The 53,133-nt window shown below is 67.5% G+C and carries 64 protein-coding genes (1 of these 64 cut by a window edge); 33 read left to right on the plus strand and 31 right to left on the minus strand.

All coding sequences use genetic code 11. The features are described 5' to 3' along the window. The first annotated feature begins 138 nt into the window (after positions 1-138). Complete coding sequence (locus tag N5I32_RS11720; RefSeq protein WP_261496064.1) at positions 139-1,581, plus strand: cobyric acid synthase; 1,443 nt, start codon at positions 139-141, stop codon at positions 1,579-1,581. 8 nt (positions 1,582-1,589) lie between these two features. Here the strand turns inward: N5I32_RS11720 and bluB are convergent, their stop codons facing one another. From bluB to N5I32_RS11745, 5 genes are read right to left on the minus strand one after another with little or no spacing between them, the layout of a single operon-like run. Next, positions 1,590-2,213 carry a 5,6-dimethylbenzimidazole synthase gene (gene bluB / locus N5I32_RS11725; protein ID WP_261496065.1) on the minus strand — a complete coding sequence of 208 codons (624 nt, stop codon included), beginning with the start codon at positions 2,211-2,213 and terminating at the stop codon, positions 1,590-1,592. Next, positions 2,213-3,187, minus strand: coding sequence for a threonine-phosphate decarboxylase CobD (cobD, locus tag N5I32_RS11730; RefSeq protein ID WP_261496066.1), 975 nt, complete (start codon positions 3,185-3,187; stop codon positions 2,213-2,215). Before cobD ends, bluB begins: the two co-directional genes overlap by 1 nt. After that, on the minus strand, positions 3,184-4,137 hold the full coding sequence (cbiB, locus tag N5I32_RS11735; protein ID WP_261496067.1) for an adenosylcobinamide-phosphate synthase CbiB: 954 nt from the start codon (positions 4,135-4,137) through the stop codon (positions 3,184-3,186). The genes cobD and cbiB overlap by 4 nt, the downstream gene beginning before the upstream one ends. Then, entirely contained in the window at positions 4,134-4,961 is an 828-nt protein-coding gene (locus tag N5I32_RS11740) for a propanediol utilization protein (protein ID WP_261496068.1), read from the minus strand. The genes cbiB and N5I32_RS11740 overlap by 4 nt, the downstream gene beginning before the upstream one ends. Further along, entirely contained in the window at positions 4,958-5,536 is a 579-nt protein-coding gene (locus N5I32_RS11745; RefSeq protein WP_261496069.1) for a histidine phosphatase family protein, read from the minus strand. Before N5I32_RS11745 ends, N5I32_RS11740 begins: the two co-directional genes overlap by 4 nt. Positions 5,537-5,587: 51 nt before the next feature. On the opposite strand from N5I32_RS11745, the gene cobU reads away from it, so the two are divergent. The 5 genes from cobU (at position 5,588) to N5I32_RS11770 (ending at position 10,767) form a co-directional block, all read left to right on the plus strand. Further along, positions 5,588-6,094: a bifunctional adenosylcobinamide kinase/adenosylcobinamide-phosphate guanylyltransferase gene (gene cobU / locus N5I32_RS11750; RefSeq protein WP_261496070.1), complete on the plus strand. Its 507-nt coding sequence runs from the start codon at positions 5,588-5,590 to the stop codon at positions 6,092-6,094. A 1-nt stretch (position 6,095) separates the two neighbouring features. Beyond that, entirely contained in the window at positions 6,096-7,115 is a 1,020-nt protein-coding gene (gene cobT / locus N5I32_RS11755) for a nicotinate-nucleotide--dimethylbenzimidazole phosphoribosyltransferase (protein WP_261496071.1), read from the plus strand. Beyond that, complete coding sequence (gene cobS / locus N5I32_RS11760) at positions 7,112-7,873, plus strand: adenosylcobinamide-GDP ribazoletransferase (protein WP_261496072.1); 762 nt, start codon at positions 7,112-7,114, stop codon at positions 7,871-7,873. Before cobT ends, cobS begins: the two co-directional genes overlap by 4 nt. Positions 7,874-7,996: 123 nt before the next feature. After that, positions 7,997-9,370 carry an aspartate aminotransferase family protein gene (locus N5I32_RS11765; RefSeq protein WP_261496073.1) on the plus strand — a complete coding sequence of 458 codons (1,374 nt, stop codon included), beginning with the start codon at positions 7,997-7,999 and terminating at the stop codon, positions 9,368-9,370. An 8-nt stretch (positions 9,371-9,378) separates the two neighbouring features. After that, the gene (locus N5I32_RS11770) at positions 9,379-10,767 is read left to right on the plus strand and encodes a glutamine synthetase family protein (protein ID WP_261496074.1); all 1,389 of its coding nucleotides are present in this window, start codon (positions 9,379-9,381) and stop codon (positions 10,765-10,767) included. A gap of 70 nt (positions 10,768-10,837) precedes the next feature. On the opposite strand, the gene N5I32_RS11775 is transcribed toward N5I32_RS11770, so the two are convergent. Further along, positions 10,838-11,371 carry an invasion associated locus B family protein gene (locus tag N5I32_RS11775; protein ID WP_261496670.1) on the minus strand — a complete coding sequence of 178 codons (534 nt, stop codon included), beginning with the start codon at positions 11,369-11,371 and terminating at the stop codon, positions 10,838-10,840. 166 nt (positions 11,372-11,537) lie between these two features. On the opposite strand from N5I32_RS11775, the gene N5I32_RS11780 reads away from it, so the two are divergent. Further along, on the plus strand, positions 11,538-12,533 hold the full coding sequence (locus N5I32_RS11780; RefSeq protein ID WP_261496075.1) for an asparaginase: 996 nt from the start codon (positions 11,538-11,540) through the stop codon (positions 12,531-12,533). Positions 12,534-12,597: 64 nt separating this feature from the next. Here N5I32_RS11780 and N5I32_RS11785 read toward each other — a convergent pair whose 3' ends face one another. The 3 genes from N5I32_RS11785 to N5I32_RS11795 form a co-directional block, all read right to left on the minus strand. Continuing rightward, complete coding sequence (locus N5I32_RS11785) at positions 12,598-12,873, minus strand: NfeD family protein (RefSeq protein WP_261496076.1); 276 nt, start codon at positions 12,871-12,873, stop codon at positions 12,598-12,600. After that, entirely contained in the window at positions 12,873-13,754 is an 882-nt protein-coding gene (locus N5I32_RS11790) for an SPFH domain-containing protein (RefSeq protein WP_261496077.1), read from the minus strand. Before N5I32_RS11790 ends, N5I32_RS11785 begins: the two co-directional genes overlap by 1 nt. 212 nt (positions 13,755-13,966) lie before the next feature. Next, positions 13,967-15,565, minus strand: coding sequence for a phosphoenolpyruvate carboxykinase (locus N5I32_RS11795; RefSeq protein ID WP_261496078.1), 1,599 nt, complete (start codon positions 15,563-15,565; stop codon positions 13,967-13,969). A gap of 380 nt (positions 15,566-15,945) precedes the next feature. Here N5I32_RS11795 and N5I32_RS11800 point away from each other — a divergent pair, with 380 nt between their 5' ends. The 6 genes from N5I32_RS11800 to N5I32_RS11825 are packed head-to-tail and all read left to right on the plus strand — an operon-like array spanning position 15,946 to position 20,404. After that, positions 15,946-16,647, plus strand: a complete 702-nt coding sequence (locus N5I32_RS11800) for a response regulator transcription factor (protein ID WP_261496079.1) — start codon at positions 15,946-15,948, stop codon at positions 16,645-16,647. Further along, the gene (locus tag N5I32_RS11805; protein WP_261496080.1) at positions 16,644-18,377 is read left to right on the plus strand and encodes a sensor histidine kinase; all 1,734 of its coding nucleotides are present in this window, start codon (positions 16,644-16,646) and stop codon (positions 18,375-18,377) included. The genes N5I32_RS11800 and N5I32_RS11805 overlap by 4 nt, the downstream gene beginning before the upstream one ends. Continuing rightward, positions 18,374-18,808: an HPr kinase/phosphorylase gene (locus N5I32_RS11810; protein ID WP_261496081.1), complete on the plus strand. Its 435-nt coding sequence runs from the start codon at positions 18,374-18,376 to the stop codon at positions 18,806-18,808. The genes N5I32_RS11805 and N5I32_RS11810 overlap by 4 nt, the downstream gene beginning before the upstream one ends. Next, positions 18,805-19,737 carry an RNase adapter RapZ gene (rapZ, locus tag N5I32_RS11815; protein WP_261496082.1) on the plus strand — a complete coding sequence of 311 codons (933 nt, stop codon included), beginning with the start codon at positions 18,805-18,807 and terminating at the stop codon, positions 19,735-19,737. The genes N5I32_RS11810 and rapZ overlap by 4 nt, the downstream gene beginning before the upstream one ends. Then, positions 19,734-20,138 (plus strand): PTS sugar transporter subunit IIA, encoded by a 405-nt coding sequence (locus tag N5I32_RS11820; RefSeq protein WP_261496083.1) that lies wholly within the window; start codon positions 19,734-19,736, stop codon positions 20,136-20,138. The genes rapZ and N5I32_RS11820 overlap by 4 nt, the downstream gene beginning before the upstream one ends. Continuing rightward, positions 20,135-20,404, plus strand: coding sequence for an HPr family phosphocarrier protein (locus N5I32_RS11825; RefSeq protein WP_261496084.1), 270 nt, complete (start codon positions 20,135-20,137; stop codon positions 20,402-20,404). The genes N5I32_RS11820 and N5I32_RS11825 overlap by 4 nt, the downstream gene beginning before the upstream one ends. Positions 20,405-20,461: 57 nt before the next feature. Here the strand turns inward: N5I32_RS11825 and N5I32_RS11830 are convergent, their stop codons facing one another. Then, entirely contained in the window at positions 20,462-21,337 is an 876-nt protein-coding gene (locus N5I32_RS11830) for a 3-hydroxybutyryl-CoA dehydrogenase (protein ID WP_261496085.1), read from the minus strand. Between the two features lie 227 nt (positions 21,338-21,564). On the opposite strand from N5I32_RS11830, the gene N5I32_RS11835 reads away from it, so the two are divergent. After that, positions 21,565-21,726 (plus strand): hypothetical protein, encoded by a 162-nt coding sequence (locus tag N5I32_RS11835; RefSeq protein ID WP_261496086.1) that lies wholly within the window; start codon positions 21,565-21,567, stop codon positions 21,724-21,726. A gap of 12 nt (positions 21,727-21,738) precedes the next feature. Here the strand turns inward: N5I32_RS11835 and N5I32_RS11840 are convergent, their stop codons facing one another. From N5I32_RS11840 to ffh, 12 genes are all read right to left on the minus strand, one after another. Further along, positions 21,739-22,548, minus strand: a complete 810-nt coding sequence (locus tag N5I32_RS11840) for a division plane positioning ATPase MipZ (RefSeq protein ID WP_261496087.1) — start codon at positions 22,546-22,548, stop codon at positions 21,739-21,741. Between the two features lie 184 nt (positions 22,549-22,732). After that, positions 22,733-22,954, minus strand: a complete 222-nt coding sequence (gene rpmE / locus N5I32_RS11845) for a 50S ribosomal protein L31 (protein WP_261496088.1) — start codon at positions 22,952-22,954, stop codon at positions 22,733-22,735. Between the two features lie 11 nt (positions 22,955-22,965). Beyond that, positions 22,966-23,340 (minus strand): 50S ribosomal protein L19, encoded by a 375-nt coding sequence (gene rplS, locus N5I32_RS11850; protein WP_261496089.1) that lies wholly within the window; start codon positions 23,338-23,340, stop codon positions 22,966-22,968. A 296-nt stretch (positions 23,341-23,636) separates the two neighbouring features. Continuing rightward, the gene (trmD, locus tag N5I32_RS11855) at positions 23,637-24,443 is read right to left on the minus strand and encodes a tRNA (guanosine(37)-N1)-methyltransferase TrmD (protein ID WP_261496090.1); all 807 of its coding nucleotides are present in this window, start codon (positions 24,441-24,443) and stop codon (positions 23,637-23,639) included. Then, entirely contained in the window at positions 24,436-24,942 is a 507-nt protein-coding gene (gene rimM / locus N5I32_RS11860) for a ribosome maturation factor RimM (protein WP_261496091.1), read from the minus strand. The genes trmD and rimM overlap by 8 nt, the downstream gene beginning before the upstream one ends. Further along, positions 24,932-25,072, minus strand: coding sequence for a hypothetical protein (locus N5I32_RS11865; RefSeq protein ID WP_261496092.1), 141 nt, complete (start codon positions 25,070-25,072; stop codon positions 24,932-24,934). The genes rimM and N5I32_RS11865 overlap by 11 nt, the downstream gene beginning before the upstream one ends. A 14-nt stretch (positions 25,073-25,086) precedes the next feature. Further along, the gene (gene rpsP, locus N5I32_RS11870; RefSeq protein ID WP_261496093.1) at positions 25,087-25,437 is read right to left on the minus strand and encodes a 30S ribosomal protein S16; all 351 of its coding nucleotides are present in this window, start codon (positions 25,435-25,437) and stop codon (positions 25,087-25,089) included. A gap of 43 nt (positions 25,438-25,480) precedes the next feature. Continuing rightward, positions 25,481-25,777 (minus strand): chorismate mutase, encoded by a 297-nt coding sequence (locus tag N5I32_RS11875; protein WP_261496094.1) that lies wholly within the window; start codon positions 25,775-25,777, stop codon positions 25,481-25,483. Between the two features lie 105 nt (positions 25,778-25,882). After that, positions 25,883-26,419, minus strand: a complete 537-nt coding sequence (locus N5I32_RS11880) for a GNAT family N-acetyltransferase (RefSeq protein WP_261496095.1) — start codon at positions 26,417-26,419, stop codon at positions 25,883-25,885. Further along, on the minus strand, positions 26,416-26,925 hold the full coding sequence (locus N5I32_RS11885) for a GNAT family N-acetyltransferase (RefSeq protein ID WP_261496096.1): 510 nt from the start codon (positions 26,923-26,925) through the stop codon (positions 26,416-26,418). The genes N5I32_RS11880 and N5I32_RS11885 overlap by 4 nt, the downstream gene beginning before the upstream one ends. Further along, entirely contained in the window at positions 26,922-27,467 is a 546-nt protein-coding gene (locus N5I32_RS11890) for a GNAT family N-acetyltransferase (protein WP_261496097.1), read from the minus strand. The genes N5I32_RS11885 and N5I32_RS11890 overlap by 4 nt, the downstream gene beginning before the upstream one ends. After that, on the minus strand, positions 27,464-28,957 hold the full coding sequence (gene ffh / locus N5I32_RS11895) for a signal recognition particle protein (protein ID WP_261496098.1): 1,494 nt from the start codon (positions 28,955-28,957) through the stop codon (positions 27,464-27,466). Before ffh ends, N5I32_RS11890 begins: the two co-directional genes overlap by 4 nt. A gap of 320 nt (positions 28,958-29,277) precedes the next feature. On the opposite strand from ffh, the gene N5I32_RS11900 reads away from it, so the two are divergent. Next, positions 29,278-30,165 carry a LysR family transcriptional regulator gene (locus N5I32_RS11900; protein WP_261496099.1) on the plus strand — a complete coding sequence of 296 codons (888 nt, stop codon included), beginning with the start codon at positions 29,278-29,280 and terminating at the stop codon, positions 30,163-30,165. A gap of 3 nt (positions 30,166-30,168) precedes the next feature. Next, positions 30,169-31,068, plus strand: a complete 900-nt coding sequence (locus tag N5I32_RS11905; RefSeq protein ID WP_261496100.1) for a DMT family transporter — start codon at positions 30,169-30,171, stop codon at positions 31,066-31,068. Between the two features lie 7 nt (positions 31,069-31,075). Here N5I32_RS11905 and N5I32_RS11910 read toward each other — a convergent pair whose 3' ends face one another. After that, a complete protein-coding gene (locus tag N5I32_RS11910; protein ID WP_261496101.1) occupies positions 31,076-31,417 on the minus strand; it encodes an ArsR/SmtB family transcription factor in 342 nt (113 codons plus the stop codon). Between the two features lie 150 nt (positions 31,418-31,567). Between N5I32_RS11910 and N5I32_RS11915 the strand changes: the two genes are divergently transcribed. From N5I32_RS11915 to N5I32_RS11940, 6 genes are all read left to right on the plus strand, one after another. Further along, entirely contained in the window at positions 31,568-32,464 is an 897-nt protein-coding gene (locus N5I32_RS11915; RefSeq protein ID WP_261496102.1) for a DMT family transporter, read from the plus strand. Positions 32,465-32,662: 198 nt separating this feature from the next. Further along, positions 32,663-32,992, plus strand: coding sequence for an AtpZ/AtpI family protein (locus tag N5I32_RS11920; RefSeq protein ID WP_261496103.1), 330 nt, complete (start codon positions 32,663-32,665; stop codon positions 32,990-32,992). A gap of 2 nt (positions 32,993-32,994) precedes the next feature. Beyond that, on the plus strand, positions 32,995-33,765 hold the full coding sequence (locus N5I32_RS11925; protein WP_261496104.1) for a F0F1 ATP synthase subunit A: 771 nt from the start codon (positions 32,995-32,997) through the stop codon (positions 33,763-33,765). Positions 33,766-33,820: 55 nt separating this feature from the next. Further along, positions 33,821-34,057 (plus strand): F0F1 ATP synthase subunit C, encoded by a 237-nt coding sequence (locus N5I32_RS11930; protein ID WP_261496105.1) that lies wholly within the window; start codon positions 33,821-33,823, stop codon positions 34,055-34,057. Between the two features lie 80 nt (positions 34,058-34,137). Continuing rightward, the gene (locus N5I32_RS11935) at positions 34,138-34,713 is read left to right on the plus strand and encodes a F0F1 ATP synthase subunit B' (RefSeq protein ID WP_261496106.1); all 576 of its coding nucleotides are present in this window, start codon (positions 34,138-34,140) and stop codon (positions 34,711-34,713) included. A gap of 4 nt (positions 34,714-34,717) precedes the next feature. Next, positions 34,718-35,272 (plus strand): F0F1 ATP synthase subunit B, encoded by a 555-nt coding sequence (locus N5I32_RS11940; protein WP_261496107.1) that lies wholly within the window; start codon positions 34,718-34,720, stop codon positions 35,270-35,272. A gap of 101 nt (positions 35,273-35,373) precedes the next feature. On the opposite strand, the gene N5I32_RS11945 is transcribed toward N5I32_RS11940, so the two are convergent. The 3 genes from N5I32_RS11945 to N5I32_RS11960 form a co-directional block, all read right to left on the minus strand. After that, the gene (locus N5I32_RS11945) at positions 35,374-36,144 is read right to left on the minus strand and encodes an FCD domain-containing protein (RefSeq protein ID WP_261496108.1); all 771 of its coding nucleotides are present in this window, start codon (positions 36,142-36,144) and stop codon (positions 35,374-35,376) included. Between the two features lie 99 nt (positions 36,145-36,243). Next, positions 36,244-36,909, minus strand: a complete 666-nt coding sequence (locus tag N5I32_RS21240; protein ID WP_304504877.1) for a YiaD family glycine zipper/OmpA-like lipoprotein — start codon at positions 36,907-36,909, stop codon at positions 36,244-36,246. Between the two features lie 107 nt (positions 36,910-37,016). Then, on the minus strand, positions 37,017-37,859 hold the full coding sequence (locus tag N5I32_RS11960; RefSeq protein WP_261496109.1) for a methylated-DNA--[protein]-cysteine S-methyltransferase: 843 nt from the start codon (positions 37,857-37,859) through the stop codon (positions 37,017-37,019). Between the two features lie 108 nt (positions 37,860-37,967). Here N5I32_RS11960 and nth point away from each other — a divergent pair, with 108 nt between their 5' ends. Both nth and N5I32_RS11970 read left to right on the plus strand, forming a co-directional pair. Continuing rightward, entirely contained in the window at positions 37,968-38,612 is a 645-nt protein-coding gene (nth, locus tag N5I32_RS11965) for an endonuclease III (protein WP_261496110.1), read from the plus strand. Then, positions 38,609-39,601 carry an adenosine kinase gene (locus N5I32_RS11970; protein ID WP_261496111.1) on the plus strand — a complete coding sequence of 331 codons (993 nt, stop codon included), beginning with the start codon at positions 38,609-38,611 and terminating at the stop codon, positions 39,599-39,601. The genes nth and N5I32_RS11970 overlap by 4 nt, the downstream gene beginning before the upstream one ends. Before the next feature lie 29 nt (positions 39,602-39,630). On the opposite strand, the gene N5I32_RS11975 is transcribed toward N5I32_RS11970, so the two are convergent. The 3 genes from N5I32_RS11975 to N5I32_RS11985 form a co-directional block, all read right to left on the minus strand. Beyond that, positions 39,631-40,251, minus strand: coding sequence for a YdeI/OmpD-associated family protein (locus tag N5I32_RS11975; RefSeq protein WP_261496112.1), 621 nt, complete (start codon positions 40,249-40,251; stop codon positions 39,631-39,633). Positions 40,252-40,335: 84 nt separating this feature from the next. Then, the gene (locus N5I32_RS11980; RefSeq protein ID WP_261496113.1) at positions 40,336-41,952 is read right to left on the minus strand and encodes an FMN-binding glutamate synthase family protein; all 1,617 of its coding nucleotides are present in this window, start codon (positions 41,950-41,952) and stop codon (positions 40,336-40,338) included. Positions 41,953-42,056: 104 nt separating this feature from the next. Further along, positions 42,057-42,875: a sulfotransferase family protein gene (locus N5I32_RS11985; RefSeq protein WP_261496114.1), complete on the minus strand. Its 819-nt coding sequence runs from the start codon at positions 42,873-42,875 to the stop codon at positions 42,057-42,059. A 138-nt stretch (positions 42,876-43,013) separates the two neighbouring features. Here N5I32_RS11985 and N5I32_RS11990 point away from each other — a divergent pair, with 138 nt between their 5' ends. The 6 genes from N5I32_RS11990 (at position 43,014) to N5I32_RS12015 (ending at position 49,692) form a co-directional block, all read left to right on the plus strand. Beyond that, entirely contained in the window at positions 43,014-44,591 is a 1,578-nt protein-coding gene (locus N5I32_RS11990) for a DUF5928 domain-containing protein (protein WP_261496115.1), read from the plus strand. Between the two features lie 7 nt (positions 44,592-44,598). Continuing rightward, on the plus strand, positions 44,599-44,982 hold the full coding sequence (locus N5I32_RS11995) for an HIT domain-containing protein (RefSeq protein ID WP_261496116.1): 384 nt from the start codon (positions 44,599-44,601) through the stop codon (positions 44,980-44,982). Between the two features lie 99 nt (positions 44,983-45,081). Further along, positions 45,082-45,267: a zinc-finger domain-containing protein gene (locus N5I32_RS12000; RefSeq protein WP_261496117.1), complete on the plus strand. Its 186-nt coding sequence runs from the start codon at positions 45,082-45,084 to the stop codon at positions 45,265-45,267. Between the two features lie 39 nt (positions 45,268-45,306). Further along, on the plus strand, positions 45,307-45,639 hold the full coding sequence (locus N5I32_RS12005; RefSeq protein ID WP_261496672.1) for a DMT family transporter: 333 nt from the start codon (positions 45,307-45,309) through the stop codon (positions 45,637-45,639). Between the two features lie 78 nt (positions 45,640-45,717). Further along, complete coding sequence (polA, locus tag N5I32_RS12010) at positions 45,718-48,549, plus strand: DNA polymerase I (RefSeq protein ID WP_261496118.1); 2,832 nt, start codon at positions 45,718-45,720, stop codon at positions 48,547-48,549. A gap of 192 nt (positions 48,550-48,741) precedes the next feature. Next, a complete protein-coding gene (locus N5I32_RS12015) occupies positions 48,742-49,692 on the plus strand; it encodes a cation diffusion facilitator family transporter (protein WP_261496119.1) in 951 nt (316 codons plus the stop codon). 6 nt (positions 49,693-49,698) lie between these two features. Here N5I32_RS12015 and N5I32_RS12020 read toward each other — a convergent pair whose 3' ends face one another. Both N5I32_RS12020 and N5I32_RS12025 read right to left on the minus strand, forming a co-directional pair. Beyond that, positions 49,699-50,448 (minus strand): hydroxypyruvate isomerase family protein, encoded by a 750-nt coding sequence (locus N5I32_RS12020; protein ID WP_261496120.1) that lies wholly within the window; start codon positions 50,446-50,448, stop codon positions 49,699-49,701. Between the two features lies 1 nt (position 50,449). Further along, the gene (locus N5I32_RS12025) at positions 50,450-51,049 is read right to left on the minus strand and encodes a DUF1285 domain-containing protein (RefSeq protein WP_261496121.1); all 600 of its coding nucleotides are present in this window, start codon (positions 51,047-51,049) and stop codon (positions 50,450-50,452) included. A 60-nt stretch (positions 51,050-51,109) separates the two neighbouring features. Between N5I32_RS12025 and N5I32_RS12030 the strand changes: the two genes are divergently transcribed. The 3 genes in view from N5I32_RS12030 to N5I32_RS12040 are tightly spaced (each overlapping or abutting the next) and all read left to right on the plus strand, a layout consistent with a single transcriptional unit that may run on beyond the window. Continuing rightward, positions 51,110-52,117: an AAA family ATPase gene (locus N5I32_RS12030; RefSeq protein WP_261496122.1), complete on the plus strand. Its 1,008-nt coding sequence runs from the start codon at positions 51,110-51,112 to the stop codon at positions 52,115-52,117. After that, positions 52,114-53,007 (plus strand): DUF58 domain-containing protein, encoded by an 894-nt coding sequence (locus N5I32_RS12035; protein ID WP_261496123.1) that lies wholly within the window; start codon positions 52,114-52,116, stop codon positions 53,005-53,007. The genes N5I32_RS12030 and N5I32_RS12035 overlap by 4 nt, the downstream gene beginning before the upstream one ends. Beyond that, on the plus strand, positions 53,004-53,133 hold the beginning of the coding sequence (locus tag N5I32_RS12040; RefSeq protein ID WP_261496124.1) for a DUF4159 domain-containing protein. The gene runs 2,624 nt beyond the window's last position; the window shows 130 of its 2,754 coding nt (coding positions 1-130); its start codon is at positions 53,004-53,006; its stop codon lies off the right edge, out of view. The genes N5I32_RS12035 and N5I32_RS12040 overlap by 4 nt, the downstream gene beginning before the upstream one ends.

Genomic DNA, 53,133 nt, shown 5'->3' on the forward strand with positions numbered 1-53,133 from the left:
GGACGTTGATGACGGGGGTCAACCACCGGTTCCGGTCGGGCATCACGGGCCCGGGGGGGGTGGTGTTCGGCGGGCTGGGCGGGGGGCGCCCCCCCCGGACCCCCGGGATATTTGGAAAAAGAAGAAGGAACGGGCGCGGTGAAGGCGTTGATGATCCAGGGCTGCGGCTCCAACGTGGGCAAGTCGCTTCTGGTCGCGGGGCTGGCGCGGGCCGCGCGTCGGCGCGGGATGTCGGTTGCGCCCTTCAAGCCGCAGAACATGTCGAACAATGCCGCGGTCACGGTGGACGGAGGCGAAATCGGGCGGGCGCAGGCCCTGCAGGCGCTGGCGGCGGGGCTGGAGCCGCACACCGACATGAATCCGGTCCTGCTCAAGCCCGAGACGGATACGGGCGCGCAGGTGGTGGTGCAGGGCCGGCGGGTGGCGACGGTCCGCGCGCGCGACTACGCGGCGCTGAAGCCGCAGCTGATGGCGCCTGTGCTGGAAAGCTTCAACCGCCTGAAGGCGGCCCATGACCTGATCATCGTCGAGGGCGCGGGCAGTCCCGCCGAGGTGAACCTGCGCCGGGGCGACATTGCCAACATGGGCTTTGCCCGGGCGGCGGAGGTGCCGGTGGTGCTTGCGGGCGATATCGACCGCGGCGGGATCATCGCGCAGATCGTCGGCACCCAGGCGGTGCTGGAGCCGGCCGACGCGGCGATGGTCGCGGGGTTTCTTGTCAACAAGTTCCGGGGCGATCCGGCGCTTTTCGAAGACGGGTACCGGCTGATCGAGGCGCGGACGGGCTGGCGGGGGTTCGGGGTCGTGCCCTACTTTCCGGACGCCACCAAGCTGCCGGCCGAGGATGCGCTGGACCTCGGGGCCGGTTCGGCGGGCGGGCCGCTCCGGATCGCCTGTCTTGCGCTGTCGCGCATTGCGAACTTCGATGATCTCGACCCGCTTCGGCTCGAGCCCGCGGTGAGCCTGACCATGGTCGGCGCCGGGCAGCCCGTTCCGGGCGATGCCGCTCTGGTCATCCTGCCCGGGTCCAAGTCGACGCGCGGCGATCTGGCGTTCCTGCGCGCGCAGGGCTGGGACATCGACCTTGCCGCCCATGTCCGCCGAGGGGGGCATGTGCTGGGCATCTGCGGCGGCTACCAGATGCTCGGCCGCAGCATCGCCGACCCGGAGGGGATCGAGGGGGCGCCGGGCGAGACCGCGGGCCTCGGGCTTCTGGATGTGGACACTGTCATGACGCCCGACAAGCGGCTGACCCGGACGAGGGCGGAACATGCCGTGAGCGGCGCCCCGATGGAGGGTTACGAGATCCATATCGGCCGTACCGACGGCCCGGGCCGGTCGCGGCCGTTCGCCCGGGTCGCAGGCGCGGGCGAGGGCGCGATGTCTGCCGACGGGCGGATCGCCGGGAGCTATCTGCACGGCATGTTCACGGGCGACGCCTTTCGCGCGGCGTACCTGGCCGGGTTGGGGGCGCGGTCCGAGGCAGGCTATGGCGCGGAGGTGGACAGGACGCTCGATGCGCTTGCCGACCATCTGGAGGTCCATCTCGACGTCGAGGGCCTGCTGGGGCTGGCGCGCTGAGCGCGGGCCTACCGCGTCGTCCAGAGGGTTGGCGCGTTTTCCTGCCAGCCTTCACGGTGCAGGAGCGGGATGTCATCCGTGCGGGCGGGCCAGCCCAGGCAGAGATAGGCGCTGAATTCCCACCCTGGAGGGGCGTCGAAAAGCCGCTCGATCACCGAAGGTCGAAGGATCGAGACCATGCCGAGGCCGAGGTTTTCGGCCCGCGCGGCCAGCCAGATCGTGTGCACCGCCATCGCGGTGGACTGGTGCAGCGTTTCGGGCATGGTCCGGCGCCCCAGCCCGCGCCCGGCCTCGGGCGCGGTTTCGGTGAAGATGGCGAGTTGCACGGGCGCCGCGTCGAGGCCGGCCAGCTTGAGCCTTGCATAGTCGGCGCGCGCATCATCGTCGTAGGACATGGCCGCTTCGGCGTTGCACTCCGCGAACTCGGCCCGGACGGCAGAGCGAAGCCCTGCATCCTCCACCCGCAAGACCCGCCACGGCCGGGCGTTGCCGACCGAAGGCGCGGCGCCCATCGCTTGCCTCAGGCGGTCCAGCACGTCTTCGGGGACCGGGTCGGTGCGAAAGTGGCGCACGTCGCGGCGCCAGCGCAGGATGCGGGAAAGGGTTTCGACATCGGCCGGCGTGAAGTCCATCAGGCTCCCCCGTGCGCAAGGGCATCTTCCAGCGCCGACCATTCCCCGTGCGAGCCTGGCAGCCCGAGCCGGAGCCAGCCGGCCCGATAGGGAAACGCCCGTGACCAGATCCGGGACCGTGCCAGCAGCGCCTGTGCGCGGATGGCATCGCCGGTTTCATAAAGGCGGAAGAGAGCGGTCCCGCCTTCGCATCGCCAGCCCGCGCCTTCGGCGAGGGCGTCAAGGCGAAGGACCTCGGCGGAAAGCCGCGCGGCGGTGCGGGCGGCCCAAGGCCGGTCCCGGAGGGCGGTGCAGCCCACGGCGATCGCCGCGCCCGACACCGGCCAGGGGCCGGCCATCTCGGCCAGCGCCGCGATCTCGGACCCGTCGCCCAGGATGAAACCGAGGCGCAGGCCGGCAAGGCCATAGAACTTGCCGAAGGAGCGCAGCACGATCAGGCCCTGACGGTCGGCATGCGGGGCGACCGACAGCTCGGGATAGGGGTCGGCGAAACTTTCGTCCACCACCAGCCGCTTCACCTGCCCGGCGAGCGCCAGCAAATGGTCTGGCGCCACCATGCGGCCGTCGGGGTTGTTCGGGTTGACGATGACGGCAAGATCGGCGCCGGCAAGGGCCGCGGCGCTGCCCACCTCCTCGACCTTCCAGCCGGCGGCGCGAAGGGCGGCGGCGTGCTCGTTGTAGGTGGGGGCGAGAACCCGGGCGAGGCCGGGCGGCGAGAGGCGCGGGATCATCTGGATCGCGGCCTGGGCGCCCGCGACCGGCAGGATCGCGGCGGGCGCGGCGTAGGCCTGCCGTGCCGCGTCGGCCAGCCGATCCAGCGCGTCGCGCGTCGGCAGGTCGGTCCAGGCGCCGCGCGGCAGGGGCGGCAGCGGGTAGGGAACACGGTTGATCCCGGTCGAAAGGTCGATCCAGTCGTCGCGCCGGCCGCCGAAGGTCGCCACGGCGTGATCGAGGTTGCCGCCATGATCCCTCATCCCAGGAGCGCCCCGATGGCCCAGAGGGTCACAGTCACGGCAAGGATTGCAGCAACCGCCCGGTGGAACAGGGCCAGCCCCCGCGCGAGGTCCGAGGGCAGCGGATTGCGGGCAGCGCCATTCACCCACGGCTCTTCCGCGATGCGGTCGGCGTAGACGCGCGGACCCGACAGGCGGACGTCCAGCGCGCCGGCCATCGCCGCCTCGGGCCAGCCCGCGTTCGGCGAGCGGTGGTGGCGCGCGTCGCGCAGCATGACCGCGACGGCTGCTTGCCAGCGGCCGGACACCGCCGCAAGGATAAGCCCCGTAAGCCGAGCGGGGATCAGGTTGGCCACATCGTCGATGCGTGCCGCCGCCCAGCCGAAGGCTTCGTGGCGCGGGGTGCGGTGCCCGATCATCGAATCGAGCGTGTTCACGGCCTTGTAGCCGACGATGCCGGGCAGGCCGAAGACCAGGCCCCAGAACCACGGCGCGACGACCCCGTCGGAGGCGTTCTCCGATAGGCTTTCCAGCGCGGCACGGGCCACGCCCGCCTCGTCCAGCCGGTTCGGGTCGCGCCCGACGATCATCGCGACAGCCGCCCGCGCGCCGGCGAGGTCGCCGGCCGCAAGGGGGCGGGCGACGGCGGCCACGTGGTCGTGCAGTGATCGCGTGGCCAGGAAGGGCCAGATCAGCAACCCCTCGACAACGACGCCGGCCCAGCCTGCGGGCAGAAGGCTGCGCACGACGATGGCGCACTCGACCGCGACGCCGATCACCGCCAGCGCGGCGAACAGTCCGGCGATGCGCCTCCGCCCCGCACCGGTTTCCTCAAGGTTGAGCCACCGGTCGAGCCAGTCGATCAGGCGGCCAAGCCAGGTCACCGGGTGGCCGATCGCGCGGAAGAGCGGCGCAGGCCAGCCCAGCGCCGCATCGACCAGAATGGCCACGATCATCGCACTCATCGTCATCCCCCCGGGCATCCCCCCGCGCGAAAGCGGACCAGTCCGCGAAAGCCGGCCGCGCGAAGCCGCCCCGCCCAGTCTTCCGGTACCGTCCGCGGCGCAAATAGCAGGGCGCGCGCCGCACCGGTATGGGCAATCGCATGGCCAAGGGCGCCAAGTTCGCGGGCAATCGCTTCGGTAGGGTCGGCGTCCGGCCCGCGCAGGGCCAGGGTTCGGCGGGCGGCCTCGCTGCTGAGGCCCGCAAGCGCTGTCCGGTCGCCTGCCGCTGCGGCCGACTGCCAGTGCGGCCAAAGGTCCGAGATGTCGGCGAAATCCGAGTCGCGCGGATCGGTCCTGCGCACCGGGCCGAAAAATCCTCCGACGACATCGAAGACGGGTAGCGGCGCCGTTGCCGCGACGATCTCGCCCTTTCGGGACGCCCACAAAAGCCGCTCGGGCGCATCGAACATCGTCGGGTCGCTGGCGCCTTCGCAGGCGATGCAGGCGCGGGCGAGCGTCAGCTCGTCCCCCGCCCAGCCCGCAAGCCGCGCCAGCGCGACGAGGGCCGCGGTCGAGGCGCCCGAGCCACCACCAAGCGGCATGGCGGCGCGCAGGGAAAACCGCCCGTGTCGCGGCAACTCCAGCGCCGCCAGAAGCCGCCGGGCCCGCAAAGGCGTGACAAGTCGCTGGCCGTGGCCGTGGACCTGCAGGCCGCATCCGGCACGATACCGGCCCGAAACGCCCAGAACGGGGCACGGCAGCGTGACCAGCACCACCGGACCCGAAGGCCCGAACCTCCCCTGCAGCAGTTCGCCGAAGTGACCCGTGACGCAGGTTTCGCGCCGTGTCATGCCAGGGTCCAGTTGACGGCGATCACGCTGTAGCCGCCTGCCGCAAGCGGCCGCAGCCGCGTGACGGAGAGGGGGGCAACCTCAAAGGCCAGGGCTGCGGCCACGTCGCCAAGGGCCTGCGCCAGGGCCGCGCGCACGATGCCCGCGTGGGCGACGACGGCCACCCGGCCTACGCTTGCCGCCGCAAGCTCGATGGCGGGGCCTGCGCGGGCGCAGAGATCGGCGAAGCTTTCGCCGCCCGGCGGGCGGTGTGCGGCCAGCGCCGACCCGCTCAACGGCCCCAGGTCGGGAAGGTCGGTCAGCGCGCGCCCCTCCCATTCCCCGAAATCCTGCTCCCAGAGCGCGGCATCCTCTTTCGCGCTCCGGCCCGGCCAGAGCGCATCCAGCGTTTGCCGGCATCGCAAGGCCGGGCTGACCCTCAGGTGATCCGGAACCCCCAGCATGCGGCCCAGTCGCGCGAGGTCGGCCGGTTTCCCCAGATCCGCGGGCACGTCGGTTCGCCCGCACAGACGCCCGCCAGCCAGCGCCGGTGCATGCCGTATCAGGATCAACTCTGTCGCCCGCCGGTCGCCCACCGTCGCATTCCCCCTTTCGTGCCCGGCCCGTTTCTGCTTTGAGACCGAGCCATGGGCAAGACGATACTGATCACCGGGGGCGCCCGATCGGGCAAAAGCGGCATCGCCGAGACAAAGGCGCTGAGCCTTGCGCCGCGCGCGGTCTACATCGCCACGGCCGAAGTCCGGGATCACGAGATGGCCAGCCGGGTTGCCCGGCATCAGGCGCGGCGGGGGGCGGAATGGGTGACGCATCCCGAACCCCTGGACCTTGTCGGGGCGCTGCGCGCCACCGACGGGCAGGGCCCGCGGCTTGTCGACTGCCTGACGCTCTGGCTGACCAACCTCATGCTGGGCGGCCACGACTGGCAGGCCGAGGGCCGGGCGCTTGTCGACGCCTTGCACCGGCAGGCCGACCCCGTCCTCCTTGTCACCAACGAGGTCGGCGGCGGCATCGTTCCCGACAACGCCCTTGCGCGCGAGTTTCGCGATGCGGCCGGGCTTCTCAACCAATGGGTCGCGGCGGCGGCGGATGAGGTCATCCTGGCTGTCGCGGGCCTGCCCCTGAAAGTGAAATGACATGAGCCTTCCCCCGATCGCCGCACTCGCCGATATTCCTGCCCTGGCGGATACGCTGCCCGTCGAGGACAGGGCGGCAGCCGACGCCGCCCGCGCCCGCCAGAACTCGCTGACAAAGCCGCCGGGATCGCTGGGCCGGCTGGAACAACTGGCCGAGTTCATGGCCGCCTGGCGCGGCACCGCGCGGCCCGAGATCTGGCGCGCGCAGGCGCTCGTCTTCGCGGGCAACCACGGCATCTGCGCGCAGGGCGTGAACCCCTATCCGCAGGAAGTGACCGCGCAGATGGTCGCGAATTTCGAGCGTGGGGGGGCGGCGATCAACCAGCTTTGCGCGGTCAACGGGGCTGACCTGACGGTGATCGCGCTGGAACTTGGACGCCCGACGGCGGACTTCACCGAAGGCCCGGCGATGTCGGAGACCGATTGCCTCGATGCGTTCTGGCAGGGTGCCTCGGCGGTGGACGACGGGGCGGATGTCCTTATCCTCGGCGAGATGGGGATCGGCAACTCCACCGTCGCGGCGGCCCTCGCCTCGGCCTGCTTCGGCGGGCCGGTCGCGGAATGGGTCGGGCCCGGAACCGGGTCGGACAAGGCCGGGATCAACCGGAAGGTCGACGCGATCGAACGCGGGCTGAAGCGGCACGATGCCATCCTTGGCAACCCGATGGCGGTGCTGGCGGCGCTGGGCGGGCGCGAACAGGCGGCGATCTGCGGCGCGGTTCTGGCCGCCCGCGCGGCGCGCATCCCGGTAATCCTCGACGGCTTCATCTGCACCGCCGCCGCCGCCGTCCTTTACGCCGCCGACAAGCGGCTGCTGGATCACTGCCTGGTCGGCCACGTCTCGGCCGAGCCCGGCCACCGCAAGCTGCTGGCGGCGATCCACAAGCGCCCCGTGCTCGAGTTCGACATGCGCCTCGGCGAAGGCTCCGGCGCCGCACTGGCGCTGGGCATCCTGCGTGCGGCGCTGGCCTGCCACAACGGCATGGCCACCTTCGGCGAGGCCGGGGTTTCGGGGGCATGAACGGCGGCGGCGACCCCGCCCGGCGGCGCGAGGAGCTGCGCCTGGCGCTGATGCTGCTTACGCGCCTGCCGGTCGGCCGGATCGCAGGCACCGCTCCGTCGATGGCGGCCTCGGCCTGGGCCTGGCCGATCGCCGGCCTTGTCGTCGGGTTCCTCGCGGCGCTGGCCCTTGCGCTCGCGTTGGGCGCCGGGCTGCCGCCCCTGGCCGCGGCGATCCTTGCCCTCGCGGTCTCGGCGCTGGCCACTGGGGCGATGCACGAGGACGGGCTGGCCGATCTTGCCGACGGGTTCGGCGGGGGGGCCACCCGCGACCGCAAGCTGGAGATCATGCGCGACAGCCGCATCGGCAGCTACGGAGTTGTCGCCCTGGTGCTGTCCCTGGGCTTCCGGGCTACGGCGATTGCCGCGCTCGCCCCCGCCGGTGCGGGCTGGGCGCTGGTCGCGATGGCGGCGGCCAGTCGGGCAACCATGCCTGCCGCTCTGGCCCTGATGCCGCCGGCCCGCCCGGACGGCCTTGGACGTGCCGCCGCGACGGAAGAGGTGCCCGCGCTGCCGGCCGCGGTCCTCGGGTTTGTCTGCCTGCTTCCGCTGGGTGTATTCGCAGCCCTCGCCATGGCCCTTTCGATCAGCCTTGCCGCGCTTGCCCTCGGCCTCCTCGCCCGCCGGCAGATCGGCGGGCAGACCGGCGACGTTCTGGGCGCCATGCAGCAGGCGGGGGAAATCGCGGGTTGGGCGGCGCTCATGGCCCTGTCGGTCTGACGGACCGGAATTTCATCAAACGGCGCCCGCCTCGGATTCCCGGTTTTCATGGGCCTGCCGGAATGCCCCTTTATTTTTGATCAAAATTTTGCCACAAGCGGGGCGACCTGTGAGGAGAGTCGCATGGCCCCGAAATCCGACACGATCGCCGGCGTGAACCGCGACCGCCTTCAAGCTTTCGCCGAGCGCGAGCAGCGCCGCTTTGCTCAGTCGCGTCCGAAGACGCGAAAGGCTTTGGAAAAAGGGGCGGAGACCTATCTGGACGGGGTGCCGATGCACTGGATGCGGGACTGGCCGATGCCCTTCCCGATGCTGGTCGCCGAGGCCCGCGGCGCCCGCCTGACCGACCTGGACGGCTACGGGATCGACGATTTCTGCCTGGGCGACACCGGGTCGATGTTCGGCCATTCGCCGGCCCCGGTCGCAAAGGCGATCCGCAAGCAGGCCCGGAACGGCCTGACCTACATGCTGCCGACCGAGGCCGCGCTGAAGGCCGGCCGGCTTCTGACCAACCGCTTCGGCGATTTCCGCTGGCAGATCGCCACGACGGCGACGGACGCCAACCGCTTTTCGCTCCGTGTCGCCCGGGCGGTGACCGGCAGGCCCAAGGTCCTTGTCTTCAACGGCTGCTACCACGGCACCGTCGATGACGCGATGGTCGAACTGCATGATGGCAAGACCCGGTCGCGCCCCGGCCTGGTCGGGCAGGTCACGGACCTGTCGACGCTGGCCGTTTCCTGCGAGTTCAATGATCTTTCCGGGGTCGAGGCGGCGCTGACGCGCGGCGATGTCGCGGCGATCCTGACCGAGCCCGTGATGACCAATTCCTGCATGGTCCTGCCCGCGCCGGGCTTTCACGAAGGCTTGCGCGAACTGGCCACGAAGCACGGCGCGCTTCTGATCATCGACGAGACGCACACGATCTCCTCCGGTCTTGGCGGCTATACGGCGGTGCACGGGCTCGACCCCGACATCTTCGTCGTCGGCAAGTGCGTGGCGGGGGGCATGCCCACCGCGGTCTGGGGCCTGCGTCCGAAGGTGGCCGAGGCGTTTCGCGCCTATGACAAGAAACGCGCGCCGGGCCACTCCGGCATGGGCACGACGCTTTCGGCCAACCCGATGCAGTTCGCCTGCCTGGTCGCGAACCTGTCCGAGGTGATGACCGCGAAGAACTACGCCCACATGGAAAAGGGCGCCGCGCGGCTGCACGCGGGCCTGTCGGCGGTGATCGAAAAGCACAAGGCGCCCTGGCATGTCGTCCGCGTCGGCGCGCGGGTGGAGTTCATCTGCGCCCCCGGCCCGCTGAACAACGGGAGCGAGGCGGCGGGTGCCCATGTGCACGCGGTCGAGGCGGCGGTGCACACCGGGCTTCTGAACCGCGGCTGCCTGATCGCGCCGTTCCACAACATGATGCTGGTCAGCCCCGTAACGAAGAAACGCCAGATCGACCGGCTTGTCGGCGCCTTCGACGAAATCATGACCGAACTTTTCGCCTGAGAGATACAATGACCCAGACCTGCCCCTCCGGCGCCACCCTTGCCGAGGCCGAAGCCTTTCTCGAAGCTCATCCAGAGATCGAGGCCTTCGACATCGTTCTGCACGATTCCAACGGGATCGGGCGCGGCAAGATCATCCGCCGGCACGAACTTCTGTCGGTCTACAAGTCCGGGCGCCACATGCCGATCTCGATCCTGGGGCTCGACATCTGCGGCGAGGATGTGCACGAAACCGGGCTGATCTGGGACCAGGGCGACGGCGACCTGCGCGCCTGGCCGATCCCCGGCACGCTGAAGCCGCTTCACAACACCACGCCGCCGCGGGGCGAGGTGTTCCTGTCGCTTTACGAGCTGGACGGCAAGCCGATGACCTCGGACCCGCGCCATGCGCTGCAACGTCAGGTCGATCTTCTGGCGGCCGAGGGGCTGAAGCCCGCCGCCGCGTTCGAGCTTGAGTTCTTCCTGCTGGCCAACGACCGCGGCCCGGACGGCAAGGTGCAGCCCGCGCGCGACGTGCTCGACGGCCGCCATTCCCGCAAGACCGAGGTCTATTCGGTCGATCACCTGCACGGGATGCTGCCGCTGTTTTCGGATGTCTACGCGGCGGCCGAAAAGGCGGGCATCAAGGCGGAAACGCTGATTTCCGAATATGCGCCGGGTCAGTATGAGCTGACCCTGCATTACCGCGAGGACGTGATGCAGGCGGCCGACGACCTGATCCGGCTCAAGCGGATCGTCCGCGCGCAGGCGCGGGCGCACGGGGTGACGGCGTGCTTCATGGCCAAGCCGGTCGAGGAATATGCCGGGTCCGGCATGCATTTCCACGTCTCGCTGCAAGATGAAACGGGCCGCAATGTCTTTGCCGAAAAGGACGAGGGCAAGTGGACCGAGACGATCCTGCACGCGCTGGGCGGCATGCGGGACACGATGGCTGAATCCATGCTGGTCTTTGCGCCGCACGCCAATTCCTGGCGCCGCTTCGCGAACCAGAGCTATGCTCCGGTCTCGACCAACTGGGGCGTCAACAACCGCTCGGTCGCGCTGCGCATTCCGGCGGGCGACGTGCGTGCGCGCCGGATCGAACACCGGCCATCGGGTGTGGACGCCAACCCCTATCTGGTCGCGACGACGGTTCTGGCCGCGATCCGTCACGGCCTGCGGAACCGGATCGACCCCGGCCCGGAAACCACCGGAAACGGCTACGCCGACGACGATGGCGACGCGATGCCGCGCGACTGGCGGACCGCGATCGAGGCGGCGAAGCGCTCGGCCTTCCTCAAGGATGCGCTGGGCGAGGACATGCACCGCACCTTCACGGCGGTGAAGGCGGCGGAATACGCGCGCGTCAACCGCACCGTGTCGGAACTGGACTTCGACCTCTACCTGCACACTGTCTGAGCGGGGGGCAAGAAACGGAACAAGGCCCGCTTCGCAGGAAGCGGGCCTTGTTGATCCGTGTCCGCCGGGATCAGTTCGCGCAGCGCTTGGCGGCCTCGTCCACCGTCGCCGTGAAGCCGGTCAGGGAGAAGGTGTCCTGCGTCTGCGTACCGCGGCCGGAGCGCGCCTTGACGACCGCCTTCGATCCGGCCTTCATCGCCGCGATGATCTGCGCGTCCACCTCGGCGCTGGGCGACCATGCCACCTCGGGGTCGGTCGCGCTGTTCAGGAAAAGCTCGAACGTCTTTCCGTCGACCTCGAGCGTGGGTGAGGATCCTTCGGCAAAGGGATAGCCGCCGGAAAAGGAAATCTCCCCGCTTGCCGCACCCGGATTGAAGGTCACGAACAGCAGGATGTCACCCCTGCGCACCGAAACCGGCTGGCCATCCTTGGTGTTCACCGTCTCGACCGGGGCCGACACGCTCCAGCACTGCTTAGGACTGTCGGAAACGTAGAAGCTCCAGTCCCCGTTTGCCGCTACCCGGCTGTTCGCGTCCTGCGCGCTGGCCGCGCCCGCCATCATCGTCGCTGCCGCCACGCACAGGCCGCCAAGCGTTCTTGCCATCGTGTTCACGTTTCGCCTCCTGCAGGCTCTGTTCCGCACCGCACGGCGCACTGTTCCTGCGCCTTTGCCGTGGCGGATGCCATTTCAACCCGATATGACAGCCTTAGCGCAATCCGGTCCAAGTCGCAAAGGGCCGTTGGCAGTTTTTCGCTGAGGGGAAAGTGGGATGAAGGCAGTTCCGATGGTAGAGTTCTGGCGCGGCGGACTGCTGGAGAGCCTGCACCACGGCCATGCAGTCGTCTGCGACGCCACCGGCGCGATCGTCGAGGCCTGGGGTGACGCGGATGCGGTTATCTTCCCGCGGTCGTCGTGCAAGATGCTTCAGGCGCTGCCGCTGGTCGAAAGCGGCGCGGCCGACGCACTGGGGGTGGGGCCGTCGCGGCTGGCGCTGTCCTGTGCCAGCCATCAGGCGGCGGCGGTGCATACCGACCTTGTCACCCGCTGGCTGGGCGATCTGGGCCTTGGCGACGACGACCTGCGCTGCGGGCCGCAGATGCCGCGCGATGCCGAGGCGATGAAGGAGGTGCTCTGCAAGGGCGAAAGCCCCTGCCGCATCCACAACAACTGCTCGGGCAAGCATTCGGGTTTCCTGACGCTGACCCGCCATCTGAGGGCGGGGCCGGACTATCACCTTGTCGACCATCCGGTGCAGGTCGCGGTCCGGCAGGCGTTCGAGGAGGTGACGGGCGTCGCTTCGCCCGGATACGGGATCGACGGCTGTTCGGCCCCGAACTTCGCGACGACCGTGCACGGACTTGCCCGCGCCATGGCGTTCTACGCTGCCGCGGGGGACCGTTCCGACACCCGTTCGCGGGCGGCGGCGCGTCTGGTGGCGGCGATGACGGCGTTTCCCGAACTCGTCGCGGGCGAGGGGCGCGCATGCACCAACCTGATGCGCGCCATGGGTGGCAAGGTCGCGGTCAAGACCGGGGCCGAGGCGGTCTTTGTCGCGATCCTGCCCGAGCAGCGGATGGGGATCGCGCTGAAGATCCTCGACGGGGCGGAACGCGCGTCCGAGGCGGCGATCGTCGCCCTCCTCATCCGGCTTGACGCGCTCGATCCCGGCCATCCGGTCGTCAAGCGCTACCTGACCGGGCCGCTGACCAACTACGCGGGCCTCGCGGTCGGAGAACGGCGCATTGCGCCCGGCTTTGCCGACTGACAAGACGTGACAGGGGCGGCCTGTCCACCGGACACACCGCCCCCGAAACTATCAAGGCCAACGCTCAGTTGTCGTTGATGTCCTTTTCCCAGATCTTCACCTTGCCGTGCCTGCGGGCAAAGATGGCGCGGAGCGCTGCCCAGCAGGCCAGCGACGCAAGGGCGAAGGCCAGGAGCAGCGCCGACAGCGACCCGCCCAGCATGCCGGCCCAAAGGCCGATCCCCACCACGACCGCACCGCATGCGAAGCCGAGAAAGATGAAACCGGGCAGGGCCACCTCGATGATTGCCAGCACGACGCCGGCGGTGAACCACACCCACCATTCCTGCCACAAGGCCATCAGAGTCGTCCTTTCAGCATCTTGAACGCGTCACCGAAGGCGTCCAGCGCCTGCGCCGGCACGATCACCGTCTGCTTGCCTGCACCCTGGCCGACCGCGGTCAGGGCCTCGACCTGCTTCAGCGCCACCTGATACTGCGCCGCCTCGAGCCCGTTCTGCTTGATCGCCTCGGCGATCACGCCGGTCGCATAGGCCTCGGCATCGGCAAGGATGCGGCGCGCCTTGCTTTCCTGTTCGGCCGCGTAAAGCTCCGCATCGGCGTTGAGTTCGACGGCCCGCTTCTTGCCCTCCGCCTCGGTCACCTGCGCCCGGCGCGCCCGTTCGGCGTTCAGCTGTTGCAGCATCGCGGCGCGCGTCGCCTCGTCGAGGTTGACGTCCAGGATTTCGGCGCGCGTCACCTCGATCCCCCAGTCGTCGACCATGACCGCGACCTGTTCGCGCACCTTGTGGATCAGGTCGGCGCGGTTCGACTGCACTTGGTCAAGCTCCAGCTTGCCTATCTCGCTGCGCACGATCCCTGCCACCGTGGTGGCGATGGCCGCGTCCACGTCGCGGATGCGGTAGACGGTCTTTTCCGGCTCCGTGATGCGGTAGAAGACCGAGGTTTCCACCTTGACCAGCACGTTGTCCGAGGTGATCGCATCCTGATGCGCGTTCGGCAGTTGCCGTTCGAGGACGGAGATCTTGTGCGCGATCCGGTCGAGGAAGGGCACGATGAAGTTGATGCCGGGGCCCAGAACCGCGCGCAGCCGCCCGAAGCGTTCGACCACATGCTTTTCGGACTGCGGCACGATCCGCACACCAAGGAAGATGCAAAGGATGATAAAGGCCGCAATGGCCAGAAAAACGGCGTTGCCGCCGATGAGATCGTCCGCGCGCATTCCTGATCCTCCACAATGTGTTCCGGTTGAATATGCCCGTCTCACAGGGGCGTGAAAAGACGTGATTGGGGGGAAAGCGCGGAGGGCGGTCCCCCGTGGAAGCGTTTTGACGATCACGCCCGCTGCGCGGCATGGGTGTTCCAGACGGGTGAGGCAGCCAAAGCGAAAAGGGCCGCGCATGGCGCGGCCCTTCGTGCGGTTACCTTGCTGGCTCAGCCGATCGCGGCGGCCTTCACCTCGGCGTCGATGTAGGGGACGTACTGAGCGAAGTTGTTCGCGAACATGCCGACAAGCTTGCGCGCCTGCGCCTCGTAGGCGGCGGCGTCCGCCCAGGTCCGGCGCGGGTCGAGCAGGGTCGCGTCGACCCCCGGCACGGCGACGGGCACATCGAATCCGAAATTCGGGTCCTTGCGGAACTCGACGGCGTTCAGCGACCCGTCAAGTGCTGCGGTCAGCAGCGCGCGCGTCGCCCGGATCGGCATGCGCCGGCCGGTGCCGTAGGCGCCGCCCGTCCAACCGGTGTTGACCAGCCAGCAGGTCGCGCCGTGCCGCGCGATCTGATCCTGCAGCAGCTTGCCGTAGACTTCCGGGCGCCGCGGCATGAAGGGCGCGCCGAAGCAGGTGGAGAAGGTGGGAAGCGGCTCGACAACCCCCACCTCGGTGCCCGGCGTCTTCGAGGTGAAGCCCGAAAGGAAATGGTACATCGCCTGCGCCGGCGTCAGCCGCGCGATCGGCGGCAGCACCCCGTAGGCGTCGCAGGTCAGCATGATCACGTTCTTCGGATGCCCGCCAAGCCCCGTGTGCGAGGCGTTGGAGATATACTCCAGCGGGTAGGCACAGCGCATGTTGTCGGTGATCGAATTGTCCTCGAAATCAATCTCGAACGTCTCCGGATCGAAGATCATGTTCTCGATCACGGTGCCGAACTTCTCGGTCGTGGCGTGAATCTCCGGCTCCGCCTCGGCCGACAGGTTGATCGTCTTGGCATAGCAGCCGCCTTCGAAGTTGAAGGTGCCGCGATCCGACCAGCCGTGTTCGTCGTCCCCGATCAGCGTGCGCGACGGGTCGGCCGAAAGCGTGGTCTTGCCGGTGCCCGAAAGGCCGAAGAACACCGCGGTATCGTCCGGATTTCCGATCGCGTGGTTGGCCGAGCAGTGCATCGACATCACGCCCTTGCCGGGCAGGATGTAGTTCAGGAGCGTGAAGACAGACTTCTTGTTCTCGCCCGCGTACGCAGTGTTTCCGATCAGGATCAGCTTCTTGTCGAAGTTGAGCGCGATCACCGTCTCGGACCGGCAGCCGTGACGCTCGGGGTCGGCCTTGAACGAGGGGCAGTTGATGATGGTGAATTCGGGGATGAAGTCGTCCAGTTCGTCCCGCGTCGGGCGGCGCAGCAGATGGCGGATGAAGAGCCCATGCCAGGCCAGTTCCGTCACCACGCGCACGTCCAGCCGGTGTTCGGGGTCGGCACCGCCGAACAGGTCCTGAACGAAATAATCGCGCCCCTTCATGTGCGCGATCATGTCCTCATGCAGCCGGTCGAACGCCTCAGGCGACATCGGCTTGTTGTTGTCCCACCAGATCGTGTCCTCGACCGACGGGGTGCGGACAACGAACTTGTCCTTGGGGGAACGGCCGGTGTGCTTGCCGGTGGTGACAAGGAACGTCCCACCCTTGCCCAGCGTGCCCTCGCCACGTTTCAGCGCCGCCTCGATCAGCGCGGGCTCCAACAGGTTGTAATAGACAGAGCCGAGCCCCGCGATACCTTGATCTTCCAATCGGTGCGAGGGGTTTACCCGTCCTGTCGTCATCTGTCGCTCCTGGTGCCGGCTTGCGGCGTCTGATCGTCCCAGCAGGCGCGCCCGGGCCGTTTCCGGCAGCGCGCGCCGGGCCTGCCGCGGCCCGGCAAGGCCCCTATAACACGAGCTTGAAAGCAGGAACCAGAAGCCACACAAGTCGTTAGCGCCACCATCCGAACTTTAGCGCAACCACGCGCGCAAGCCCGCCGAGATCGTCGCGATTGCTTCCAAAAGTGCGGCAATTCGGCAAGGGTTCCCTGAAATTTCCTGCTGCCAGAGGCGCCGGACCGGCTGATTCGCAGTTAGAGGTTGATTCAGCCCCCCGGAAATCGGAACATGTGGCAAAATATCGGCAACCCATGCCGACCCGAGCAGTACGAAGGAACCAGTGCATGTCCAGGATCGCGTTGGTCGACGATGACAGGAACATCCTGACGTCCGTGTCGATGACGCTCGAAGCCGAAGGGTTCGAGGTCGAAACCTATAACGACGGGCAATCCGCGCTTGACGCCTTCAACAAGCGCATGCCGGACATGGCCGTCCTTGACATCAAGATGCCACGCATGGACGGCATGGACCTGCTGCAGCGGCTGCGGCAGAAGACCTCCATGCCGATCATCTTCCTGACCTCCAAGGACGACGAGATCGACGAGGTTCTGGGTCTTCGCATGGGCGCGGACGACTATGTGAAGAAACCGTTCTCGCAGCGCCTTCTGGTCGAGCGCATCCGCGCGCTGCTGCGCCGTCAGGAGGCGATCGCCACCGGTGAGGTCGCGACGACGGAAGAAACCAAGATCATGACGCGCGGATCGCTGACCATGGATCCACTGCGCCATTCGGTCAGCTGGAAGGGGCGCGATGTCGCCCTGACCGTCACGGAGTTCCTGCTCCTGCAGGCGCTTGCCCAGAGGCCCGGCTTCGTGAAAAGCCGCGATCAGCTGATGGATGTCGCCTACGACGATCAGGTCTATGTCGACGACCGCACGATTGACAGCCACATCAAGCGTCTGCGCAAGAAGATGCGCATGGTGGACGACGATTTCTCCGCCATCGAGACGCTTTACGGTATCGGTTATCGATACAACGAAGAATGAGCTTTGCAGAGAGGTTCCGCTTTCTCGACAAACGAAAGCCGGCAAGTCGCGCCGACGTCGTTCTGGGCGAGGATTGGGTCTCTCCTGATGGCATCCTCGACCAGGAACTTCGTGCCGGACGCGAACGCCGCGGTCTGATTTCGCTCAATCGCTCGCCGCTGGCGCGCAAGATCATCATCTTCAACCTGCTGGCCATGGTCGTTCTGGTGGCGGGTGTGCTTTACCTGAACCCGTTCCGCGACAGCCTTGCGATCCAGCGCGAGGCGGGCCTGGTGTCCGAGGCACAGCTCATCGCCGATGTGTTCGAGGTGCAGGTGCCGCTGTCGGGGCCGGTGAATCTGGCGACTTCCGACGGCATCGACGCCAGGGCTACACTTGCCGGGCTGGAAATTCCTCCGGGGGTCGAGCTTTTCGTCTTCGATCTGACCGGCGCTCCGCTTGCCAGCACGCTCGGCGCCGCGCGCCCCGAGCCGGAGGTCGTGGCCGGCTTCAAGGACGACCGCCGCCCGACGATCATCACCGACTTTCTCAACGGTGTCTGGGAAACCATCTCCTCGCTCCTGTCCTTCCGTGACGGGATCGAGGATGTCGTTCCGATTCAGGATCTTGCCCGGGAACTCGTTCCCGACGCGCTTGCCGGTGAAACGCTGATCACCACGGCCCTCGACACCTCGGGAGAGACGATCTTTGCCGTCGCCACCCCGATCCGGCGCGGCGATACGGTGATCGGTGTCGTCGCCCTCGCTTCCGCCGCAAGCGAGATCGACCGGCTTGTCCGGGTCGAGCGGGAACAGATACTCGAGATGTTCTTCGTCGCGGTCGTGGTGTCGGTCGGGCTCAGCCTGCTTCTGGCCTCGACCATCGCGAACCCGCTTGCCGATCTTGCCGCGGCTGCCGAACTGGGGCGCGACAAGAACGCACGCCGGCTCAATCCCGGTCGCGTGCGCATTCCCGACCTGACCGCGCGCCCCGACGAGATCGGGCGCCTGTCGGGCGCGATGCGCGGCATGGTGACCGCCCTTTACGACCGGATCGAGTCGAACGAACAGTTCGCCGCCGACGTCGCGCACGAGATCAAGAACCCGCTCGCCTCGCTGCGCTCCGCGGTCGGAACGCTGCGGCTGGCCAAGCGTGACGATCAGCGCGAAAAGCTCCTGGACGTGATCGACCACGACGTGCGCCGTCTGGACCGTCTGGTCAGCGACATCTCCAACGCCTCGCGACTCGACAGCGAACTGGTGAAGGAAGAGGAAGAGGTTTTTGACCTGATCAAGACGCTCCGCGGCATCACGCAGTATTTCGCCGAGGAAGCCCGCGCGAAGGGCATCGACTTCATCACCGACCTGCCGGCGGATGCGGTCATGACCACCGGGCTCGAGGCGCGGCTGGCGCAGGTCTTCGTCAACCTCGTCTCGAACGCGCTCTCCTTCTGCGAAAAGGATGATGCGGTCCGCGTCTGGGCACGCAAGCGCGAGAACCGGGTTCTGGTGGTGGTAGAGGATACCGGCCCCGGCATCCCGGACCAGGCGCTCCAGAAGATCTTCAAGCGCTTCTACTCGGAGCGGCCGCCGGGTCAGTTCGGCAACCACTCCGGCCTTGGCCTTGCCATCTCGCGCCAGATCGTCGAGGCGCACGGCGGCGTCATCTGGGCCGAGAACATACGGACCGCCGACGCCGACATGACCTCTCCGCCCCTAGGCGCGCGCTTCGTCGTGGGCCTGCCGCTGTGACCCGGAGGGTCGACACGCCCCTGATCCTTCACGCGGCCTGTGTCTGCCTCGGGCATCGGGGGGTGCTGATCCTCGGGCCGTCGGGGTCGGGGAAATCCGCGCTGGCGCTGCAACTGATGGCCCACGGCTGCACCCTTGTCGCCGATGACGGCGTTGAGATCCTGGAACGGGACGGGGCGTGCATCGCACGCGCGCCCGCCACCCTTCGCGGCATGATCGAGGCGCGAGGCGTCGGGCTTCTGTCCGCCGAGACTACGGAGGCCGCAGTGATCGTGCTTGCCGTCGACTTGGCGGCGACCGAAACCGAACGCCTGCCACCCTGGCGGGAGACAACGATCTCCGGGCATATCGTTCCGCTTGTTCACAGAGTCGAGAGCGGGCATTTTCCTGCCGCCATCCTGCAATATCTCAGGGCCGGACGACGCGCATGAACAGCCACGAGATGAACGCATTGCAGGACAAGTCCGGATCGGGCCAAAGCCTGGTCCTGGTGACCGGACCGTCGGGGGCGGGCCGCTCGACCGCGTTGCGCGTTCTGGAAGACCTCGGATACGAGCCGATCGACAACCTGCCGCTGAGCCTGATCCCCCGGCTGTTCGAGGGGCCGCCGATCCAGCGACCGCTGGCGCTGGGCATCGATGTGCGAAACCGCGACTTTTCGGTCGCAGGTCTGATCGAGCTGATCGACCGGCTGACCGCCAGCCCCGACGTCGTGCCCGAAGTGCTGTTCCTCGACTGCCGGGCCGACGAACTGGTTCGCCGCTTCGGTGAGACACGCCGCCGTCATCCGCTGTCGCCCTCCGAGGCGCCTTCGCTCGGCGTGCTGAGCGAGATCGACCTGCTGGTGCCGATCCGGGCCCGTGCCGACGTGCTTATCGACACCTCGGACCTGTCCCCGCACGATCTCAAGGCGGAAATCGCGCGCTGGTTCGACCGCGCCGCCGCAGGGCGGCTGGCAGTGTCGATCCAGTCCTTTTCCTACAAGCGCGGCGCGCCGCGCGGGCTTGACCTGATGTTCGACTGCCGCTTCCTTCGCAACCCGCACTGGGACGAACGCCTGCGGGCGCTCGACGGGCGCGATCCGGCGGTGGTGGATTACGTCAACGATGACCCGCGATTCCCCGAATTCTTTCAGCGCGTGCGTGATCTGATCCTGTTTCTGTTGCCGGCGCAGGTCGCAGAAGGCAAGAGCCATGTCGCAATCGGCTTCGGCTGCACCGGCGGGCAACACCGCAGCATTGCAGTTGCAGAAAAAATGGCCAAAGAACTTGCGGAGGCCGGTTGGCAGGTGTCTAAAAGGCATCGGGAATTGGAACGCCGGACCTCCGGGGCGACGGCAGTACAAGGTGACAGGGCGTGATCGGGGTCGTGATCGTCGCACATGGCGGTTTGGCGCGCGAGTATCTCGCAGCGGTTGAGCATGTCGTGGGCAAGCAGTCCGGGATCCGGGCCATCGCCATCGAGGAGGATCACGACCGCGCTGAAAAGCAGGCCGAGATCCGCGATGCGGCGGATGCCGTCGATGATGGCGACGGGGTGGTGGTGGTGACCGACATGTTCGGCGGATCGCCCTCCAACCTGTCGCTGTGCGCCTGCGAACGGCAGAACCGCCGCATTATCTACGGCGCCAACCTGCCGATGCTGATCAAGCTGGCCAAGTCGCGCAATCTTTCGGTTCCCGATGCAGTGGCGACCGCGCTGGATGCAGGGCGCAAGTACATCAATGTCTATGCTGGCGGTGCGGGGCAGGTGCGGCCGTGATCGAGCGGGTCCTGAAGATCGTCAACGAAAAGGGGCTGCACGCCCGCGCCTCGGCCAAGTTCGTCGAGGTGGTCGAAGCGCATGATGCGTCCGCCGAGGTGGAAAAGGACGGCATGCGCGTATCCGGCGATTCCATAATGGGGCTTCTGATGCTGGCCGCATCGCGCGGGACGGCGATCTGCGTGCGGACCGACGGGGCACAGGCCGAGGCGCTGGCCGACGCGCTGGCGGCGCTGGTGGCCGACAAGTTCGGCGAAGGCTACTGACGAACCCTGACGCCGCCCGGAACGCGGAGACCTTGCACCCCCTTCGGAGCGAAAACCTCAGCGTGTCGGGACCGGCACCTCGCCCCGGTAGTCGTAGAAGCCGCGGCTGGTCTTCCGGCCCAGCCAGCCGGCCTCGACATACTTGGTCAGGAGCGGGCAGGGCCGGTACTTGGTATCCGCCAGACCGTCGTGCAGGACGTTCATGATGGCAAGGCACGTATCCAGCCCGATGAAATCGGCCAGTTCGAGCGGCCCCATCGGGTGGTTCGCGCCCAGTTTCAGGGATTCGTCGATGGATTTGACCGAGCCGACGCCCTCGTAAAGCGTATAGACCGCCTCGTTGATCATCGGCATCAGGATGCGGTTGACGATGAAGGCCGGGAAGTCCTCGGCGCTTGCCGCGGTCTTGCCCAGTTTCTCAACCACGGCCAGAAGCGTCCGGTAGGTCGGTTCGTCCGTGGCGATGCCGCGGATCAGTTCCACCAGTTGCATCACCGGCACCGGGTTCATGAAGTGGAAGCCCATGAACTTCTCGGGCCGGTCGGTGCGGCTTGCCAGGCGGGTGATCGAGATCGACGAGGTGTTCGAGGTCAGGATCGTCGTCGGCTTCAGATGCGGTAGCAGATCTTCGAAGATCGCCTGCTTCACCGTCTCGCGCTCCGTCGCGGCCTCGATGATCAGATCGGTCTTGCCCAGGTCCGCGAGCTTCAGCGTCGTGCCGATGCGCGCCAGGGCCGCCTTGCGGTCCTCCTCGGTGATCTTTCCGCGCGAGGCTTGACGTTCCAGGTTCCGGTCGATCAGGGCCACCGCCTTGTCGAGTGCGTCCTGCGTGATGTCGTTCAGCAGAACTTCGAACCCGGCAAGGGCGAAGACATGGGCAATCCCGTTGCCCATCTGGCCCGCGCCCACGATGCCCACCGTCCTGATATCCATGCCGTCTCTCCGTTGTTCGGCATGACCTTATGCACCGCCTGCGCTCAGGTGCAAGGCGTAAGCCCCGGAACATGTCGCATCAGGGCGCGCCGGCCCGAGCGGCCTTGGCGTCAAAACCCGTGGCGCAAGTGTGACATCGCATCCACGAAAGACCTTGGGCGCGCCATTTTTCCGTCAAGGAGAGCGGCGATACAGATCGTGGGGGCGCTGAAACGGGTCGAAAAGAAATGAAAACCGCCGTCGCATTCCTTATCCGCTTCGCGCGCAAGAACCCCGAACAGACCGATGCCTTCGGTCAGCGCCTGACGATCATGACCAAGCCGAAGACGCCCCGCCCGACGCGGATGTCGACGCCGCCGCTGTTCAAGAACCGCGTGCGCGCCGCCTGACACGGCGACGGCTCAGAAGCCCGCGCTTACGCCCGGCAGCTGAAGCTCGCGGACGAGATCGCGCAGTTCCTGCCGGGCCGCCACGTTGGAGAGGTTCAGCGTCTCCACGCCCACGTCCCTCAGGTCAAGAAGCGTCAGACCCCGCGGGAACAGCTCGCGGAAGATCACCCGCTCTGAAAATCCGGGCGCCACGCGGAAGCCGATCCGCTTCGACAGCTGTTCCAGCGCCGCCCCGACCTTTTTCTTGTTGTGCATCTGCTGGGCGCCCAGACGGTTGCGCAGCACGATCCAGTCGATCGGCTTGAGGCCCGCCCGCGCCCGCAGCTGGCGCGCGTTCCAGACCATCTCGGCATAGATGGAGGGGCCGATGACGCGTCCGGTCTCGGGATCGACGCGCGCCAGCAGGTCGAAGTCGATGAAGCTGTCGTTCAGCGGCGTGATCAGCGTATCGGCAAGCGAATGGGCGACCTGGCTCAGCCGCGTGTGCGATCCGGGGCAGTCGATGATGATGAAATCCGACACCGAATCGAGCGTTGCGACGGCGGCCGAAAGCCGGTGGTCATAGGCGTTCTCGTTGGGGGAAAGCTGTGCCTGCTCGACCTCGGGCAGCTCGCGGTAGTCCGGCGTCGGCAGGTCCAGCCCCTCGCGCCGGGCGAAGGCGCGGCGGTTCTCGATATAACGCCCGAAGCTGCGCTGCCGGAGGTCGAGGTCGAGGGCGCCGACGCGATGGCCCATCCGTGCCAGCGCCGTTGCGACATGCATGGCGGTGGTCGACTTGCCCGACCCGCCCTTCTCGTTGCCGGTCACGATGATATGCGCCAAGGTCCGGTCCTTCCCCAGGTGTCGCCCGCGCGGGCGATTGTGGCGCGCAGATATAGACGCCGCGGCGGCAAGGGGGAAGCGGTGCCGCACGGTCCGGGGTGCTGTTTTGCACGGCTGTGGCCGCGGCACCGCCAAACGCAAAACGCCGCCCGTGGGGCGGCGCCTGCCAACGTAGCGTCCGCGATCAGAAGCCGAGGCCCGCGTACTTGTTCTTGAACTTCGACACGCGTCCGCCGGTGTCCATCAGCTTGGCCGAACCGCCGGTCCAGGCCGGATGCGCCAGCGGGTCGATGTCGAGCGCCAGCGTGTCGCCTTCCTTGCCCCAGGTCGAGCGGGTCTGGTAGGTGGTGCCGTCGGTCATCTTGACCGTGATGAAGTGGTAGTCGGGGTGGATACCTTGTTTCATCGGTCCGCTCCTCACTCGGCTTTTTCTTTGTAGTTGGTGACTTCGGCGATCCGGGCCGACTTGCCGCGGCGATCGCGCAGATAGTAGAGCTTCGCCCGGCGCACGCGGCCGCGGCGCACGACCTCGATCGTCGCGATGTTGGTCGAGTAAAGCGGGAAGACGCGTTCGACGCCTTCGCCGAAGGAAATCTTGCGCACGGTGAACGAGGCCGCCAGCGTGCTGCCGCCCTTGCGGGAGATGCAGACGCCTTCGTAGTTCTGCACGCGCGAACGGGTGCCTTCGGTCACCTTGTAGCCGACGCGGATGGTGTCGCCGGCCTTGAAGTCCGGGATGGTCTTGCCGAGGGCGGCGATCTGTTCCGCCTCGAGTTGCGCGATCAGGTTCATCGCAGTTCCTTTCCTTTGCTCGCGGTGGTCCCGCGATGGTCTGGCGCGCCTCAGAGCTCCGTGTCTTCATCGGGTCCGCATCCGCGCCCGCCGGAGGTCAGGTCGACATGTTTCCGACTGTTCCCGCCGCCCGGTTCCCGCCGAAGAAGGCGGGTGCATCGGCCACGCAAAACAGGTCCGGACGACTCGCGAAAGCCCCGGACGGGCGGGGTATAGGGGCAAGCGGCCGCGGGGTCAAGCAAGCCGTGCCGTCCCCGGTTGCGGGCGGCCTCCGGCCGCGCCTCGCGGGTGCCGCGTCAATCCGCCCGCGACGAATACGCCGTCCACAAATCCGGCCGCCTTTCGCGGGTGATCCGCTCCGCCTCCGCCCGTCGCCATCGGTCGACGGCGGCATGGTCGCCCGAGGTCAGCACGGCGGGGATCTCCCGCCCTTCCCAAACCGCAGGCCGCGTGTAGTGCGGATGTTCCAGCAGGCCGTGGGAATGGCTTTCCTCCTCGGTGGAGGCGGCATTGCCGAGAACGCCGGGCAGGAGCCGCACCGCCGCGTCGATCATCGCCTGCGCGGCGATCTCGCCCCCGGTCAGGACGAAGTCGCCCAGGCTCACCTCCTCGACCGCGTAATGATCGAGGACGCGCTGGTCGACCCCCTCGAACCGGCCGCAGAGGAGTGTCACGCCCTCCGCCCCGGCCCAACGCCGCGCCGTCGCCTGATCGAAGCGCCGGCCGCGGGGCGAAAGGTAGACGACCGGCCAGCGGGCGCGGTCGATCGGCGTGCCGATGGCGGCCTCGTCGAAGGCGCGCGCCACTACATCGGCGCGGAGCACCATGCCCGCGCCGCCCCCTGCGGGCGTATCGTCGACGTTGCGATGCTTGCCGATGCCGAACGGGCGCAGGTCGATCGTCTCAAGGGCCCAGCGGCCTTCCTGCAGCGCCTTGCCGGTCAGCGAAAGGCCCAGCGTACCCGGAAACGCTTCGGGAAGAAGCGTGATGATCCGGGCGCGCCAGGCGCCCCTCAGCATCGGCGTGTCGGTCATCAGTTCGCGCGGCCTCAGGCTTGCCGAAATCGCAAGCCGCCCGTGAGAGCGGGGCGTGTCGTCACTCATCGCCGATTTCCCCCGGCGGATCGGCGATGATCCTGCCGGCGGTCAGGTCAACGGTCGGGACGACGGCTTTGGTGAAGGGCAGAAGCAGGGTGCCCGCGCCTCCAGTCACCTCGAGGAAGTCGCCGGCCCCGTGGTTGTGCACCGCCTTTACCCGGCCAAGGGGCGTGCCGGAGGTGTCCAGCACCTCGAGCCCGATCAGGTCGGCGTGATAGAATTCGTCGTCGGGCAGGTTGGGAAGCTTGTCGCGGTCGGCGTAAAGCTCGACCCCTTTCAGCGCCTCCGCCTCCTCGCGGGTGTTGATGCCCGACAGCCGCGCCGTCAGCCCACCGCCCGCGCCGCGCGTGAGCCGGAGCGTGAAGCTTCGGCTGCCGTCCTGCGTCCACAGGGGGGCATAGGCCACGATGGCCTCCGGCTGGGCGCAGAAGCTTTTCAGCCGCACCTCGCCGCGAACCCCGAAGGCCCCGGCAATGGCGCCGACGCAGATGCGCTCAGGTGCCATCGGGCGCCTCCTCGCACAGGGTCTCAGGGGGAGCCGGGCGGATCGCCTGATCGGTCTTCATCCCGAGCCAGAACGCCCCAGCGCAGAGCGAGAGGGTGACGATCCGGCGCAGGAAGAAGCCGATCAGCATGTCCGCTCAGCGCCTCATTCGGCCGCGGCTTCGGCCTTCTTGGCCTTTTCCTCGGCGCGCTTCTTGGCCTTGTCGCCGGGCTCGGCCTTCTTCATGTTGGCGCGGGTGGCCTTGGCGCGGACGCCGGCCGCCTCGAGGAAGCGGGCGACGCGGTCGGTCGGCTGGGCGCCCTGCGACAGCCAGTACTGGACGCGCTCCATGTTCATCTTGACGCGGTCCTCGCTGTCCTTGGCAAGGAGCGGATTGTAGGTGCCGAGCTTCTCGATGAAGCGGCCGTCGCGCGGCATGCGCGAATCGGAGGCGACGATCGAGTAGAAGGGCCGCTTGTTGGAACCGCCACGGGCGAGACGGATTTTCATAGCCATGTGAATTTCTCCTTTGGATGGCTGTTGACGGGGAAAACCCCCGCTATTTCTGCAACTTCTCGTGGTGCCTGATGACTTCGGAGATGATGAAGGTCAGGAATTTGCGGGCGAACTGCGGGTCGAGATCGGCCTCGGTCGCCAGTTTTTCGAGCCGCGCGATCTGGGTCGCCTCACGCGCGGGGTCCGAAGGCGGCAGGTCGTGATCGGCCTTGAGCCGGCCCACCGACTGGGTGTGCTTGAAGCGCTCGGCCAGCGTATAGACGAGGATCGCGTCAAGCCGGTCGATGCTTTCGCGGTGACCCTTCAGAAGCTCTGCGGCGCGGGTGGCGGGGTCACTCATGCGGGTCTCCGGTGCAGGTCGGCGAGGGGTGGGCGGCGTGTCGGGCGGCAGAGCCGGGGCGCTGCCCCGGACCCCGGAGTATTTGGGCCAGAATGAAGGCGCGGGTCATGCCGCAGCCTCCTTCCGGTGGCGGTAGACGAGGCAGGGATTGTCGCCGGCGGGGTGGCGGGCGGCATCGTCGCGCGATGCGCCAAGCCGTTCGGCCAGCGCGACAGAGCGGGCATTCGCCGGGTCGATGTAGCTGACGGCAGTGTCCCAGCCGAGCGTGCCGAAGGCGAAGGTGCGGGCGGCGCGCGCCGCCTCGAAGGCGTAGCCCTTGCCTTCGGCCTCGGGGGCCCAGACGGTCCAGCCGATTTCCCGTTCCGGCCAGTCGGCGGGAAACCAGGGGCCGGCCATGCCGAGCGCGCGGTCGGAGCCCTTGAGGGTGAAGACGAAATTGCCGAAGCCGCGCAGTACCCAGTGGCCGATGACGTGGCCGAAGGCGCGCCAGGTCTGTCCGAGCGCGTAGTCGCCCGATCGGATGAAGCCGGCGCGGGGCGAGGCGAGAAAGGCGTCGAAGGCCGGCCAGTCGGAAGGCGCGGGCGCGCGCAGGACCAGGCGTTCGGTCTCGATGACCGGGGTATGGACCAGGGCGGGGGTCATGAGCGCGCCCTCAGGTCGTGAACGACCACCACATCGCCGGGCTCGGTTCCAGTGAGGGCGGGGTCGATGACGCCGCCCAGCCTGCGGGCCAGCGCCAGAGAGCGGGTGTTTTCCGCGTCGATGTAGCTGACGAGGCGGTTCCAGCCGAAGGAGGCCCCAGCCCAGGTCATGACCGCGCGCGCGGCTTCGAAGGCGTAGCCCTTGCCTTCGGCCTCGGGCGTGGTGAACCAGCCGATCTCGCGCTCCGGGTAGCCCTCGGGATTGTAGATGCCGACCTCGCCGACATAGGCGCCCGTCGCGCGGTCCTCGAGGCTGAAGGGGCCGTAGCCCTTGAGCTGCCAGAGGGCCACGTCGGCGGCCCAGTAGCGCCAGGCCTCCGCCCGGTCCTTGCGGCCGCGTTCGTGATCTGCGCGCGGCGAGGCGAAGAAGGCGGCCCAGTGTTCGAAGTCCGAAAGTGTCGGCGCGCGCAGGATCAAGCGGTCGGTGTGGAGGGTCGGGAATGTCATGCCTGCCCCCCGGCGTGGTGGCGGTAGGTCAGCGTTGGCTCGTCGCCGTAAGGATGCGCCGCACCGGCGTCGACCCGCGCGCCCATGCGTTCGCAGAGCCGGTGCGAGCGGGTGTTGGCGGGGTCGGTGTGGCTCACGGCGGTGCGATGACCCGAGGTCGCGAAGAACCAGTCGCGCGCCGCAATGGCGGCCTCATAGGCCAGGCCCTGGCCTTCGTCCGCGGGGTTCCAGAGGCTCCAGCCCAGTTCGGGTTCTGGGTGCGTCGCCGGGTAGAAGGGGCCGATGCCGCCGATCGCCTCGCCGCCCTCGCGCCGGGTCACGGTGAACAGGCTGAAGCCGTGGCGAGCCCATTGGTCGTGGATGTCGTCGTATCCCTCGCGGGTCTTTTCAAGCGTCCAGGGACCGCCCATCATGTGCGACCGCTCCGAGGCCCAGAACCGGGCCGATGGTTCGACGTCGGCCGCGTCCGGGACGCGCAGCACAAGCCGATCGGTCCAGAGGACCGGCCAGCCGTGCGCATCCCGGGTGAGCCGATAGGTCATTTCTTCTTCATCAGTCCCGAAAGGCCCGAAGGCAGCCTCAGCCCGCCCATGCCAGGAAGCCCGCCGGGCGCCCCGCCCATCCCCTCGCGCATGCCCTTGGCCATGGCGTCCATCTCGGCCGGGCTCATCTTCGAGGGGTCGGGCATGCCCTTGCCCATCATCTGCTTCAGCGCCTGCTTCATCGCACCGCCCTTGCCCATCTTCTTCATCATGTCGGCCATCTGCCGGTGCATCTTCAGAAGCTTGTTCAGTTCGGCAACATCGAGGCCCGCACCGGCGGCCACGCGGCGCTTGCGGCTGGCCTGCATCAGGTCGGGGTTGGCGCGCTCCTTCTTCGTCATGGAGTTGATGAGCGCGATCTGGCGGCGCAGCATGCGGTCGTCGAAGCCCGCGGCCTCGGCCGCCTTCTGCATCTTGCCCATGCCGGGCATCATGCCCATCAACCCCTGCATGCCGCCCATCTTCAGCATCTGGTCAAGCTGGCCCTTGAGGTCGTTCATGTTGAACAGGCCCTTTGCAAAGCGCTTGGCCATGCGCTCGGCCTGTTCCAGTTCCAGCGTTTCCTGCGCCTTCTCGACCAGTGCGACGATGTCGCCCATGCCGAGGATGCGGCCGGCGACGCGTTCGGCCTCGAAGGTCTCAAGCGCGTCCATCTTCTCGCCAAGGCCGACGAAGCGGATCGGCTTGCCGGTGACGGCGCGCATCGAGAGCGCGGCACCGCCGCGGCCATCGCCGTCCATCCGCGTCAGCACGACGCCGGTGATGCCGACCTTGCCGTCGAACTCGGTCGCGACGTTCACCGCGTCCTGCCCGGTCAGGCCGTCGACGACCAGAAGCGTCTCGCGCGGGGCGACGGCATCGCGGACCGCCTGCACCTCGTCCATCAGGACTTCGTCGATGTGAAGCCGGCCGGCCGTGTCGAGCATGTAGACGTCGTAGCCGCCAAGCGTCGCCTGCTGCTTCGCGCGTTTGGCGATCTGGAGCGCGGTTTCGCCCTTCACGATGGGCAGCGTGTCAACGCCGATCTGAAGCCCAAGGATCTGGAGCTGCTCCATCGCCGCGGGGCGGTTGGTGTCGAGCGAGGCCATCAGCACCCGCTTGCCGTTCCTGTCCTTCAGCCGCTTGGCAAGCTTGGCCGTCGTCGTGGTCTTGCCCGAGCCCTGAAGGCCGACCATCAGCAGGGCCGAGGGCGGGTTGTCGATCTTCAGCGCCTCGGGCTCGCCCTCGCCCTTCAGGACATCGACCAGTGCGTCGTGGACGATCTTGACGACCTGCTGTCCGGGGGTGACGGATTTCGTCACCGCCTGGCCGGTGGCCTTTTCCTCGACCGCCTTGATGAAGTCGCGCGCGACGGGCAGCGAGACGTCGGCTTCGAGAAGCGCCACGCGCACTTCGCGCAGCGCCGCCCTGACGTCGTCGGGCGTAAGCGCGCCCTGCTTCGTCAGCCGGTCGAAGACGCTGCCAAGGCGTTCTGACAGGTTCTCGAACATCCGCGGCCCTCCTTGGCCTTCACTTCCTTCGCGCTCCAGATAGGGGCTGGAACGCCCAAACGCAAAACGCGCCCGTGGGCGCTACGCGCTGACGGGCGGCGATCCCGGACCGGGTCCGGGACCGGAAGCGACAAGACTTCCGGGTATCGGGCGGGCTTTACGCGCGCCGGCGGGGCGAGTCAAGCGGCGTGGCTCCGCTGGCGGGTGGGCGATCCGGGCGGTTGGCCCGTCCTTCACGCTTGGGTGTGCCGCCCGGTTGGCGGTTGCCAGATCGAACAGATTGACGATAAGTAGGCTTGATCTGTTGACGGGTGCACAGCATGTCTTTCGAAAACTGGGATGAGGTCAGGACGGCCTATCAGGTCGCCCGACTTGGGACCGTGTCGGGCGCGGCGGAGGTTCTGGGCGTGCATCACGCCACCGTCATCCGCCACATCGACGCGCTGGAATCCCGGCTTGGCGTCCGGCTTTTCCAGCGCCATCCGCGCGGCTACACGCCGACGGAATCGGGCCAGGAACTCCTCAAGGTCGCGCGCGTGACCGACGACCAGTTCGCGCAGCTTGCCGCCCGCATCGCTGGCGCGGGGTCGGAGTTCTCGGGCGAGCTTGTCGTGACCTCGCTGCCCGGTCTCTCGCCCCTTGTAGCGCCGGTCCTGATCGCGCTTCAATGCGAGCACCCGGCGCTGCGCGTGCGTTATGTCACCGACCAGCGCGTGTTCCGCCTGGAGTATGGCGAGGCGCATGTGGCAATCCGTGCGGGCGCGCGCCCGCAGGAGCCTGACAATGTTGTCCAGCCGCTTTTCGTGCAGAAGGTGGCCCTTTACGGGACCGAGAAGTACCGCAAGCGCTTCGGCTTCCCCTCGGCCGGAGGCAATTTTGCCGGGCACCGTTTCGTCGGCGCGGTCGACGACGACAGCCGCGCGCCCTTTCACCGCTGGCTTCTGGAGCAGGCCGGGGCAGAGGCGATCGTCTTCCGCACGAACGAGCTTGCCGCGCGGGTCGAGGCGATCCGGGGGGGCAACGCGCTGGGCTTTCTCACGCTGAACGAGGCCTCGGGGCGCGAGGATCTGGTTCAGGTCATGGCGCCGCTTGACGAATGGGACGTCTCGCTCTGGCTGGTGACCCATGTCGACCTGCACCGCAGCGCCAAGATCCAGGCCTTCCTGACCGCGCTCAAGGACCACGCGCGGACCTGCGCGAACTGCTGAAACATGGCGGAGCATCTGCGCGGCCATCTGGCGATGCTGGTCTTTTCGCTCTGCATCGCGGGATCGTTCTCGCTCGGCTCCTTCGTCGCCAACCGGATCGACCCGGTGGTGCTGACCGCGGCGCGGTTCGTGCTGGCGGCGCTGCTGATGGGGGCGGCCGCGACCGCGACGGGCGCGTTCCGGCGCGCCGCCCTGGCCGCGCCCTGGCGCTATCTGGTGCTGGGCGGGCTTTTCGCATTCTACTTCGTGATGATGTTCGACGGGCTGAGGACCGCAAGGCCGGTGCAGGCGGCGGCGGTCTTCACCCTTACCCCGGCAATCACCGCGGCTTTCGCCTATGTCCTGCTGTCGCAGGTCATGACCGCGCGCATGGCTGCAGCCCTTGCCATCGGGGCGGCCGGCGCGACTTGGGTGATCTTCCGCGCCGACGTGCAGGCGCTTCTCGCCTTCGAGATCGGGCCGGGCGAAGTCACCTACTTCGTCGGCTGCATCTCGCACGCGCTTTATACGCCGATGATCCGCAGGCTGAACCGTGGCGAGCCGCCGGTGCTGTTCACCTTCGGCACCCTGGTCGCCGGTGCGGCGCTGCTGTGCGTTTACGACTGGCGCGAGATCATCGCGACGGACTGGGCGGGGCTTCCCGGCATCGTCTGGCTGACCATCGGGTATCTGACGCTCTTCGCGACGGCGGCCTCGTTCTGGTTGGTCCAGTATGCGACGCTCAGGCTGCCTTCGGCCAAGGTCATGGCCTATACCTACCTCGTGCCCAGCTGGGTGATCCTGTGGGAAATCGCGCTGGGCCACGGCGCGCCGGGTGGTCTTGTCCTTCTGGGGGTAGCCGCGACCTTCGGTGCGCTCTGGCTGCTTCTGAAGGATGAAGAAGACGCAGCCGCGCGCGGCTGAGGCCGGCTCAGGCTTCGGATTGCAGCGGCGCCGGATCGGGCAGTTCCGCCGACAGGAACCGCTCGAACGCGTCAAGGTCCAGCGCCTCGAACATGCCGAAACCCGCGATCCATACGGTTGCGGCCCGCATGGCGTCCGGTTCGAGCTTGGACCAGATCACCCGCCCGCGCCGCTCCTGAGTGATCAGCCGCGCCTCGGCAAGCACCTTGAGATGCTTGGAAATGGCCGCCAGCGACATCTCGAAGGGTTCGGCGACATCCGTCACCGCCATGTCGTCCTCAAGCAGCATGGCAAGGATTTCCCGGCGCGTGGGATCGGCAAGGGCGGCGAAGATCGCATCGAGATTCATGGCCGAACGATACCGCCGCGCCCACGAAAGCGAAAGCCATGCGAACGCGGCAGGCGCTGCGCGCGCGGGGATTTCGGCTGGCATTGCGCAGGTTTCGGGTCGATACTGGCGTCGCACGGCGCTTCAGTGCGGGAAAACCGGAGAACTGCCATGCCGATCCGCTACTGGGTTCTGATCTTCGTGCTCGGCCTTGGCTGGGGCGGCTCATTCCTGCTGAACGCGATCCTGCTGCGGGAGATCGGCCCGCTCAGCGTCTCGCTCGGGCGTGTCGGGCTCGGCGCGCTCGGCTGCTGGGTCTGGGCTCTGGGCACCGGCCGGACGATGCGCCTGCCGGTGTCCGCCGTTGGCGGGCTTTTCCTGCTCGGGACCGTCTTCTTCGCGGTGCCCTTCGCGCTTTACCCCGTCAGCCAGCAGTATCTGGCCAGCGGGGTCGCCGGGATCATCAACGCGATGACGCCGATCATGGTCGTCATCGTCTCCCAGTTCTGGCCGGGGGGAGAGAAGGCGACCGTCGCCAAGTCGCTCGGCGTGCTGATCGGTTTCTGCGGGATCGCGTTGCTGTCGCTGCCGTTCCTGCGCGCGGGCGCCTCGTCGGAGCTTTGGGCGATGTTCGCGGCACTCTGCGCGCCCTTCTGCTACGGCATCGCCACCAACTTCGCCCGGCGTTTCCGCACGCTCGACTCGACGGTTGTCGCGGCTTGGTCGCTGACCGGCGCCACCCTGGTCATGCTGCCGGTGGCGTTGGGTGCGGAAGGCGCGCCGGTGATCACGCGGGCGGAGACCTGGGGCGCGCTTCTTTTCATCGGATTCGTGCTGACCTCGGCTGCGTTCATCGCGCTCTACTGGCTTCTGCCGCGGGCGGGGGCGACGGCGACCTCGACCGTCACCTTCGTCGCGCCGCTTTCAGCCGTGTTCCTGGGTTCGGCGATCCTGGGCGAGGTAATCCGGGCAGAGCATATCGCGGGCATGGCGGCGATCTTCGCGGGGCTGATCCTGATCGACGGGCGCCTGGTTAAGCGGGCGTTGGGGCGGCGTGCCGGCGCATAGTCAACCGGATGGTTGAATATGCGGGTGACGCCGGAATCCCGTCTCGGCAGGGGCGGCGCGCGTCGGCCGTCGCCATGGATGACGCATGAAATCATTATATTTCAATAACTTGTTTAGTGCGGCGTGTGGTGACAGGCGGATTGACTCGGGCTGCCCGACATTCTAGCTATCGCGCGACAGTCAAAGGGGGCTTTCCCGATGTCCGACGCACCCGATCCGGAGCGCCTGAAGGCGCTGGACAAACGGATCGCAGAGGTGCGTAAGACGCAGGAGCCGAAGCCCCGGATCGACGAACACTATTCGGCCGCGAGCCAAGGCTGGCGGATGGTTATCGAGCTGGTTTCGGGTCTCGGGATCGGCTTCGGCATCGGATACGGGCTCGATGTTCTTTTGGGAACGCTGCCCATCCTTCTGGTGCTGTTCACATTGCTGGGCTTCGCGGCCGGGGTGAAGACGATGCTTCGCACCGCGCAGGAGTTCCAGGAGAAGGCACAGGCGGGCAAGTCCGCCAGCGACGAAGGGGAATAGACGTGGCGACGGAAGAGCACAGCGAAGGTCTGGCGTTCCACCCGATGGACCAGTTCATCGTCAAGCCGCTGTTTGGCGGCGATACCGTTGGCGTGCTGACGGTGACCAACGCCACGCTCTGGATGGCGATCTCGGTGCTTGCCATCATCGCGCTCTTCGTGCTCGGCACCCGCGGCCGCGCGGTCATCCCGAGCCGCACCCAGTCGGTCGCGGAACTGGCCTACGGCTTCGTCCACAAGATGGTGGAGGATGTCGCCGGCCACGACGCGGTGAAGTTCTTCCCCTACATCTTCACGCTCTTCACCTTCATCGTCTTCTCGAACTTCCTCGGCCTGCTACCCAAGGCGTTCACGCCGACCTCGCACATCGCGGTGACGGCGGTCATGGCGGTGGGCGTGTTCCTGACCGTGACGATCGTCGGCTTCGTCAAGCACGGCGTCCACTTCCTCGGCCTGTTCTGGGTTTCCTCGGCACCGCTGCCGCTGCGTCCCGTTCTGGCGCTGATCGAGGTGATTTCCTACTTCGTGCGGCCCGTCAGCCACTCGATCCGACTTGCGGGCAACATGATGGCCGGTCACGCCGTGATCAAGGTCTTCGCGGCCTTCGCGCCGCTGGTCCTGATCTCGGGCGTGGGCATCGCGGTGACGCCGCTCTCGATCCTTGCGATCACGGCGATCTACGCGCTCGAAATCCTCGTGGCCTTCATCCAGGCCTATGTCTTCACCATCCTGACCTGCGTCTACCTCAAGGATGCGCTGCATCCGGCGCACTGAGGTCGGCTTCCTCTCACACCAATCACCAATCTTCCAACCGTAAGGAGAAACGAACATGGAAGGCGAACTGATCGCTCTCGGCAAATTCATCGGCGCTGGCCTGGCCTGCATCGGCATGGGCGGCTCCGCGATGGGGGTGGGCAACGTTGCCGGCAACTTCCTCGCCGGCGCGCTGCGCAACCCCTCGGCGGCCGGCGGCCAGACCGCGACCCTCTTCATCGGCATCGCGTTCGCCGAAGCGCTGGGGATCTTCTCGTTCCTCGTCGCGCTTCTGCTGATGTTCGCCGTCTGATCCCGAACGAACCATCCTTACGGTCGGGTGGGTGCCCCCGCGGCGCCCACCCGATGTAGACAGGGTTCCAGGGGGACGACATGGCGAACACCACGCAACCGGCAGCCGATGCCGCAACCGAAGCGGCCGGTCACGCCGCCGAGGCGGCGGGGCACGCGGCAGAGTCCGCAGGCATGCCGCAACTCGACTTCTCGACCTTCCCGAACCAGATCTTCTGGCTCGTGGTGGCGCTTATCGTGATCTACCTCGTGCTGTCGCGCATCGCGCTGCCGCGCATCGGCGGGGTGCTGGCGGACCGCCAGCGCACGATCACCGGCGACATCGCCGCGGCCGAGGATCTGAAGGCGAAGGCCATCGCGGCCGAAAAGGCCTACAACCAGGCCCTGGCCGATGCGCGTGCGGAAGCGGCGCGGATCGTCGCCGAGACGCGGGCGGAGATCCAGAAGGACCTCGATGCTGCCACGGCGAAGGCTGATGCTGAAATCTCGGCCAAGGCCGCGGAATCCGCGCGCCACATCGAGGAAATCAGGGCCGGAGCGATGGAAGCCGTGAAGGCCGTCGCCAACGATACCGCGGCCGCGCTCGTCTCTGCCCTTGGCGGTTCTGCCGACGACAAGACCGTCGCCGCTGCGGTTGCCGACCGGATGAAAGGCTAGGACCATGAAGAAGCTGACGCTTGCCCTGATCCTTGCCGGCACGCCGGCGCTGGCCGCTTCGGGCCCGTTCTTCTCGCTTCGCAACACCGACTTCGTGGTGACGATCGCGTTCCTGCTGTTCGTCGGCGTGCTGTTCTACTTCAAGGTTCCTGCCCTGATCGGCGGCCTGCTCGACAAGCGCGCCGCCGGCATCAAGGCCGACCTCGACGAGGCCCGCGCACTGCGCGAAGAGGCGCGGACCGTGCTGGCTTCCTACGAGCGCAAGCAGAAGGAAGTGCAGGAGATGGCCGACCGTATCGTCGAGACCGCCCGGCGCGAGGCGCAGGCAGCGGCGGAGCAGGCGAAAGAGGACCTCAAGGCCTCGATTGCACGGCGCCTGACCGCTGCCGAAGACCAGATCGCATCGGCCGAAGCAGCCGCCGTGCGCGAGGTTCGCGACCGTGCCGTTCAGGTTGCGGTGGCCGCCGCGGGCGATCTGATCGCGCGCACCATGTCTGCCGCAGATCGCGGACAGCTGGTCGAAGCGTCGATCGCCGAGGTTGAAGCCAAGCTGCACTGAAGCGCGGCAACCCGGACTATGGAAAGGCCCGGCCGCAAGGCCGGGCCTTCGCCGTTCCGGGGTGGCGCCCCCCTCGTGCCCCCGCGACCGGCTTCGAGCCCTCAGCCGCGGCCGGTTTCCTGCGCAAAGCGCAGGCGGGCGACGGCCTCGTTCCGTTCGGTGCGGAAGTGATCCTTGAGTGCGGCCTCGACGAAGTTCAGGTGGCGTTCGACCGCGGCGCGCGCAGCCTCGGGGTCGCGGGCCTGAAGGGCGGCGTTGATGTCCCGGTGCTGGTCCAGCAGCGCCTCGCGCGTCATCTTCTGGCGGAACATGACCTGGCGGTTGTAAAAGACGCCCTCGCGCAGCAGCCCGAACATCGCCCGCATCATGTGCAGCATGACGACGTTGTGGCTGGCCTCGATGATCGCCATGTGGAATTCGGCGTCCAGCGCCGCCTCGTCGGCCGGATCGCGCTTCTGCGCCGCGGCCTCCATCTTCTGGAAGACGGCATCGACGACTTTGAGATCGGTGTCCGATCCCAGCCGTGCCGCGCGTTCGGCGGCCATCGCCTCCAGATCCCGGCGAAAGTCCAGATAGTCGAAGACGGCATCGGGGTGACGCGCGAACAGGTTGATGAGCGCGGGCGAGAAGGCGGAGTTTAGCACCTCGGCCACGTAGATGCCGGAACTTGCGCGCGTCACCAGCAGCCCTTCGGACTCCAGCGCCGAGACGGCTTCGCGCACTGACGGGCGGGAAACGCCCAGCCGGTCGGACAGGTCGCGCTCGGACGGAAGCCGCTCACCCGGCCGCAGGATGCCCTGAAGGATCAGCCGCTCGATCTGGCGGACGACGGAGTCGGAGAGCTTTTCGGGTTCGATCTTCTGGAACGGCATGGACCAACCTTGAATTGGTTAGATTCTATGACCGATTCCGGGTCCCGGCAATCGAAAAGGGCCGGCAAGCGCCGGCCCTCTGGCTGTCTTTGGTCGGCCTCAGGCGTTCGGACGGATGATGATGTCCACGCGCCGGTTCTGGGCGCGGCCCTCGGGGGAGTAGTTGGTCGCGATCGGCTCGTTCTCGCCGCGGCCGAAAGCCTGGAGCCGATAGCCCGCCACCCCGGCGCCCTGAAGGATCGCGGCAACGGACTGGGCCCGACGCTCCGACAGGTCCTGGTTGTAGGCGGCCGACCCGGTGTTGTCGGTGTGGCCGACGACCTGGACCGTGGTATCCGGGTAGCGGTTCAGGCTGGCCGCCAGCGTCTGCAGGTCGCCCCTGAGGGTGGAGGACACGACCGCGCTGTCGGTGGCAAAGAGGACATCCTGCGGCATCCGCACGATCAGTTCGTTGCCGGTGTTGATCACGCCGATCGCGCCGTTGTCGAAGCTGGCGGCCAGTTCGGCGGCCTGCTTGTCAAGGTTGTTGCCGATCACACCCCCGGCGATACCGCCGATGATGGCGCCGCCAAGCGCGCGGTTGCGGCGTTCCTTCGCGGTGTCGCCGGTGATGAGGCCGGCGAGCGCGCCAAGGCCGGCGCCCACCGCCGCCCCTTCGCGGGTGCGCTGGTTGGGGTCGTTGGGATTGTACTGTTCCGGCGGCGTGCAGGCGGCCAGAAGGAAGGCGCCGGCGGTCGCGGCCATGATGATCGAGGTGATGCGCATGTCGCGTCTCCCTTGTATGACTGTCCGTCGTTACCTGGGGTCTAGCGCATCTGTAAGGCAATAACACCCGCCGGAAAGTCGCTTGCGCGGCATTCCGCCTGCGGTCCTCAGGCGCTTTTCGCCTCGGCCCGCGCGGCTTCCCAGGCCAGCATCGCGCGCTTGACGGGCAGCCCCCAGTGGTAGCCGCCAAGACCGCCGGTCTTGCGCAGCGCGCGGTGGCAGGGGATGAGCCAGCTGACCGGGTTGCGGCCCACGGCGGTGCCGACGGCGCGGACGGCGGTCGGGTGGCCGATGGCGCGGGCCAGTTCGGAATAGGTCGTCACCTGCCCCGACGGGATGGCCAGCAACGCTTCCCAAACCTTGATCTGGAAGGGCGCGCCGATCATGTGAAGCCGCGCCTCGCCCTTGCCGGCGAAGGCGGCCTCGACCCAGGGGGCGACGGCGGCACGGTCCTCGACGAAGGTCGCGCGCGGCCAGCGGCCGCAAAGATCGGACATGGCAGCGTCACGTCCGCACTCGTCGACGAAGCCCAGGCCGCACAGGCCGCGGTCGGTTCCCATCGCCAGCGCCTCGCCAAAGGGGGTGGGGAACCAGCCGTAGCGGATGGTCAGCCCCTCCCCCCCGCGGGCGTATTCGCCGGGGCTCATCGCCTCCCATGCAAGGAAAAGGTCGTGAAGCCGCCCGGTCCCCGAAAGTCCCGCCTCGGCGGCAGTGTCGAGCAGGGTGAACCGTTCAGCCAGAAGTTGCCGCGCGAGGTCGAGCGTGAGGTACTGCTGATACCGCTTCGGCGACACCCCGACCCAGCGGGAAAAGACGCGCTGGAAATGCGCGGGGCTCATCGACAACCGGGCGGCCAGGTCTTCGAGTTGCATCGCCCGCCCGCCCTCGGTTTCAACCATGCGCAGGGCGCGGGCGATGGTGCGGTAATGATAGGCGCTGTCGTCCTGCATCGGGATTCTCCTTGATCCCTGAAAGCTAGGCCAGGGGACCGTCGCGCGCGACCCGAAAGCTGCGCTTTGCGCTTGCAGGCGCGCGCTGCGCCGGGGCATATCCCGGTCATGGCGAGCCAGCTTGACTATCACACCATACGGGAGATGTTCACCCGCTTCCACGCCTCGGAGCCCGAGCCGAAGGGGGAGTTGGAGCACGTGAACGCCTTCACCCTTCTCGTTGCCGTGGCACTTTCGGCGCAGGCAACCGACGCCGGGGTGAACAAGGCCACGCGCGCGCTGTTCCGCGTGGCCGACACGCCCGGAAAGATGCTGGCGCTGGGCGAGGAGGTGCTGGTCGAGCACATCAAGACCATCGGCCTCTTCCGCCAGAAGGCGAAGAACGTGATGAAGCTCAGCCGCATCCTGCAGGAGGACTACGGCGGAGAGGTGCCATCGTCGCGCGCCGCGCTGATGACCTTGCCGGGCGTCGGGCGCAAGACCGCGAACGTGGTCCTGAACATGTGGTTCCACTTTCCCGCGCAGGCGGTCGATACCCACATCTTCCGCGTCGGCAACCGCACCGGTATCGCCACCGGCAAGACGGTCGAGGCGGTGGAGCGCGCGATCGAAGACAACGTGCCCGCGGAATTCCAGCAGCACGCGCACCATTGGCTGATCCTGCACGGCCGCTACATCTGCGTTGCCCGCAAGCCCAAGTGCGGCGCCTGCATCATCCGCGACCTTTGCCCGTTCGAGGAGAAGACGTTTTGACCAACCGCTATCAGGTTGTCGGCATCGGCAACGCCATCGTCGACGTGCTGACGCAATGCAACGACGATTTCCTCGACTGGATGGGGATCGAGAAGGGGATCATGCAGCTTGTCGACCGCGAGCGCGGCGAGACCCTTTACGCCGCGATGAAGGACCGGACGCAGGCGCCCGGAGGATCGGTCGGCAACACGCTGGCGGGGCTGGGGAACCTGGGTCTGAAAACTGCCTTCGTCGGCAAGGTCAAGGACGACGCGCTGGGTCGGTTCTACGCCAGATCGCTGGAAGCGGAGGGGACGGACTTTCCCAATCCACCGTCCGCCAGCGCCGAACTGCCGACCTCGCGCTCGATGATCTTCGTCACGAAGGACGGCGAGCGGTCGATGAACACTTATCTGGGCGCGGGCGCGGATTTCGGACCGGACGATCTGGACGAGGGGGTCGTGCGCGCGACCGACTACCTGTTTCTCGAGGGCTACCTGTTCGACAAGGACGAGGGGAAGGCGGCCTTCCTCAAGGCCGCGCAGGCCTGCCACGCGGGCGGCGGCAAGGCCGGCATCTCGCTGTCCGACCCGTTCTGCGTGGACCGGCACCGGGCGGATTTCCGGCGCCTGGTCCATGACCAGATGGACTATGTCATCGGCAACCAGCATGAATGGTGCTCGCTCTATCAGACCGAAGACCTCGAGGCGGCGCTCGCGCAGGCCCGTGCGGACTGTCCGCTGATCGTCTGCACCCGCTCGGGCGCCGACGTGATCCTGATCCGCGGCGAGGAACGGGCCGAGGTTCCGGTGCATCGCGTGGTTCCGGTCGACGCGACCGGCGCGGGCGACCAGTTCGCGGCCGGGTTCCTTTACGGGCTGGCCACCGGCCAGAGCCTGCAGAAGGCCGGGCGCATGGGCTGCGTTGCGGCGGCCGAGGTCATCAGCCACTTCGGCGCCCGACCAGAGGCGGACGTGAAGGCGCTTTTCCGGGCGGACGGGTTGATCTGAGACGATCGCCGTCGCCGGCGTCAACAACCTCAGCGCCCGTTGACGCCCTTGCCGGCCAGGATCCCCGCACGGAATCTCGCGATTCGCGCTGCCCGGGTCGTGGGTGCCTTCGCGGCACTCAGGTTGAGCACATAGCTCCTTTTCCGGCCCGGCGTCAGCTTGCGGAACGCCGCGGCAAGCTCCGGGTCCGAGGCCATGGCCTCGATCAGTTCCGCGGGCAGGTCAGGCTCATCCGTTTCCCGCGGCGGTCGGGTACCCGCGGTGGCATGGCCCTTCGCCTCGCCGAGGCACGCCCGGATCGCAGGCTCCTTCGCGGTGACCTGTCCGCTGTCGGTGAAGCGGATCATGTCCGGGTGGCGGCTGTTGGTCCCCTGACGCTCCAGCACTGCGGCCGCATCCTTGAGAAGCGCCGCGTTGAAGAAAGTCAGGCGGAAGTCGCCGCGGAAGGCGCCGATGATCGCGATGTTGCGGCCCGCGTGCATGTAGCACGGGTGGCCCCACTTCACCGTTTCGACAAGCCCGGCGGCAAGGCAGATGCGGCGCAGCTCGGCCAGTCCCTCCAACCAACGCCGGGTGGAGCAGTCGGGCGTGGCGAAGCGGGCGCAGCGCCCGCAGCCCTTGGTGAAGAAATCCTCGACGTCATCAATCATGCCCGTGCTCCTTCAGCGCGGCCTGGGGCAATCGCGCGGGGCCGGCAGCAGTGTCATGCAACGGCGGGGGCGGCGATCATTCCCTCAGACATAGGCCCCCATCGGCGCGAAACTGGACGGGTGCGCGCGCTTCCAGCGCAGGAGATAGCCGAAGCGGTCCTCCTCTGCGCGCAGCAGGAAGCCCTCGGGCAGGTAGGGATAGACCTCGTCTCCGGTCCGCATGTTGCGGTCGTTTTCGCGGATGATCAGGTGATGGGGCAGGAAGCCCGATGGATGCGCGAGACCAGCCGCCCCGGTCAGTTCCCCCAGCGCCTTCAGCGTGTTGCGGTGGAAGTTCACGACGCGCTGGGTCTTGTCGGTCACCACCAGCGCGCGGGCGCGCAGCGGGTCCTGTGTCGCCACGCCGACGGGGCAGTGGTTGGTGTGGCAGGCCTGCGCCTGGATGCAACCGATCGCGAACATGAAACCGCGGGCCGAGTTTGCCCAGTCCGCACCCAGCGCGAAGGCCTTGGCGATGTCGAAGGCGGTGATCAGCTTGCCCGAGGCGCCGATGCGGATGCGGTCGCGCAGCCCCGCGCCGCGCAGCGTGTTGTGGGCGAAGGTCAACCCCTCGACCAGCGGCATGCCCATGTGGTTGGCGAATTCGAGCGGTGCGGCGCCGGTCCCGCCTTCCTTTCCGTCGATGACGATGAAGTCGGGGGTGATCCCGGTTTCCAGCATAGCCTTGACCATGCACATGAATTCGCGCCGGTGACCGATGCAGAGCTTGAAGCCCACCGGCTTGCCGCCCGAAAGATCGCGCAACTGCGCGATGAAGTCCATGAACTCGATCGGGGTCGAGAAGGCGCTGTGCGCGGCGGGTGAAACGCAGTCCTCCCCCATCGGCACGCCGCGCGCCTCGGCGATCTCGGGTGTGATCTTGGCGGCGGGCAGCATGCCGCCGTGGCCGGGCTTGGCACCCTGGCTCAGCTTGATTTCCACCATCTTCACCTGCGGGTCGGACGCCTGTTCGGCGAAACGGGTGGGGTCGAAGCGGCCATCCCTGGTGCGGCAGCCGAAGTAGCCGGAGCCGATTTCCCAGATCAGGTCGCCCCCGCCCTCGCGGTGGTGGCGGGAAATGCCGCCTTCGCCAGTGTCATGCGCGAAACCGCCCGTCTTGGCACCCTTGTTGAGCGCCAGAATCGCGTTCGCGGACAGCGCGCCAAAGCTCATCGCCGAGACGTTGTAGATCGAGGCTTCATAAGGGTGCCGACAGTCGGGGCCGCCCACGGTGACGCGGAAATCGGTGTCGGGGATGTGACAGGGCTGGACCGAGTGAGTGATCCATTCGTAGCCCGCGTCATAGACGCGCGCGCGGGTGCCGAAGGGGCGCTTGTCCTCCACCCCCTTGGCGCGCTGGTAGACGAGCGAGCGTTCGTCGCGCGAGAACGGCAGTTCGTCATGGTCGCTTTCGATCAGGTACTGGCGGATTTCCGGTCGGATCCCCTCGAACATGAAGCGCATGTGGCCGAGAACCGGGTAGTTCCGAAGGATCGAGTGCCGGTTCTGACGGAGGTCGTGGATCCCGACCGCCGTCAGGCCGCCGAACACGGCCACCCCGACCCAGGCCCAGGGCGAGAGCGCGACAAGTCCAAGCGCGAGGGCCGTCAGGACTGCGACGCCGATCAGGACCGAAAACCGGTCGAGCGACTGAAAACCCATCTGCGACATCCTCCGCGGCGTTTCGGGATCAGGTAGCACCGCGCTGCGTGATCGGGCAACAGACGTCGACGCGAGCGGTTCGTGATCGGCAGGGCGCGGCGCGCTCAGCCGGATAGTTTGGCATGAACCTCGTCCAGGTCGATCTCGCCCGTGGGCATCTTGTTGGCCGGATTCTCGAAATCATAGCGGAACAGGACGAAGTCCCGCTTGTAGATATCGTAGACGAGATGCATCGACAGGTCGTCGAAATAGGCCTCGACCGGGTGGGCGCGCTTCGGCCCGTGCCCTTCGCTTTCGTTGAAGCGCGGCATGTCGGCCAGCCCGATCGGGTGCGCGACCTGCGTGTTGTCGAGGACGACCTGCATCCCTTCGTTGAAGCGTTCGGTCCAGAAGATGTGGTCGAAGCGGCCGCCGTTGGCGATGAAGGTCGCGATGTGGCCCGACATGGCCGACCAGTGGATGTCCGGCTCCATCGGCCGGTTCCAGCGGATGGTGTCGCGCGCGAACAGCAGGAAGCGGCGGAAGCTTTTGATCTGGTCGAAGTCGAAGCCGTCTTCGGGGCTGCCGACCTCGATCCCGTATTTCTGGATCAGCATCGGGACCAACTTGCCGCGGTAGCGTTTCCCGTTCCGCTGGATCCCCGCGATCTTGTCGAAGAAGGAGGACAGGATACGCGTGTAGGGGTTGCGCACGCAGGTGAAGGCGTAGGATGCGTGTGCGCGCACGTTCGCCTCGATCCGCGGCTGGCTGCCTTCCTGCGCCCACTTGTGCAGCCCGGCGGTCGAATCGTGGATATCGCCGTCGAAGAAGCGTCCGTGATCGGAGAAGAACATGATCTGCCCGATGGTCGAACAGGCGCACTTGGGAACGACGCGATAGACCATGCTTTCGCTTTCGGTCATCCAGGTACCGGGAAAACCCATACACCGCTTCCTTTCGCAGCCGCCCTTATGGCAGGCCCTAGCCTGGAAACCTTTAGGAAACCGAAATAACCTCTGTCAATTCGATCTCCGAAAAAGCTATTGAGCGGGAAGCCCGCAACCTGCAAGTCTCGCCCGGCCATGGCCAAGATCGCATTCATCCTGCTTTGTCACAAGGACCCCGATGGCGTCATCCGGCAGGCCCGCAGCCTGGCCGAGGCCGGCGACTGCGTGGCCGTGCATTTCGACGGCCGCGCGCCGGACGAAAGCTACGCCCGCATCCGCGAAGGGCTCTCGGGCGTGGCGGGCGTGACCTTCGCGGCCCGGCGCGTCCGCTGCGGGTGGGGGGAATGGAGCCTTGTGGAGGCAACGCTCGAGGCCGTGAAAGCCGCACGCACGGCCTTTCCGGACGCGACGCATTTCTACATGATTTCCGGCGACTGCATGGCGATCAAGTCGGCCGAATACGCCCATGCGCTGCTGGTGCGCGAGGACGCGGACCATATCGAGAGCTTCGACTTCTTTGAAAGCGGCTGGATCAAGACCGGTATCCGCGAGGAGCGGCTGGTCTACCGGCATTACTTCAACGAGCGGACGCGCAAGGCTCTGTTCTACGCAAGCCTGAACGTGCAGCGGCGGCTTGGCCTGCGCCGCAAGGTGCCGGCGGGGTTGCGCATCATGATCGGCAGCCAGTGGTGGTGTCTGCGGCGCGGAACCATCGACAAGGTGCTGGACCTGTGCCGAAGCCGCCCCGATGTCGTCCGCTTCTTCCGCACGACCTGGATCCCGGACGAGACGTTCTTCCAGACCCTCGTGCGCCACGTCGTTCCGGGGCCCGAGATACGGTCGCGGTCGCTGACCTTCCTGAGTTTCAGCGACTACGGGATGCCTACGACCTTCCACAACGATCACTATGACTTCCTTCTGGCCCAGGACAGCCTCTTTGCGCGAAAGATCAGCACCGAGGCGCTGGAACTCAGGCGGCGGCTCGGCCGGCTTTACCAGGACACCGGACGGCCGGCGGAGGTCTCAGGAGAGGGGCGCAAGGTCGTCGCGCTGATGACCGGGCTTGGCCGGGAAGGGCGTCGCTTTGCCCCGCGCGCCTGGGAAAGCGGGGGGCGTGTCGGCAAGGCACGGTCGCTGCATGTCGTCGTCTGCAAGAAGTGGCACGTCGCCAAGCGCCTGGCCGAGGCGATCCGCAAGGCCACCGATGTGCCGGCGCTCGACTATGTCTTCGATGAGGCCGGGGCGGCGCTTCCCGACCTTGGCGGGATCGAGAAAAGCCTTGCCAAGCGGTCGCGCCACCGTCTGGCCGTGCTGCGGCTGATCTACGAACACTATGGCGCCGACCGGCTTCTGATATGCCTCGATCCGTCGCGCGCGGACTTCCTGCACGATTGCAGGGCCGACGGGGTGCGCATCAGCGTGCTGGAACTGGGGGTCGACTTTTCCGACGACTATCTGGCCGGCCATGCGCGCCGGGTCGGGCTGGCGGGCGACCGCACGCCAGCGGCGGCAATGGCTGTGCTTCTGCCCGCGATCCGGCGGCAGTTCCGGCTGGAAAGCGACCGGATGGTGGACGCGGCGGGGGATTGCCATATGCTCCTGCCGCAGAATGCCCCGCCGCAGGAGGCCGCCCGCATCCTCGCCCGTTTCCTGTCCGTTCCCGACGCGGTGGCCGAAAGGCTTGCCGAAACCCCCCATCTCTTTGCCGATTGAGGACATGATGAGCTACAGCTACGACCCCGGTAACGTCTTCGCCCGCATCCTGCGCGGCGAGATCCCGAACAGGACGGTGCTCGAGACCGAGCACACGCTGGCCTTCCACGACATCGGCCCGCAGGCCCCCATCCACGTGCTGGTCATTCCCAAGGGCCCCTATGTCAACTTCGATCACTTCGCGACCGAGGCGAGTGCCGAGGAAATCACCGACTTCACCCGCGCCGCAGGCGAGGTCTGCCGCATGACCGGGGCGGCACCGGGCGGCGGCGGCGGCGGTTATCGCGCGATCTCGAACACGGGCGAGGCCGGCGTGCAGGAGGTGCCGCACTACCACCTCCACATCCTCGGCGGCCGAATCCTCGGCCGGATGCTCCCCCGCGCGGACTGAGCGCGCGCCCCGCAACATCGCCCCTTTGCCACCCTTGCCGACGCCGGCAGGATCGCTATCATCGCGGGCCGGAATTCAAAGCCTGACGGAGCTGCCAAGATGCCGATACCTGCGCCCGAGACAGAGGTTGTGACCACCTGGAAGGTGGCTTGCGACGGCGGCGAGGGGGCGCTGGGCCATCCGCGCGTGTGGCTGACGATCCCGCAGGACACCGGGTTCGTGGAATGCGGCTATTGCGACAAGAAGTTCGTCATCGACCGCGAACATGCCCACGACGATCACTGAGCGGAAACTTTCCTTTCACATCCGCCGGGTGCGCCGGTGCTGAAGGCCTACGGGTTTCTTCTTTGCGCCATCGTGGCGGAGGTGGTCGCCACCACCGCGCTGTCGCGTTCCGAGAGCTTCACGCGGCTTGCCCCCACCGTGGTGACCGTCGCGGGCTATGTGATCGCCTTCTGGTGCCTGTCGTTCCCGCTGCGGGTGATGCCGACCGGGGTCGTCTACGCGATCTGGTCGGGCCTTGGCATCGTGCTGATCGCGCTCGTGGCCTGGTTCTGGTCGAGGCAGACACTTGACATGCCCGCCGTGGCGGGGCTCGCGCTCATCCTCCTCGGGGTGCTGGTGATCAACCTCTTCTCGAACACGGTCGGCCACTGAGGCGGCCGCGGCGGGGTGGCACCGCCCTCGGGTTCGTGCGATGACTTGGGCCGGGCAAGCAGGGACGGGAGACGCGACATGACCTTCGGCAAGGGCTGCCATCTGCACCTGATCGACGGCTCGGCGTTCATCTTCCGCGCCTATCATGCGCTGCCGCCGCTGACGCGCAAGTCCGACGGCCTTCCCATCGGCGCCGTGGCGGGGTTCTGCAACATGCTCTGGGGCCAGTTGACGCAGAACCGCGGCAAGTCCGGGCCCACCCATATCGCGGTCGTCTTCGACTATTCCTCGAAGACCTTCCGCGACGAGATCTACGACAAGTACAAGGCCAACCGCCCGGACCTGCCCGAGGATCTGCGCCCGCAGTTCCCGCTGACGCGGGAAGCGACGCGTGCCTTCAACGTCGCCTGCCTGGAGATGGAGGGCTATGAGGCCGACGACATCATCGCCACGCTCGCCCGCCAGGCGACCGAAGCCGGGGGCGACGTCACCATCATCTCCTCCGACAAGGATCTGATGCAGCTTGTCGGCAACGGCGTCGTCATGTTCGACGCGATGAAAAGCCGGACCATCGATCGCGACGAGGTGATCGAGAAGTTCGGGGTCCCGCCCGAGCGCGTGGTGGATGTGCAGGCGCTGGCTGGCGACAGCGTCGACAACGTGCCCGGCGCGCCCGGGATCGGCATCAAGACGGCCGCGCTCCTGATCAACGAGTTCGGCGATCTCGAGACGCTTCTGGCGCGGGCCGGAGAGATCAAGCAGCCCAAGCGGCGCGAGGCGCTCGAGGGCAGTGCCGACCTGATCCGCATCTCCAAGCGCCTGGTCACGCTCGACGCCCACGCGCCGGTGACCGGGACGCTCGACGATCTGGAGGTGCGCGAACCGCAGCCTGGCCCGCTGATGGAGTTTCTTTCGCGGATGGAGTTTCGCACCCTCACCCGTCGCGTGGCCGAGGCGCTGAAGATCGAAGCGCCGGCGATGCCGGACAACAGCCTGACCCCCGCGCACGCTGCCGAACCAGCTTCAAGCCCCGCGGCAGAGCCGGACCGGGTGCCGTTCCTGCATGATGCCTACGAATGCATCCGCGACCGTGCCGCGCTCGACCGCTGGATCGCCGCGATCAGGGACGCAGGCCATGTCGCTGTCGATACCGAAACCACGAGCCTTGACGAGATGCGGGCCGACCTGGTCGGCATCTCGCTGGCGGTGGTGCCGGGGCAAGCCTGCTACATCCCCCTCGGCCACCGTCAGGGCGGCGACCTCTTTGCCGGCGACGCGCTGACCGAGGGCCAGTTGCCCGCCGACACGGTCCTCGCCGCGTTGAAGCCGGTGCTCGAGGACGAGGCGATCCTCAAGATCGGCCAGAACATGAAGTACGACTGGAAGATATTCGCCCGCCACGGCATCCGCATCGCCCCCTTCGACGATACCATGCTGATGAGCTACGCGATGCACGCCGGGCTCCACAACCACGGCATGGACGGGCTGTCGGATCGCTACCTCGGCCACAAGCCGATCGAGATCAAGTCGCTCCTGGGCTCGGGCAAGTCGGCCGTCACCTTCGACCGGGTTCCCGTCGACACCGCTGTTCGCTATGCGGCCGAAGACGCCGACGTGACGCTGAGACTCTGGCAGGCGTTCCGGCCGGATCTGCACCGGGCGCAGGTCACGACCGTCTACGAGACGCTCGAACGTCCGCTGGTGCCGGTCCTGGCCGAGATGGAGATGGCGGGCATCCGCGTCGATCCCAACGTGCTCTCGCGCATGTCGAATGCCTTCGCGCAACAGATGGCGGGGCTCGAGGCCGGGATCCAGGAGCTGGCGGGGCAGCCCTTCAACGTCGGCTCGCCGAAACAGCTGGGCGAGATTCTCTTCGACGTGATGGGCGTGCCCGGCGGCGAAAAGGGCAAGACCGGCGCCTATGCCACCGGCGCGGATGTGCTGGAGGATATTGCCGCCAACACCGATCTGGGGCGCCCGGCGGAGCTGGCGGCACGGGTGCTGGACTGGCGGCAGGTCTCGAAGCTGAAATCGACCTACACCGACGCGCTCCAGACCCATATCAACCCGGAAACCGGGCGGGTCCACACCAGCTATTCCATCGCCGGGGCGAACACCGGGCGGCTTGCTTCGACCGATCCCAATCTCCAGAACATCCCCGTGCGCACCGAAGAGGGGCGCCGCATTCGCGAAGCCTTCGTCGCCGGGCCGGGCATGCGGCTCGTCAGCCTCGACTACAGCCAGATCGAACTGCGCATCCTCGCCCATGTCGCGGATATCCCCGCGCTGAAGCAGGCCTTCCGCGACGGCATCGACATCCACGCGATGACGGCAAGCCAGATGTTCAACGTGCCGCTGGACCAGATGACGCTCGAGGTGCGGCGGCGGGCGAAGGCGATCAACTTCGGCGTCATCTACGGCATCTCCGGTTTTGGACTTGCGCGCAACCTGCGCATCCCGCGCGCCGAGGCGCAGGCCTTCATCGACACCTATTTCGAACGCTTCCCCGGTATCCGCGAATACATGGACGCGACCGTCGCCTTCGCGAAGGACAAGGGTTTCGTCCAGACCCTCTTCGGGCGCAAGATCCACACGCCCGAGATCAACGCCAAGGGGCCGACGGCCGGCTTCGCCCGCCGCGCCGCGATCAACGCGCCCATCCAGGGGGCCGCCGCCGACATCATTCGCCGCGCCATGATCCGGATGCCGCCGGCGATCGCGGGGCTCCCGGCACGGATGCTGTTGCAGGTGCACGACGAACTGCTTTTCGAGGTCGAGGACGGTGCCGCGGACGATCTGATCGCCGCGGCGCGCCGGACCATGGAAGGTGCCGCCCACCCTGCCGTGCATCTCGACGTGCCGCTGGTCGTTGATGCCGGACAGGGCGCGAACTGGGCCGAGGCGCACTGAGTCGCTGCTGAAGGAGCGAGGGCTCGGCCCTCGCGCTCCCGGAGTATTTCCTCCAGAATGAATGGGGTGTTGCTGCTCTTCATTCTGGGACAAATACTCTCGGGGGGTGCGGGGGGCAGACGGCCCCCCGCCCGACGCCGGCGTGCCCGCGCAAGCCTCGCGGGTTTGCAACATCGAAGGACAATCAGGACAGTGCCCGACCACGATCATCATCACGGACATGCCGCCCACACCCATGGCCTAAGCCACGGACATGGCAACGGCCACAACCACGGGATCGAGGGCAGGGGTGACTGGCAGGTGGCGGCGGCGGTCGCCACCAACCTGATCCTGACCGCGGCCCAGATCGTGGGCGGGATCATCGCCGGTTCGGTCGCGCTCATCGCCGATGCGATGCACAATCTTTCGGATGCGCTGGCGCTCATCATCGCCTTTGCCGCGCGGCGCATCGCCTGTCGCCCGGCGCATCCCGGGATGTCGTTCGGCTACGGCCGGGCCGAGGTGATCGCGGCGCTGGTGAACTACACCACGCTGATCGTGGTCTGCCTCTGGCTCGGCTATGCCGCGACCGAGCGGATGGTCGATCCGCCGCCGGTCGAGGGCGGCATCGTCGTGATCCTCGCCGCGGTGGCGCTGGTGATCAACGGCATCACGGCGGCGCTGACCTTCCGGCTGGCGCGGGACAGCATGAACATCCGCGCGGCCTTCCTGCACAACCTGTCGGATGCGGGCACTTCCCTGGCCGTGATCGTCAGCGGGCTTCTGGTGATGTGGTGGGACTGGCGGCTCGCCGATCCGCTGATCACGCTTCTCATCTCGGTCTGGATTCTCAGGCACTGCTTCGTCGAGGTCGTGCCGGTGATCCGCATCCTGATGCTGGCGGCGCCAGCGGGCCTGGATCCTGCCAAGATCGACGAACGGATCGGGGAGGTTGAGGGCGTGGCGGGGCTGCACCATCTGCACCTGTGGCAGATCGACGAGCGGCGCACCTCGCTCGAGGCGCATCTGGTGGTGGCCGATGGGCAGGACGAGGCGCGCGTCCTGGCGCGGGTCAAGGCGATGCTGGCGGGGGAGTTCGGCTTGGGCCACACCACGTTCGAGGTGGAGCGGGCCGGGGACGCCTGTGCGGGCGGCGCCTGCTGAGGACCGTCAGCGGATCCAGCCGAGGCCGTCGACAGTCGTCGTCGCGGGGGCGTATTCGCCGCTGATCCAGCCGTCGTATCCGTCGGCCGCGAGCCGGGCGAAGAAGGCGGGATAGTCAATCGCGCCGCCGGCCGGCTCATGGCGGCCGGGAAAGCCCGCGACCTGCACGTGACGGGCGCGGTGGCCATGCGCACCCCAGGCCGCCGCGGCATCGCCGGTGATCCGGTGCGCATGGTAGGCGTCGAACTGGAGCGCAAGGTTCGGCGACGCGACCGCATCGAGAACGCGCGCCGCCGTCTCATAGTCGGCCAGGAAGTATCCCGGCATGTCGATGCGATTGATCGGTTCGATCGTCAGGCCCTGTCGGGGCGCACGCGCGGCCGCCCAGCGCAGGTTCCGCACGAAGGTGGCCTCTGCCTCGGGGCCTTCGGCCACCCCGGCCATGATGTGGATGTGCAGGGGCTTGAGCACCTGCGCGAAGCGCAGCGTGCGGTCGAAGTCGCGACGGAATCGTTCCTCGCCCCCCGGCACTGCGGCAAAGCCCTGGGGGCCGCCGGTCGCGTTCGGGAGCGGGCAGTTCATCAGGACGAAGGACAGACCGTTCAGCACCAGTTGGTCGCGCATGTCCTGGGTCGGGCAATCATAGGGAAACAGCACCTCCACCCCTTCGAACCCGGCTTCGCGCGCGGCGCGGAAACGGTCCATGTAGGGCAGTTCCCCGAACAGCCAGGTCAGGTTGGCACAGAATTTCGGCACGTCAGGCAAGCTCCGCCGAGGGGATGATGGGGAAGAACTGCCCCCCCGACCAGAGGCCGAACCAGCTTTCTCCGTCCCGCTCCTCGTGCGCGCCAAGCTCGATGAGGCGGTAGAAGGTCTTGCGGTCGATGAGCGCCTCGAGGTTGGCGCGGATGTGGACGTAGGGGGAAGGCTCGCCGGTTTCGGGGTCGCGGGCGACGCGGATCGGGTGGTCGGGTCCAGCGGTGACCTCGTCCTCCACATTGGTGGTGAAGCGGATCGACTGGTCGCGCCCCGTGCCGCTAGCGTTCGCGTCGACCGCGACGAAGGGGGCGTCGACAACGCGGATTCCCACCTTCTCGACCGGGGTGACCAGGAAATAGTCGTCACCGTCCCTGCGGATGATGGAGGAGAAGAGCTTGACCAGCGCGTGCCGGCCGATCGGCGTGCCGAGATAGAACCAGGTCCCGTCGCGGCGGATCTCCATGTCGAGATCGCCGCAGAACGGCGGGTTCCACAGGTGCACGGGCGGCGGCCCCTTGCGGCCCGCGGCTTTCGCCGCCACCGCGAGGTTTTCCGCCGACGGCTTCACGATCTGTTGTTCGGCTGGCGTTTTTGCCATTGGTGCCCGGTCCGATATCTGCCTTTATGATGCCACTAGCACGAGCAGGGAGCGATTGTCATGACCGCGGGCGCCGATCTGATCGCCGAAATCGAGGACCTGGGCCGCCGGCTTGGACAGGCGAAGGCTTCGGTCAACCGCCGTTTCATCGGCCAGGACCGGGTCGTCGACCTGACGCTGACCGCGCTTCTGTGCGGGGGGCACGGGCTTCTGGTCGGCCTGCCCGGGCTTGGCAAGACCATGCTGGTCGACACCCTCGCCACGGTCATGGGGCTGAAATCCTCTCGCATCCAGTTCACTCCGGACCTGATGCCGGCGGACATCCTCGGCTCGGAAGTGCTGGAGACGGCGGCGGACGGCACGCGGTCGTTCCGCTTCATCGAGGGGCCGGTCTTCTGCCAGCTTCTGATGGCCGACGAGATCAACCGGGCAAGCCCGCGGACGCAGTCGGCACTTCTCCAGGCGATGCAGGAACGCGAGGTGACGATCGCGGGCCGGCATCGCGCGCTCGGCCGGCCCTTCCATGTGCTCGCCACGCAGAACCCGATCGAGCAGGAGGGCACCTATCCCCTGCCAGAGGCGCAGCTTGACCGGTTCCTCCTGCAGATCGACGTGGACTACCCGGACCGTGGCACCGAGCGTGACATCCTGATCGCGACGACCGGGATCGAGATGGCCGAGGCAGAACCGGTTTTCAGCGCCGAAGGGCTGATCGCTGCGCAAAGAACGGTGCGGCAGATGCCCGTGGGCGAGAAGGTGGTCGAGCTTATCCTCGACCTCGTGCGTGCCTGCCGGCCCGGCGAGGTCGAGGCGGGCGAGGCCGTGACCGCCTCGGTCGCATGGGGGCCGGGGCCGCGCGCGGCGCAGGCGCTGATGCTGGGTGTCCGGGCGCGGGCGCTCCTGACGGGCAGGCTCGCGCCCTCTGCCGAGGATGTGCTGGCGCTCGCGCGTCCCGTCCTCAGCCACCGCATGGCGCTGTCCTTCGCGGCCCGGGCGCGCGGCGAAAGCCTGGCCGGGCTGATCGACGGGGTGGCCCGCGAGGTGACGCGGATCGAGGAGGCGGCATGATCCAGCCCGCGCCAGCACGCCCCGCGGGGCTGAGGCGCAAGGCTGAGGCGCTGGCCGCCGCCTTGCCGCCCTTGCTGGCGGATGCGCGGCACCTGGCGATGACGGTGCAGATGGGCGAACACGGCCGCCGCCGCGCCGGGATCGGGGACGAGTTCTGGCAGTTCCGCCCGGCGCATGCGGGCGACGAGGCGCGCGCGATCGACTGGCGCCGGTCGGCGCGTGCCGATCAGCATTTCGTACGCGAGAAGGAATGGCACGCGGCGCAATCCGTCCATCTCTGGGTCGATGATGCCCGCTCGATGGAGTTTTCGGGCGACCGCAACCGCACCACCAAGGCCGATCGCGCACGGCTTCTGGCGCTGGCGGTTTCCGTCCTTCTGATCCGCGCGGGGGAACGTGTGGGGCTTGCCGATCCGGTCGCGCCGCCGCGTCCGGGCGAGGTGCAACTTGTGCGGCTTGCCCAGACCCTCACCTCGCCCGCGGGCGATGCCGACTACGGCGCGCCCGAGTCGCGCGCAATGCTGACCGGGTCGCGGGCAGTGTTCATCTCCGATTTCCTGGGTGATCCTGCGCCGGTGGAAACCGCGCTGACGCTGGCTGCTGACCGCGGCGTGCAGGGCGCTCTTCTTCAGATCCTCGATCCGGTTGAGGAGGCATTTCCCTTCGACGGGCGCACGATCTTCGAAAGCATGACCGGCGCGATCCGGCACGAGACGCGCCGGGCAGGCGACCTGCGCGAGCGGTATCGGGCACGGCTGGCGGAACGCAAGGACAGGCTTGCGACCCTCGCGCGGCGCGTGGGATGGCAGTATTCCATCCACCACACCGACAGGCCCGCTCAGGAAGCGCTGCTCTGGCTTTACCGCGCGCTCGAACGGGTGCGGCGATGATGATCCTCGGCCCCCTCGGCTTTACCGCGCCATGGCTTCTTCTGGGCCTTCTGGCCTTGCCGGTCCTGTGGATCCTGCTGCGCGTTGTGCCGCCTGCGCCGATCCGGCGCCGGTTTCCGGGGGTCG

The organism is Albidovulum sediminis, from assembly GCF_025380365.1.
GTDB lineage: Bacteria > Pseudomonadota > Alphaproteobacteria > Rhodobacterales > Rhodobacteraceae > Albidovulum > Albidovulum sediminis.

What these genes read in the sequence shown, in the direction of transcription:
- bluB (WP_261496065.1), bottom strand. Translation starts at nt 2,213, where the DNA reads ATGGACTTCACGCCGGCCGATGTCGAAACCCTTTCCCGCATCCTGCGC.
- cobD (WP_261496066.1), bottom strand. Translation starts at nt 3,187, where the DNA reads ATGAGGGATCATGGCGGCAACCTCGATCACGCCGTGGCGACCTTCGGC.
- cbiB (WP_261496067.1), bottom strand. Translation starts at nt 4,137, where the DNA reads ATGACGATGAGTGCGATGATCGTGGCCATTCTGGTCGATGCGGCGCTG.
- N5I32_RS11740 (WP_261496068.1), bottom strand. Translation starts at nt 4,961, where the DNA reads ATGACACGGCGCGAAACCTGCGTCACGGGTCACTTCGGCGAACTGCTG.
- cobU (WP_261496070.1), top strand. Translation starts at nt 5,588, where the DNA reads ATGGGCAAGACGATACTGATCACCGGGGGCGCCCGATCGGGCAAAAGC.
- cobT (WP_261496071.1), top strand. Translation starts at nt 6,096, where the DNA reads ATGAGCCTTCCCCCGATCGCCGCACTCGCCGATATTCCTGCCCTGGCG.
- cobS (WP_261496072.1), top strand. Translation starts at nt 7,112, where the DNA reads ATGAACGGCGGCGGCGACCCCGCCCGGCGGCGCGAGGAGCTGCGCCTG.
- N5I32_RS11765 (WP_261496073.1), top strand. Translation starts at nt 7,997, where the DNA reads ATGGCCCCGAAATCCGACACGATCGCCGGCGTGAACCGCGACCGCCTT.
- N5I32_RS11770 (WP_261496074.1), top strand. Translation starts at nt 9,379, where the DNA reads ATGACCCAGACCTGCCCCTCCGGCGCCACCCTTGCCGAGGCCGAAGCC.
- N5I32_RS11775 (WP_261496670.1), bottom strand. Translation starts at nt 11,371, where the DNA reads ATGGCAAGAACGCTTGGCGGCCTGTGCGTGGCGGCAGCGACGATGATG.
- N5I32_RS11780 (WP_261496075.1), top strand. Translation starts at nt 11,538, where the DNA reads ATGAAGGCAGTTCCGATGGTAGAGTTCTGGCGCGGCGGACTGCTGGAG.
- N5I32_RS11785 (WP_261496076.1), bottom strand. Translation starts at nt 12,873, where the DNA reads ATGGCCTTGTGGCAGGAATGGTGGGTGTGGTTCACCGCCGGCGTCGTG.
- N5I32_RS11790 (WP_261496077.1), bottom strand. Translation starts at nt 13,754, where the DNA reads ATGCGCGCGGACGATCTCATCGGCGGCAACGCCGTTTTTCTGGCCATT.
- N5I32_RS11795 (WP_261496078.1), bottom strand. Translation starts at nt 15,565, where the DNA reads ATGACGACAGGACGGGTAAACCCCTCGCACCGATTGGAAGATCAAGGT.
- N5I32_RS11800 (WP_261496079.1), top strand. Translation starts at nt 15,946, where the DNA reads ATGTCCAGGATCGCGTTGGTCGACGATGACAGGAACATCCTGACGTCC.
- N5I32_RS11805 (WP_261496080.1), top strand. Translation starts at nt 16,644, where the DNA reads ATGAGCTTTGCAGAGAGGTTCCGCTTTCTCGACAAACGAAAGCCGGCA.
- rapZ (WP_261496082.1), top strand. Translation starts at nt 18,805, where the DNA reads ATGAACAGCCACGAGATGAACGCATTGCAGGACAAGTCCGGATCGGGC.
- N5I32_RS11830 (WP_261496085.1), bottom strand. Translation starts at nt 21,337, where the DNA reads ATGGATATCAGGACGGTGGGCATCGTGGGCGCGGGCCAGATGGGCAAC.
- N5I32_RS11835 (WP_261496086.1), top strand. Translation starts at nt 21,565, where the DNA reads ATGAAAACCGCCGTCGCATTCCTTATCCGCTTCGCGCGCAAGAACCCC.
- rpmE (WP_261496088.1), bottom strand. Translation starts at nt 22,954, where the DNA reads ATGAAACAAGGTATCCACCCCGACTACCACTTCATCACGGTCAAGATG.
- rplS (WP_261496089.1), bottom strand. Translation starts at nt 23,340, where the DNA reads ATGAACCTGATCGCGCAACTCGAGGCGGAACAGATCGCCGCCCTCGGC.
- trmD (WP_261496090.1), bottom strand. Translation starts at nt 24,443, where the DNA reads ATGAGTGACGACACGCCCCGCTCTCACGGGCGGCTTGCGATTTCGGCA.
- rimM (WP_261496091.1), bottom strand. Translation starts at nt 24,942, where the DNA reads ATGGCACCTGAGCGCATCTGCGTCGGCGCCATTGCCGGGGCCTTCGGG.
- N5I32_RS11865 (WP_261496092.1), bottom strand. Translation starts at nt 25,072, where the DNA reads ATGCTGATCGGCTTCTTCCTGCGCCGGATCGTCACCCTCTCGCTCTGC.
- rpsP (WP_261496093.1), bottom strand. Translation starts at nt 25,437, where the DNA reads ATGGCTATGAAAATCCGTCTCGCCCGTGGCGGTTCCAACAAGCGGCCC.
- N5I32_RS11875 (WP_261496094.1), bottom strand. Translation starts at nt 25,777, where the DNA reads ATGAGTGACCCCGCCACCCGCGCCGCAGAGCTTCTGAAGGGTCACCGC.
- N5I32_RS11880 (WP_261496095.1), bottom strand. Translation starts at nt 26,419, where the DNA reads ATGACCCCCGCCCTGGTCCATACCCCGGTCATCGAGACCGAACGCCTG.
- N5I32_RS11885 (WP_261496096.1), bottom strand. Translation starts at nt 26,925, where the DNA reads ATGACATTCCCGACCCTCCACACCGACCGCTTGATCCTGCGCGCGCCG.
- N5I32_RS11890 (WP_261496097.1), bottom strand. Translation starts at nt 27,467, where the DNA reads ATGACCTATCGGCTCACCCGGGATGCGCACGGCTGGCCGGTCCTCTGG.
- ffh (WP_261496098.1), bottom strand. Translation starts at nt 28,957, where the DNA reads ATGTTCGAGAACCTGTCAGAACGCCTTGGCAGCGTCTTCGACCGGCTG.
- N5I32_RS11900 (WP_261496099.1), top strand. Translation starts at nt 29,278, where the DNA reads ATGTCTTTCGAAAACTGGGATGAGGTCAGGACGGCCTATCAGGTCGCC.
- N5I32_RS11905 (WP_261496100.1), top strand. Translation starts at nt 30,169, where the DNA reads ATGGCGGAGCATCTGCGCGGCCATCTGGCGATGCTGGTCTTTTCGCTC.
- N5I32_RS11910 (WP_261496101.1), bottom strand. Translation starts at nt 31,417, where the DNA reads ATGAATCTCGATGCGATCTTCGCCGCCCTTGCCGATCCCACGCGCCGG.
- N5I32_RS11915 (WP_261496102.1), top strand. Translation starts at nt 31,568, where the DNA reads ATGCCGATCCGCTACTGGGTTCTGATCTTCGTGCTCGGCCTTGGCTGG.
- N5I32_RS11920 (WP_261496103.1), top strand. Translation starts at nt 32,663, where the DNA reads ATGTCCGACGCACCCGATCCGGAGCGCCTGAAGGCGCTGGACAAACGG.
- N5I32_RS11930 (WP_261496105.1), top strand. Translation starts at nt 33,821, where the DNA reads ATGGAAGGCGAACTGATCGCTCTCGGCAAATTCATCGGCGCTGGCCTG.
- N5I32_RS11935 (WP_261496106.1), top strand. Translation starts at nt 34,138, where the DNA reads ATGGCGAACACCACGCAACCGGCAGCCGATGCCGCAACCGAAGCGGCC.
- N5I32_RS11940 (WP_261496107.1), top strand. Translation starts at nt 34,718, where the DNA reads ATGAAGAAGCTGACGCTTGCCCTGATCCTTGCCGGCACGCCGGCGCTG.
- N5I32_RS11945 (WP_261496108.1), bottom strand. Translation starts at nt 36,144, where the DNA reads ATGCCGTTCCAGAAGATCGAACCCGAAAAGCTCTCCGACTCCGTCGTC.
- N5I32_RS21240 (WP_304504877.1), bottom strand. Translation starts at nt 36,909, where the DNA reads ATGCGCATCACCTCGATCATCATGGCCGCGACCGCCGGCGCCTTCCTT.
- N5I32_RS11960 (WP_261496109.1), bottom strand. Translation starts at nt 37,859, where the DNA reads ATGCAGGACGACAGCGCCTATCATTACCGCACCATCGCCCGCGCCCTG.
- nth (WP_261496110.1), top strand. Translation starts at nt 37,968, where the DNA reads ATGGCGAGCCAGCTTGACTATCACACCATACGGGAGATGTTCACCCGC.
- N5I32_RS11975 (WP_261496112.1), bottom strand. Translation starts at nt 40,251, where the DNA reads ATGATTGATGACGTCGAGGATTTCTTCACCAAGGGCTGCGGGCGCTGC.
- N5I32_RS11980 (WP_261496113.1), bottom strand. Translation starts at nt 41,952, where the DNA reads ATGGGTTTTCAGTCGCTCGACCGGTTTTCGGTCCTGATCGGCGTCGCA.
- N5I32_RS11985 (WP_261496114.1), bottom strand. Translation starts at nt 42,875, where the DNA reads ATGGGTTTTCCCGGTACCTGGATGACCGAAAGCGAAAGCATGGTCTAT.
- N5I32_RS11990 (WP_261496115.1), top strand. Translation starts at nt 43,014, where the DNA reads ATGGCCAAGATCGCATTCATCCTGCTTTGTCACAAGGACCCCGATGGC.
- N5I32_RS11995 (WP_261496116.1), top strand. Translation starts at nt 44,599, where the DNA reads ATGAGCTACAGCTACGACCCCGGTAACGTCTTCGCCCGCATCCTGCGC.
- N5I32_RS12000 (WP_261496117.1), top strand. Translation starts at nt 45,082, where the DNA reads ATGCCGATACCTGCGCCCGAGACAGAGGTTGTGACCACCTGGAAGGTG.
- polA (WP_261496118.1), top strand. Translation starts at nt 45,718, where the DNA reads ATGACCTTCGGCAAGGGCTGCCATCTGCACCTGATCGACGGCTCGGCG.
- N5I32_RS12025 (WP_261496121.1), bottom strand. Translation starts at nt 51,049, where the DNA reads ATGGCAAAAACGCCAGCCGAACAACAGATCGTGAAGCCGTCGGCGGAA.
- N5I32_RS12030 (WP_261496122.1), top strand. Translation starts at nt 51,110, where the DNA reads ATGACCGCGGGCGCCGATCTGATCGCCGAAATCGAGGACCTGGGCCGC.
- N5I32_RS12035 (WP_261496123.1), top strand. Translation starts at nt 52,114, where the DNA reads ATGATCCAGCCCGCGCCAGCACGCCCCGCGGGGCTGAGGCGCAAGGCT.